Annotated in this window: 58 protein-coding genes and 3 tRNA genes (2 of these 61 cut by a window edge); 17 read left to right on the top strand and 44 right to left on the bottom strand. The window is 68.4% G+C overall.

The features are described from left to right. Positions 1–1,653: the 3' portion of a diguanylate cyclase gene (locus ACFFJC_RS14440; protein WP_379488181.1), read on the top strand. Its footprint begins 240 nt before the window's first position; 1,653 of the gene's 1,893 nt are visible here — the last part of the coding sequence; its start codon lies beyond the left edge, outside the window; its stop codon occupies positions 1,651–1,653. A 53-nt stretch (positions 1,654–1,706) separates the two neighbouring features. Beyond that, on the top strand, positions 1,707–3,482 hold the full coding sequence (locus ACFFJC_RS14435) for a cation:proton antiporter domain-containing protein (RefSeq protein ID WP_379488180.1): 1,776 nt from the start codon (positions 1,707–1,709) through the stop codon (positions 3,480–3,482). Between the two features lie 18 nt (positions 3,483–3,500). Here ACFFJC_RS14435 and ACFFJC_RS14430 read toward each other — a convergent pair whose 3' ends face one another. Beyond that, positions 3,501–4,004 (bottom strand): Lrp/AsnC family transcriptional regulator, encoded by a 504-nt coding sequence (locus tag ACFFJC_RS14430; RefSeq protein WP_379488179.1) that lies wholly within the window; start codon positions 4,002–4,004, stop codon positions 3,501–3,503. Between the two features lie 96 nt (positions 4,005–4,100). Between ACFFJC_RS14430 and ACFFJC_RS14425 the strand changes: the two genes are divergently transcribed. After that, entirely contained in the window at positions 4,101–5,048 is a 948-nt protein-coding gene (locus tag ACFFJC_RS14425; protein WP_379488178.1) for a DMT family transporter, read from the top strand. 189 nt (positions 5,049–5,237) lie between these two features. Here the strand turns inward: ACFFJC_RS14425 and ACFFJC_RS14420 are convergent, their stop codons facing one another. From ACFFJC_RS14420 to aspS, 9 genes are all read right to left on the bottom strand, one after another. Continuing rightward, a complete protein-coding gene (locus ACFFJC_RS14420) occupies positions 5,238–5,519 on the bottom strand; it encodes an addiction module antidote protein (protein WP_379488177.1) in 282 nt (93 codons plus the stop codon). Continuing rightward, on the bottom strand, positions 5,519–5,812 hold the full coding sequence (locus ACFFJC_RS14415; RefSeq protein WP_379488176.1) for a type II toxin-antitoxin system RelE/ParE family toxin: 294 nt from the start codon (positions 5,810–5,812) through the stop codon (positions 5,519–5,521). The genes ACFFJC_RS14420 and ACFFJC_RS14415 overlap by 1 nt, the downstream gene beginning before the upstream one ends. Before the next feature lie 311 nt (positions 5,813–6,123). Further along, positions 6,124–6,200 (bottom strand) — tRNA-Met (locus ACFFJC_RS14410). 107 nt (positions 6,201–6,307) lie between these two features. After that, positions 6,308–6,856 carry a 2'-5' RNA ligase family protein gene (locus ACFFJC_RS14405; protein WP_379488175.1) on the bottom strand — a complete coding sequence of 183 codons (549 nt, stop codon included), beginning with the start codon at positions 6,854–6,856 and terminating at the stop codon, positions 6,308–6,310. Next, positions 6,853–7,383 carry a peroxiredoxin gene (locus ACFFJC_RS14400; RefSeq protein ID WP_379488174.1) on the bottom strand — a complete coding sequence of 177 codons (531 nt, stop codon included), beginning with the start codon at positions 7,381–7,383 and terminating at the stop codon, positions 6,853–6,855. Before ACFFJC_RS14400 ends, ACFFJC_RS14405 begins: the two co-directional genes overlap by 4 nt. A 163-nt stretch (positions 7,384–7,546) precedes the next feature. Next, complete coding sequence (mltG, locus tag ACFFJC_RS14395) at positions 7,547–8,521, bottom strand: endolytic transglycosylase MltG (protein ID WP_379488173.1); 975 nt, start codon at positions 8,519–8,521, stop codon at positions 7,547–7,549. Between the two features lie 10 nt (positions 8,522–8,531). Next, entirely contained in the window at positions 8,532–9,794 is a 1,263-nt protein-coding gene (gene fabF / locus ACFFJC_RS14390; RefSeq protein WP_379488172.1) for a beta-ketoacyl-ACP synthase II, read from the bottom strand. Between the two features lie 130 nt (positions 9,795–9,924). Then, positions 9,925–10,161 (bottom strand): acyl carrier protein, encoded by a 237-nt coding sequence (locus ACFFJC_RS14385; protein WP_007679564.1) that lies wholly within the window; start codon positions 10,159–10,161, stop codon positions 9,925–9,927. Between the two features lie 675 nt (positions 10,162–10,836). Then, positions 10,837–12,663, bottom strand: coding sequence for an aspartate--tRNA ligase (gene aspS, locus ACFFJC_RS14380; protein WP_379488171.1), 1,827 nt, complete (start codon positions 12,661–12,663; stop codon positions 10,837–10,839). 196 nt (positions 12,664–12,859) lie between these two features. Here aspS and ACFFJC_RS14375 point away from each other — a divergent pair, with 196 nt between their 5' ends. From ACFFJC_RS14375 to ACFFJC_RS14365, 3 genes are all read left to right on the top strand, one after another. Further along, on the top strand, positions 12,860–13,072 hold the full coding sequence (locus ACFFJC_RS14375) for a hypothetical protein (RefSeq protein ID WP_379488170.1): 213 nt from the start codon (positions 12,860–12,862) through the stop codon (positions 13,070–13,072). Positions 13,073–13,241: 169 nt separating this feature from the next. Further along, positions 13,242–14,471, top strand: coding sequence for a ribonuclease D (gene rnd / locus ACFFJC_RS14370; protein WP_379488169.1), 1,230 nt, complete (start codon positions 13,242–13,244; stop codon positions 14,469–14,471). A gap of 51 nt (positions 14,472–14,522) precedes the next feature. Then, on the top strand, positions 14,523–15,419 hold the full coding sequence (locus ACFFJC_RS14365) for a hydrogen peroxide-inducible genes activator (RefSeq protein WP_379488168.1): 897 nt from the start codon (positions 14,523–14,525) through the stop codon (positions 15,417–15,419). A 7-nt stretch (positions 15,420–15,426) separates the two neighbouring features. Here the strand turns inward: ACFFJC_RS14365 and pgsA are convergent, their stop codons facing one another. Continuing rightward, the gene (gene pgsA / locus ACFFJC_RS14360) at positions 15,427–16,020 is read right to left on the bottom strand and encodes a CDP-diacylglycerol--glycerol-3-phosphate 3-phosphatidyltransferase (protein WP_379488167.1); all 594 of its coding nucleotides are present in this window, start codon (positions 16,018–16,020) and stop codon (positions 15,427–15,429) included. Positions 16,021–16,143: 123 nt separating this feature from the next. Between pgsA and ACFFJC_RS14355 the strand changes: the two genes are divergently transcribed. Continuing rightward, on the top strand, positions 16,144–17,535 hold the full coding sequence (locus tag ACFFJC_RS14355) for an MFS transporter (protein ID WP_379488166.1): 1,392 nt from the start codon (positions 16,144–16,146) through the stop codon (positions 17,533–17,535). A 117-nt stretch (positions 17,536–17,652) separates the two neighbouring features. Here ACFFJC_RS14355 and ACFFJC_RS14350 read toward each other — a convergent pair whose 3' ends face one another. Then, a complete protein-coding gene (locus tag ACFFJC_RS14350) occupies positions 17,653–17,835 on the bottom strand; it encodes a CsbD family protein (RefSeq protein ID WP_379488165.1) in 183 nt (60 codons plus the stop codon). Between the two features lie 118 nt (positions 17,836–17,953). Next, on the bottom strand, positions 17,954–18,361 hold the full coding sequence (locus ACFFJC_RS14345) for an EVE domain-containing protein (protein ID WP_379488164.1): 408 nt from the start codon (positions 18,359–18,361) through the stop codon (positions 17,954–17,956). Positions 18,362–18,441: 80 nt separating this feature from the next. Between ACFFJC_RS14345 and ACFFJC_RS14340 the strand changes: the two genes are divergently transcribed. From ACFFJC_RS14340 to ACFFJC_RS14315, 6 genes are all read left to right on the top strand, one after another. Further along, positions 18,442–19,377: an isopenicillin N synthase family dioxygenase gene (locus ACFFJC_RS14340; RefSeq protein WP_379488163.1), complete on the top strand. Its 936-nt coding sequence runs from the start codon at positions 18,442–18,444 to the stop codon at positions 19,375–19,377. A 138-nt stretch (positions 19,378–19,515) separates the two neighbouring features. Next, on the top strand, positions 19,516–21,135 hold the full coding sequence (locus tag ACFFJC_RS14335) for a putative bifunctional diguanylate cyclase/phosphodiesterase (protein WP_379488162.1): 1,620 nt from the start codon (positions 19,516–19,518) through the stop codon (positions 21,133–21,135). A 67-nt stretch (positions 21,136–21,202) separates the two neighbouring features. Beyond that, the gene (gene dapF / locus ACFFJC_RS14330) at positions 21,203–22,021 is read left to right on the top strand and encodes a diaminopimelate epimerase (RefSeq protein WP_379488161.1); all 819 of its coding nucleotides are present in this window, start codon (positions 21,203–21,205) and stop codon (positions 22,019–22,021) included. Continuing rightward, a complete protein-coding gene (locus ACFFJC_RS14325; RefSeq protein ID WP_379488160.1) occupies positions 22,018–23,196 on the top strand; it encodes a MiaB/RimO family radical SAM methylthiotransferase in 1,179 nt (392 codons plus the stop codon). Before dapF ends, ACFFJC_RS14325 begins: the two co-directional genes overlap by 4 nt. Continuing rightward, positions 23,193–24,143 carry a signal recognition particle-docking protein FtsY gene (gene ftsY / locus ACFFJC_RS14320; RefSeq protein WP_379488159.1) on the top strand — a complete coding sequence of 317 codons (951 nt, stop codon included), beginning with the start codon at positions 23,193–23,195 and terminating at the stop codon, positions 24,141–24,143. The genes ACFFJC_RS14325 and ftsY overlap by 4 nt, the downstream gene beginning before the upstream one ends. Next, positions 24,143–24,784 carry an inner membrane-spanning protein YciB gene (locus tag ACFFJC_RS14315; RefSeq protein ID WP_379488158.1) on the top strand — a complete coding sequence of 214 codons (642 nt, stop codon included), beginning with the start codon at positions 24,143–24,145 and terminating at the stop codon, positions 24,782–24,784. The genes ftsY and ACFFJC_RS14315 overlap by 1 nt, the downstream gene beginning before the upstream one ends. A gap of 18 nt (positions 24,785–24,802) precedes the next feature. On the opposite strand, the gene ACFFJC_RS14310 is transcribed toward ACFFJC_RS14315, so the two are convergent. From ACFFJC_RS14310 to ACFFJC_RS14265, 10 genes are all read right to left on the bottom strand, one after another. Next, positions 24,803–25,759: a TIGR03557 family F420-dependent LLM class oxidoreductase gene (locus tag ACFFJC_RS14310; RefSeq protein ID WP_379488157.1), complete on the bottom strand. Its 957-nt coding sequence runs from the start codon at positions 25,757–25,759 to the stop codon at positions 24,803–24,805. Between the two features lie 73 nt (positions 25,760–25,832). Beyond that, the gene (locus ACFFJC_RS14305) at positions 25,833–27,779 is read right to left on the bottom strand and encodes a potassium transporter Kup (protein WP_379488156.1); all 1,947 of its coding nucleotides are present in this window, start codon (positions 27,777–27,779) and stop codon (positions 25,833–25,835) included. A 124-nt stretch (positions 27,780–27,903) separates the two neighbouring features. Further along, positions 27,904–28,572 (bottom strand): tetratricopeptide repeat protein, encoded by a 669-nt coding sequence (locus tag ACFFJC_RS14300; protein ID WP_379488155.1) that lies wholly within the window; start codon positions 28,570–28,572, stop codon positions 27,904–27,906. Then, on the bottom strand, positions 28,569–28,982 hold the full coding sequence (locus tag ACFFJC_RS14295) for a cytochrome c-type biogenesis protein (RefSeq protein WP_379488154.1): 414 nt from the start codon (positions 28,980–28,982) through the stop codon (positions 28,569–28,571). Before ACFFJC_RS14295 ends, ACFFJC_RS14300 begins: the two co-directional genes overlap by 4 nt. Further along, entirely contained in the window at positions 28,979–29,542 is a 564-nt protein-coding gene (locus tag ACFFJC_RS14290) for a DsbE family thiol:disulfide interchange protein (protein WP_379488153.1), read from the bottom strand. The genes ACFFJC_RS14295 and ACFFJC_RS14290 overlap by 4 nt, the downstream gene beginning before the upstream one ends. Next, on the bottom strand, positions 29,539–31,500 hold the full coding sequence (locus tag ACFFJC_RS14285; protein WP_379488152.1) for a heme lyase CcmF/NrfE family subunit: 1,962 nt from the start codon (positions 31,498–31,500) through the stop codon (positions 29,539–29,541). The genes ACFFJC_RS14290 and ACFFJC_RS14285 overlap by 4 nt, the downstream gene beginning before the upstream one ends. Next, positions 31,497–31,955 carry a cytochrome c maturation protein CcmE gene (gene ccmE / locus ACFFJC_RS14280; RefSeq protein WP_379488151.1) on the bottom strand — a complete coding sequence of 153 codons (459 nt, stop codon included), beginning with the start codon at positions 31,953–31,955 and terminating at the stop codon, positions 31,497–31,499. Before ccmE ends, ACFFJC_RS14285 begins: the two co-directional genes overlap by 4 nt. Then, positions 31,955–32,095, bottom strand: a complete 141-nt coding sequence (locus ACFFJC_RS14275; RefSeq protein ID WP_379488150.1) for a hypothetical protein — start codon at positions 32,093–32,095, stop codon at positions 31,955–31,957. The genes ccmE and ACFFJC_RS14275 overlap by 1 nt, the downstream gene beginning before the upstream one ends. Next, the gene (gene ccmC / locus ACFFJC_RS14270; protein WP_379488149.1) at positions 32,095–32,829 is read right to left on the bottom strand and encodes a heme ABC transporter permease CcmC; all 735 of its coding nucleotides are present in this window, start codon (positions 32,827–32,829) and stop codon (positions 32,095–32,097) included. Before ccmC ends, ACFFJC_RS14275 begins: the two co-directional genes overlap by 1 nt. Before the next feature lie 113 nt (positions 32,830–32,942). Then, positions 32,943–33,019, bottom strand: a tRNA-His gene (locus tag ACFFJC_RS14265). A 177-nt stretch (positions 33,020–33,196) separates the two neighbouring features. Here ACFFJC_RS14265 and ACFFJC_RS14260 point away from each other — a divergent pair. Next, complete coding sequence (locus tag ACFFJC_RS14260) at positions 33,197–33,829, top strand: prolyl hydroxylase family protein (protein ID WP_379488148.1); 633 nt, start codon at positions 33,197–33,199, stop codon at positions 33,827–33,829. Positions 33,830–33,946: 117 nt separating this feature from the next. Here the strand turns inward: ACFFJC_RS14260 and ACFFJC_RS14255 are convergent, their stop codons facing one another. The 11 genes from ACFFJC_RS14255 to pyrH form a co-directional block, all read right to left on the bottom strand. Beyond that, complete coding sequence (locus tag ACFFJC_RS14255) at positions 33,947–34,543, bottom strand: superoxide dismutase family protein (RefSeq protein ID WP_379488147.1); 597 nt, start codon at positions 34,541–34,543, stop codon at positions 33,947–33,949. Positions 34,544–34,790: 247 nt separating this feature from the next. Then, the gene (gene rpmE, locus ACFFJC_RS14250) at positions 34,791–35,018 is read right to left on the bottom strand and encodes a 50S ribosomal protein L31 (RefSeq protein WP_379488146.1); all 228 of its coding nucleotides are present in this window, start codon (positions 35,016–35,018) and stop codon (positions 34,791–34,793) included. Between the two features lie 109 nt (positions 35,019–35,127). After that, positions 35,128–35,583 (bottom strand): 3-hydroxyacyl-ACP dehydratase FabZ, encoded by a 456-nt coding sequence (gene fabZ, locus ACFFJC_RS14245; RefSeq protein WP_379488145.1) that lies wholly within the window; start codon positions 35,581–35,583, stop codon positions 35,128–35,130. A 22-nt stretch (positions 35,584–35,605) separates the two neighbouring features. Then, on the bottom strand, positions 35,606–36,301 hold the full coding sequence (locus ACFFJC_RS14240) for an OmpH family outer membrane protein (RefSeq protein ID WP_379488144.1): 696 nt from the start codon (positions 36,299–36,301) through the stop codon (positions 35,606–35,608). Beyond that, complete coding sequence (gene bamA / locus ACFFJC_RS14235; protein ID WP_379488143.1) at positions 36,301–38,961, bottom strand: outer membrane protein assembly factor BamA; 2,661 nt, start codon at positions 38,959–38,961, stop codon at positions 36,301–36,303. Before bamA ends, ACFFJC_RS14240 begins: the two co-directional genes overlap by 1 nt. A gap of 169 nt (positions 38,962–39,130) precedes the next feature. Continuing rightward, positions 39,131–40,510, bottom strand: a complete 1,380-nt coding sequence (rseP, locus tag ACFFJC_RS14230; RefSeq protein WP_379488142.1) for an RIP metalloprotease RseP — start codon at positions 40,508–40,510, stop codon at positions 39,131–39,133. 15 nt (positions 40,511–40,525) lie between these two features. Continuing rightward, positions 40,526–41,677, bottom strand: a complete 1,152-nt coding sequence (locus ACFFJC_RS14225; RefSeq protein WP_379488141.1) for a 1-deoxy-D-xylulose-5-phosphate reductoisomerase — start codon at positions 41,675–41,677, stop codon at positions 40,526–40,528. Between the two features lie 5 nt (positions 41,678–41,682). Next, entirely contained in the window at positions 41,683–42,447 is a 765-nt protein-coding gene (locus ACFFJC_RS14220) for a phosphatidate cytidylyltransferase (RefSeq protein WP_379488140.1), read from the bottom strand. A gap of 57 nt (positions 42,448–42,504) precedes the next feature. Further along, positions 42,505–43,194 carry a polyprenyl diphosphate synthase gene (uppS, locus tag ACFFJC_RS14215; RefSeq protein ID WP_379488139.1) on the bottom strand — a complete coding sequence of 230 codons (690 nt, stop codon included), beginning with the start codon at positions 43,192–43,194 and terminating at the stop codon, positions 42,505–42,507. A 43-nt stretch (positions 43,195–43,237) separates the two neighbouring features. Next, on the bottom strand, positions 43,238–43,795 hold the full coding sequence (frr, locus tag ACFFJC_RS14210; protein ID WP_379488138.1) for a ribosome recycling factor: 558 nt from the start codon (positions 43,793–43,795) through the stop codon (positions 43,238–43,240). A gap of 3 nt (positions 43,796–43,798) precedes the next feature. Further along, complete coding sequence (gene pyrH, locus ACFFJC_RS14205) at positions 43,799–44,518, bottom strand: UMP kinase (protein WP_379488137.1); 720 nt, start codon at positions 44,516–44,518, stop codon at positions 43,799–43,801. Positions 44,519–44,636: 118 nt separating this feature from the next. Here pyrH and ACFFJC_RS14200 point away from each other — a divergent pair, with 118 nt between their 5' ends. Further along, a complete protein-coding gene (locus ACFFJC_RS14200) occupies positions 44,637–45,317 on the top strand; it encodes a DUF2238 domain-containing protein (protein WP_379488136.1) in 681 nt (226 codons plus the stop codon). Positions 45,318–45,327: 10 nt separating this feature from the next. Here the strand turns inward: ACFFJC_RS14200 and ACFFJC_RS14195 are convergent, their stop codons facing one another. The 3 genes from ACFFJC_RS14195 to rpsB all read right to left on the bottom strand — a co-directional run bounded on the left by ACFFJC_RS14195 (position 45,328) and on the right by rpsB (position 47,563). After that, the gene (locus ACFFJC_RS14195) at positions 45,328–45,624 is read right to left on the bottom strand and encodes a hypothetical protein (RefSeq protein WP_379488135.1); all 297 of its coding nucleotides are present in this window, start codon (positions 45,622–45,624) and stop codon (positions 45,328–45,330) included. Positions 45,625–45,763: 139 nt separating this feature from the next. After that, on the bottom strand, positions 45,764–46,687 hold the full coding sequence (gene tsf, locus ACFFJC_RS14190) for a translation elongation factor Ts (RefSeq protein WP_379488134.1): 924 nt from the start codon (positions 46,685–46,687) through the stop codon (positions 45,764–45,766). A 120-nt stretch (positions 46,688–46,807) separates the two neighbouring features. Beyond that, positions 46,808–47,563 (bottom strand): 30S ribosomal protein S2, encoded by a 756-nt coding sequence (gene rpsB / locus ACFFJC_RS14185; RefSeq protein ID WP_379488133.1) that lies wholly within the window; start codon positions 47,561–47,563, stop codon positions 46,808–46,810. Between the two features lie 411 nt (positions 47,564–47,974). Between rpsB and ACFFJC_RS14180 the strand changes: the two genes are divergently transcribed. Further along, entirely contained in the window at positions 47,975–48,250 is a 276-nt protein-coding gene (locus ACFFJC_RS14180; RefSeq protein ID WP_379488132.1) for a hypothetical protein, read from the top strand. Positions 48,251–48,624: 374 nt separating this feature from the next. Here the strand turns inward: ACFFJC_RS14180 and pssA are convergent, their stop codons facing one another. The 3 genes from pssA to ACFFJC_RS14165 form a co-directional block, all read right to left on the bottom strand. Continuing rightward, the gene (pssA, locus tag ACFFJC_RS14175; protein ID WP_379488234.1) at positions 48,625–49,401 is read right to left on the bottom strand and encodes a CDP-diacylglycerol--serine O-phosphatidyltransferase; all 777 of its coding nucleotides are present in this window, start codon (positions 49,399–49,401) and stop codon (positions 48,625–48,627) included. 68 nt (positions 49,402–49,469) lie between these two features. Further along, positions 49,470–50,219 (bottom strand): phosphatidylserine decarboxylase, encoded by a 750-nt coding sequence (locus ACFFJC_RS14170; protein ID WP_379488131.1) that lies wholly within the window; start codon positions 50,217–50,219, stop codon positions 49,470–49,472. A 139-nt stretch (positions 50,220–50,358) separates the two neighbouring features. Then, a tRNA-Tyr gene (locus ACFFJC_RS14165) sits at positions 50,359–50,444 on the bottom strand. A gap of 186 nt (positions 50,445–50,630) precedes the next feature. Here ACFFJC_RS14165 and ACFFJC_RS14160 point away from each other — a divergent pair. Next, positions 50,631–51,500 carry a TrmH family RNA methyltransferase gene (locus ACFFJC_RS14160; RefSeq protein ID WP_379488130.1) on the top strand — a complete coding sequence of 290 codons (870 nt, stop codon included), beginning with the start codon at positions 50,631–50,633 and terminating at the stop codon, positions 51,498–51,500. 131 nt (positions 51,501–51,631) lie between these two features. Here ACFFJC_RS14160 and ACFFJC_RS14155 read toward each other — a convergent pair whose 3' ends face one another. The 4 genes from ACFFJC_RS14155 to trmD form a co-directional block, all read right to left on the bottom strand. Beyond that, positions 51,632–52,123, bottom strand: a complete 492-nt coding sequence (locus tag ACFFJC_RS14155) for a DUF4262 domain-containing protein (protein WP_379488129.1) — start codon at positions 52,121–52,123, stop codon at positions 51,632–51,634. A gap of 155 nt (positions 52,124–52,278) precedes the next feature. Continuing rightward, positions 52,279–52,551 (bottom strand): HU family DNA-binding protein, encoded by a 273-nt coding sequence (locus ACFFJC_RS14150; protein ID WP_379488128.1) that lies wholly within the window; start codon positions 52,549–52,551, stop codon positions 52,279–52,281. A 357-nt stretch (positions 52,552–52,908) separates the two neighbouring features. Further along, positions 52,909–53,277: a 50S ribosomal protein L19 gene (gene rplS, locus ACFFJC_RS14145; protein ID WP_379488127.1), complete on the bottom strand. Its 369-nt coding sequence runs from the start codon at positions 53,275–53,277 to the stop codon at positions 52,909–52,911. After that, a protein-coding gene (gene trmD, locus ACFFJC_RS14140) for a tRNA (guanosine(37)-N1)-methyltransferase TrmD (protein ID WP_379488126.1) crosses the window boundary here: on the bottom strand, positions 53,274–53,943 show its 3' portion. 77 nt of this gene lie beyond the right edge of the window; only the last 670 of its 747 coding nucleotides appear in the window; the start codon falls outside the window, past its right edge — the gene reads right to left on this strand; it ends in the stop codon at positions 53,274–53,276. Before trmD ends, rplS begins: the two co-directional genes overlap by 4 nt.

Genomic DNA, 53,943 nt, shown 5'->3' with positions numbered 1-53,943 from the left:
ACGCTGGAGATGAGCGCGGAGGAGGTCCGCGCCGCCGAGGCGGGGCTCCGCCTGGCGCCGGACCCGAAGGAGGGTCCCCACGTCGAGCTTCTGGTTCAGCTCGGCAGCGGCCTGTCCGACCCGGCGGAGATCGCCAAGATCAAGCAGCGCCTGGTCGCGGCGCGGCGATTCGTGGCGCCCGGGTCGGTCACGGACGTCTGCTCGCGGGCGGCCGTCGGCTATCTCAGCAACGAGCCGGCGGAGTCGCTGCGCGAAATGGGCACGGCCTACCGCATGGCCATGCAGCAGGGGATGGCCGCGCAGCGCGCCGGGATCGCGCTCGACCTTGCCGGCCTGCTGATGAAAGCGGGCGACTACGAGCAGGCCCAAAGTCTCATCGACGACAGCGCGCGGTGGGCCGAGAAGAATGGCCAGACCTTCCAGAGCGCTTCGATCGCCTTCCGCACGGCGATGATCCTCACCGGGCGCAAGGACTATGCGGCGACGATACCCCAGTTCGAGCGCGCCTACCGGCTGGCCCGCTCGGTCGGCAACGATCACTTCGCGGCGTTCGCGGCGCTTTCGATGTGCCAGTCGTACATCTCCCTCAATCGCTTCTCGGAGGCGCAGCGCGCCTGCAACAACGCCGAACGCCTGTTCGGCGACGAGACGATCGCACTGCCCCGGCTCATGGCATACCGCTCGCGCATTGCGCTGGGGCTGAAGGACTACGAGACGGCCATCGCCCTCTCGACCGAACTGCTGGACGGGCCGGCGACGGTGGCGACGCGCAGCAGCTCGCCCTTCCAGACCCGGGCCCTCGCCTACGCGGGCCTCGGCCGGTGGCAGGAGGCCTTCACCGACCTGAAGGCTTTCCTAGACGGGTTCCGCAAGGAGACGGAAGCCTCCCGCACGCGCGAGACGGCCAGCCTGCGCACCCAGGTGGAGATCGACCGGCAGCTGGATCGTAACAAGGCGCTGAGCCGCGAACTGGCGTTCCAGCAGGAACGCGCCCGCTACGAGCGGCAGCAGACACTGCTGATCGCGTTTGCCGCCGGCGCCCTGCTGCTCCTCCTCGCACTGTTCCTGGTGAACGGCCGGCGCCACCGTCGGGCGCTGGAGACGCTCGCTTCCACCGACGCGCTCACCGGCATCTCGAACCGGCGAGACGCCATCGCGCGGGCCGCCGAGCTGCTCGGCCGTGCAGCCGACGCGCGGATGCCGGTCGCTGTCGCGCTGGTCGACGTCGACCACTTCAAGCAGATCAACGATGTCGACGGCCATGCCGCCGGCGACGCCGCGCTCAAGGCGCTGGCGGGCGTGCTGAAGTCGCAGTTGCGCCACTCCGACGTGGTCGGCCGCTGGGGCGGCGAAGAGTTCGTGATCGTCCTTCCCGGCCTGCGCCCGACCGAAGCCGCCGACGTCGTCGCGCGCATCCGCACCGCCGCGGCCGAGCTGGAACGCCCCTTGCGCTTCAGCGCCGGTATCGCCGCGGCGGCTCCGGGCGAACGGAGCCTGGAGGCGATCGTGGCGCGGGCGGACGCGGCATTGTACGCGGCCAAGTCGGGCGGCCGGAACCGGAGCGTCATCGCCGAGGACGCCGGCACGTCGCCGGACAGCCCTCCTCCCCCCGCCGCGCGCCGCCGCTCGGAGGCCGAGCCCGCATCGCTGTAGCAGCCGGCCACTTCCCGGTTCCCTCGGTCGTCCCCGTCGCCTAGGCTGCGGGTATGGCCGGCAGCAGCGATCTCTATTCCCCCGTCATGTCCGACGCCCTGGTGATCCTGGGCGCGGCGGGCATCGTCATCCCCGTCTTCAACCGTTTCCGCATCACGCCGGTGATCGGCTTCATCCTGGTCGGGCTGCTGGTCGGCCCGTTCGCGCTTGGCCGGCACGTGTTCGACTATCCCTGGCTGTCCTATGTCACGATTACGGATCCGGACGGCCTGGAGGTCTTTGCCGAGTTCGGGATCATCCTCCTGCTCTTCTCGATCGGCCTGGAACTCTCGTTCCGCCGCCTGTGGGACATGCGCCGGATGGTGTTCGGGCTGGGCTCGCTGGAGTTGGTGTTCATCGGGGGCGCGATCACCTTCGTCCTCGCCGCCATCGGCCAGAGCTTCTCGGGCGCGCTGGCGCTGGGACTGGCGCTGGCGCTGTCCTCGACCGCCTTGGTCCTCAAGATCACCGAGGCCACGACGCCGGTGGGCCAGGCGGCCCTGGCAATGCTGCTGTTCGAGGACATCGCCCTCGTCCCCATCATCTTCCTGCTCGGCGCGCTGGCGCCCCATGCCGGTACCGACGGCGTGGGCGAACTTCTGCACACGCTGCTGTGGGGCACTCTCGCGGTGGGCGCGCTGCTGGTGCTCGGGCGCTACCTGCTGCCGCCGCTGTTCGCGCAGGCGGCCCGCACCAAGAGCCCCGAGCTGTTTCTCGCCGCCAGCCTGCTGGTGGTCATCCTGGCCTCGCTGGCGACCGCCGCGGCCGGGCTCTCCCCCATCGTCGGGGCCCTGGTCGCCGGGCTGCTGATCGCCGAGACCGAGTATCACGCCGAGGTCGAGCAGATCACCGAGCCGTTCAAGGGGCTGGCGCTCGGCGTCTTCCTCATCACCATCGGCATGAGCATCGACCTGGCGGTGGTGTGGGAGAACCTCGGCTCCATCCTGATCGCGACGGTCGCCGTCCTCGTGCTCAAGGCGACGGTGACCGGGGTCATGCTGCGCCTGATGGGGGCGCGGCGCGGCACCGCCACCGAGACGGGAATCCTGATGTCGAGCCCGTCCGAGACGACGCTGATCGTGCTCACCGCGGCCAGCACGGCGCAGCTCATCCAGCCTGGCACGGCGCAGTTCTGGCAGATCGTCACGGCGCTGGGCCTCACCGTCACGCCGCTGCTGGCGCTGGCGGGGAAGATCATGGCGCGCCAGGTGGACGGCGTGGAAGCGCCGCATCGCGCCCCGGCCGACCAGGGACAGCCGCGAACGCTGATCGTGGGCTTCGGCCGGGTCGGCCACCTCGTCGCCGACATGCTGGCGCGCCACGGGCGTCCCTACCTCGCGGTGGACAGCAACACCGATCTCATCGCCGAGGGACGGCGGCGCGGGTACAGCGTCGCCTTCGGGGACGCCGGGCGCGGCGACGCGCTGCTGCGCCTGGGCGCGGCGGAGGCCGCGGCGGTCATCCTCACCATGGATGAGCCGGTGACCGCGCAGCGCATCGTCCGCAAGCTGCGCGCGGAATTTCCCGACCTGCCGATCCGCGCCCGCGCCCGGGATGCCGACCATGCGGCGCAGCTCTACCGCGCCGGCGCCAGCTACGCCGTGCCCGAGACGCTGGAAAGCTCGCTCCAGCTTTCCGAAGCGGCACTGGTGGAGACGGGGGTGGCAATGGGCCCGGTGATCGCCTCGATCCACGAGAAGCGCGACGAGTTCCGCGAGATGATCATGGAGCGCGGCGGGTTGGCGGAGAAGCCGTCGCTGCGTTCCGGGCAACTGCGCGAACCAGCCTGAGGACGGCGCCGCTCCGGCTCAGGTCCGCGGCGGTGCGGGCGGGATGGCCAGTTCCATGCCGCTCTTCACCCGGTCCAGCGACACCAGCGTGCGAAAGCTCGCGACCCACTCGTGGTCGGAGAACAGCCGCCGCGTCAGCGCTTCGTAGCTGCGCATGTCGGCGGTGACGATCACCAGCACGAAGCTGGTGCCGCCGGTGGTGTAGTAGCACTGCTGGACCTCGGGAGCCGCGCGGAACAGGGACTTGGCGCGCTCGATGCTCGCGGTGCGCTCGTCGCGCAGGAACACCTCCACCACCGCGGTGACGGTGAGGCCCAGCACGACAGGATCGACGATGGCCGCGTTGCGCGTGATGACGGCGGCCTGCTCCATCGCGGCGATGCGGCGCTGCACGGCCGCGGCGGAGAGGTTCACCGCCTGCCCGATCGCCCGCTGCGGCGTCCGGTTGTCGCGCTGGAGAATCCGCAGGATCTCGCGGTCGAACGCGTCCAGCGCCTGGGGATCGGGGAGCTTGCGAGGCATGCGCGGGTCTTTGTTGCGTTTGCCCCCCGAATCAAGAGCCCATCGCTCGCAGGCGGCGTGGTATCGGCTCGCGGGTACCAACGGAGACACAGCCCCATGGACCTCGCACGCCCTGCTCCCCGCACCGATGCCACGCTCGCCGGTGTCCTGTCGGGCATGGGAGCCGGGGCCCTGTGGGGGCTGGTCTTCCTCGCGCCCGAGCTGGCGCGCGGGTTCGGTCCGCTGCAGCTCACCATCGGGCGCTACCTTTGCTACGGCGCGATCGCCGCGGTGCTGGTGGCGCCCCGGCTGGTCCGCCTCCGCGCGCTGCTGACGCCCCGCGCATGGCTGAGCCTCGCCTGGCTCGGCCTGGTCGGGAACACGATGTACTACGTCCTTCTCTCCGCCGCGGTGCAGTCGGGGGGCGTGGCGATGACCTCGCTGGTGATCGGCTTCCTCCCGGTCGCGGTCACCATCATCGGCAGCCGCGACCGCGATGCGGTGCCGCTGCGTCATCTCGCGCCCTCGTTGCTGCTCTGTGCCGGAGGGGCGGTGTGCATCGGCTGGCAGGCGCTGGCCTCGCCCGCTTCCGGGACCGCGAGCACTCCGGTCGCCGGGCTCGCCTGCGCGATCGGCGCGCTCGTCTCGTGGACCGCCTTCGCGATCGGCAACGCCCGCTGCCTCGCACGGATGCCCGCCGTGACCGTCCACGAGTGGAACCTGCTCATCGGCCTCGCCACCGGCGCCCAGGGGCTGGCTCTGCTCCCCCTGTCCCTGGTGCTCGACGACTGGAGCCGTCCCGCACAGCAGTGGCTGACCTTCGCCGGCGTCTCCGTGGGCGTGGCGCTGTTCGCCTCGATCCTGGGCAATGCGCTGTGGAACCGGATGAGCCGCCTGCTGCCACTCACGCTCGTCGGACAGATGATCCTGTTCGAGACGCTGTTCGCGCTCTTCTACGGCTTCGCCTGGGAGCGACGCCTGCCGACGGTGCTGGAACTCGCTGCCTTCGCCCTCGTGGTAGCCAGCGTGGCGAGCTGCGTCTCCGCACACCGTAAGCGCGGCTGACAGGGCGGACGCGTCGGCTCCTGTCGCGAGCGGCCGGCCGCCGCCAGCCTTACCGGTGGCTCGGGGACTTCGAAGGCCGATCGTCTGGGAAGTGGTCGCGGAGGAGGGACTCGCCCCCCCGACACGCGATTTTTCCTTCCGAGGCGGGGGAGAGCAGCCATACTTCAACGGCTGCTGCCGCAAGCGGCATCACGCGGTGATTGCGAGCCTTAGTCCAAGCGCCTTCGTCACCTTGAGCAGCGTATCGAGCGTCGGGTTGCCCTTCTCGCCCAGCGCCTTGTAAAGCGCCTCGCGCGTGATGCCGGTTTCCTTGGACAGAGCCGTCATGCCGTGTGAGCGCGCGATGGTGCCGAGCGCTGCGCGGATCTCGTCGGCGCTGCCGTCTTCAAGGTAGGCGTCGAGATATGCGGCAACATCCTCGGGGGTATCGAGGTATTCGGCCGCATCCCAAGGCTTGGTTTCAATGGCCATCACTCAATCTCCTTCGCCATGGCTTGGGCTCGTTCGATGTCATCCGACTGTGAGGACTTGTCGCCCCCGCACAGCAGGATCACGATCGCGTCGCCCCGGCGCGTGTAATAGACCCGATAGGCGGGCCCGAACGTGAAGCGGAGTTCGCTGACGCCCTCGCCCACTGACTTGGCATCGCCGAAGTTTCCGGCAGCAACGCGGTCGATGCGCTTGGCGATCCGAGCACGGCCATGCGTATCTTTGAGCCCGCGCAGCCAATCCGAGAACTCTGCAGTGCTACGAACCTCGATCATGTGTAATCTATAAACTACACCGAACCGCTTTTCAACGTTTGTGTGGAATTTAGTTCACACGGCGCTTGTGCGCGAGCGACAACCGAGAGCTGGGGCGAGATCTACGACGACAAGGGGCTCTGGCGCCGCCTCGACACGCTCTTCTGCGATAACGAGGAATGGTCTCTCGCCATGCAACATGTCGCGCGTATGTTGCACGGCCTTACCCGCCATGGTTGGAAACGGGAAAACCGCGACGGGCGGCGCGACAGGATGGAACCACCGATAACAGGCCGACCAACCATTAGACACTGATTTTCAATGGAAATGGATGGTAGCGGAGGAGGGACTCGAACCCCCGACACGCGGATTATGATTCCGCTGCTCTAACCAACTGAGCTACTCCGCCACACCGCGGCCGCTGCGAAGCGGTCCGATCTGGTGCACCGCCGGTGCGGTGCAGGCCGCGTCCTTTAGGGTGGAGGCCGGGATCGGTCAACACCGAAAATCGCGCGCTCAACCGCGAAACGGCACCAGCCGGATCGGGCGCCAGAGGCCGTCCTCCCAGGCGTAGAGACCGAAGCCGCGGAAGCGGAAGGCGCGGGGCTGCAGTTGCGCGCCCAGTTCGGCCTGGAGCGCGCGGGCGGCCTGCGTGGTGACCTTGTTCTGGATGGTCACGTGCAGGCGCAAAGGCTGCGCGTCCTGCTGCGTGAGCAGCCCGTGCATGCGCTCGGCGACGGCGGCGTGGAGCGCGACCATCGCCGGGCTGTCGATCGCGATCGCGGTGCCGGTGCCGAGCTTCATCAGCCCGGCGGTCCGCGCCGGGGGCGGCGCGGCGCGCGCGAGCTCCCCCAGCACCTGGAGCAGCTCGCCTTCCGTGGAGGCGGGCAGCGCGTGGAACAGGGTGACGTGGGCGCGCAGGCGATTGCGCTCGGGCGGGTAGTGCGCGCGCCGCAGCGCGTCGGCCCAGGCGAGCACGTCGGGCGGCAGCTCCGCGGTCAGCAGCAGCGGCGCGCCCGCCTTGCGCGGACCCGTCGCGATCCAGTCCGGCGCAGGCGCGGTCACGCCGCCTGCAGCGCCTCCAGGATCCGCTCGGGCGCCGTCTCGCCGTAGGGGTCGTCGTCGGTGCCGGCGTCGTTGATCCCCGGCTCCTCGAACCAGCCGACCACGCGATTGTCGTCGACGATCATGGCATAGCGCCAGGAACGCAGGCCGAAGCCGAGGTGGTCCTTGTCGATCAGCATGCCCATGCGGCGGGTGAAATGGCCCGAGCCGTCGGGCAGCAGCCGCACCTTGGAGAGCCCCAGGTGCTGGCCCCACTGGTACATCACGAAGGCGTCGTTGACCGCGAGGCAGTAGACCTCGTCGGCACCGGCCGCGCGCAGGTCGTCGTAGAGCCGCTCGAACGCGGGGCACTGCTCGTTGCTGCAGGTGGGCGTGAAGGCGCCGGGCAGCGCGAAGACGACGACCTTCTTGCCGGCGAACTCGTCGCGCACGCGCAGGTCCTGCCACTTGAAGGGGTTGTCCCCGCCGATCGATTCGTCGCGCACGCGGGTCTTCAGGGTGACGTCGGGTATCTGGCGTTCGAGCATGGAGCCTCCGATGCGGCTTGGGGCCTTGTGTTCCGTTTGCCAGAATGCCCGAGCCGCGGCAAAGTTCGCGCCGGCGGACAAATGAGGGAGGCCCGCCCGCGAGGAGCGTCCCGTCCCGGCGCCGGTTGCCGGCGCGCGCAGGACGCGCCCCGCCCGGCTCGCGTTACAGCTCCCCGCGCTCGCGGCGGATGGCGAACCACTTGGCGACGTTGCGGTTGTGCTCCTGCAGCGTGCTGGCGAAGACATGCCCGCCGGTGCCGTCGGCCACCATGTAGAGCGCGTCGGTCCTGGCCGGGTTCAGCACCGCGGCGATCGATTCGCGGCTGGGGTTGGTGATCGGCCCCTGCGGCAGGCCGACCATGGTATAGGTGTTGTACCCGTTGACCGCCTGGATCTCCGACTGGAGGATGCGGCGGCCGAGCCGCTTGCCCTTGGTGATCGGATAGATGATCGTCGGGTCCGCCTGCAGCAGCATGCCGGTCTTCAGGCGGTTGGAATAGAGCCCCGCGACCATGCGCCGCTCGGACGGCTTTCCGGTCTCCTTCTCGACGATCGACGCCAGGATCACGGCCTGCGCGGGGGTCTTGACCACGAGATCGGGCGCGCGCTTGGCCCAGAGCTCCTGGACCGTCCGGCTCATCGCCACCTGCATGCGCCGCAGCAGCGCCTCGCGGCTCTCGCCTTTTTCGAAGGCGTAGCTGTCGGGCAGGACCGAGCCTTCCTGGGGCACCGCCACGTCGCCGGTCAGCGCCGGCTGCGCCTTGAGCCGCTCGTAGACCATGATCGAGGGCATGCCCTCGGGCACGGTGACGAAGCGGCGGATCACCTCGTCGCTGGAGATGATCGCCAGCACGCGCGAGGGGCTGGCGCCGCGCGGGATCGCGAACTCGCCCGCCTTGATGCCGCTGCCGCCGCCGAAGACGCGGGCGCGCAGCGCGAAGCCGGTGGCGGAGCGGATCACGCCCTGCGCCTCCAGCCGCTCCGCGACCGTGGACAGGCTGGCGCCGTTGGGGACGATGAAGTGCTGCTCCTTCTCCAGCGGGCCGGACCCGTACCAGCCGCCGAAGAAGGCCCAGAGGCCCCCGACGAGGAGAACGGCGACGACTGCCGCCAGGCCGCATCCGCGCCGGGAGATCATGGCTCTGGCCTCAGTCGACCTTGCGCATCACCAGGCTGGCGTTGGTACCGCCGAACCCGAAGCTGTTGTTGAGCACCGCGCGCACTTCGCGCTTCTTGGCGACGTGCGGCACGAGGTCGACGCCGACGCAGCTCTCGCTCGGGTTGTCGAGATTGAGCGTGGGAGGCACGATCTGGTCGCGCAGCGCCAGGATGCAGAAGATCGATTCGACCGCGCCGGCGCCGCCGAGCAGGTGGCCGATCGCCGACTTGGTCGAGCTCATCGAGACCTGGTCGATGGCATCGCCGAACAGGCGGCGCACCGCGCCCAGCTCCAGCTCGTCGCCCAGCGGGGTCGAGGTGCCGTGGGCGTTGATGTAGTCGATGTCCTTGGGCTCGAGGCCGGCCTTGCGCAGCGCCATCGCCATCGAGCGGTAGGCGCCCGAGCCTTCCGGGTGCGGCGCGGTGACGTGATAGGCGTCGCCCGAGAGGCCGTAGCCGATCACCTCGCAGTAGATCTTGGCGCCGCGCGCCTTGGCGTGCTCGTACTCCTCGAGCACGACCACGCCCGCGCCCTCGCCCATCAGGAAGCCGTCGCGGTCCTTGTCGTAGGGGCGGCTGGCCTTCTCGGGCTGGTCGTTGAACGCGGTGGACAGGGCGCGGGCCTGCGCGAAGCCGGCGATGCCGATGGGGCAGATGGTGCTCTCGGCACCGCCCGCGAGCATGATGTCGGCATCGCCGTCCTTGATCATCCGCGCGGCGTCGCCGATCGAGTGGGCGCCCGTCGAGCACGCGGTCACGACCGCGTGGTTCGGACCCATCAGGCCGTACTTGATCGAGACCTGGCCGGAGATCAGGTTGATGAGGCGGCCGTGGACGAAGTGCGGCGAGACGCGGCCGGGGCCCTTCTCCGCCAGCACCAGCGATTCGCTCTCGATGCCCGGCAGGCCGCCGATGCCCGAGCCGATCGAGCAGCCGGCCATGAGGCGGGTCGCCTCGTCCATGTCGGTGAGCCCGGCGTCCTCGATCGCCTGGCCTGCGGCATCGATGCCGAAGACGATGAAGGGATCGACCTGGCGCTGCACCTTGTGGTCGACGCGCTTGTTGGCGTCGAAACCGTATTCGTGGTCGGCCGGCTTCACTTCCGCGGCGATGCGGCACTTCTGGTCCGAGGCATCGAACTTCGTGATCGGTCCGGCGCCGGACTTGCCGGCAAGGATGTTGGCCCAGGTGGTCTCCACGTCACCGCCCAGCGGGGTGACGAGACCAAGTCCGGTGACGACGACACGACGCATTATGTTCTCCGAAAATCCTTCGGCCCAAAAGGCAACAGGCCCGCCCCTTAGAGGGCGAGCCTGTCGATTTCAATCCGGTGTCGCACTCCCGCCCCACCCTGCCGGGCAGGCGCCGAGTGCGGACGCCCGATCAGCCCTTGTTCTCTTCGATGTACTTGATGGCATCGGAGACGGTGCTGATCTTCTCGGCGGCGTCGTCCGGAATCTCGACCCCGAACTCTTCTTCGAAGGCCATGACCAGCTCGACGATGTCGAGCGAATCAGCGCCCAGGTCGTCGATGAAGCTGGCGTCCTCGGTCACCTTCTCGGCTTCGACGCCCAGATGCTCGACGACGATCTTCTTAACCCGATCGGCGGTATCGCTCATTTGTATAGACCCCTTCGAAATTAGGCGGGTTTGAATCTCGACAGCCGCCCTAATGACTGGGCGGGGCGCTGGCAAGGGGCTTGGCGGACGTGATTGAGGCGGAGCGCTTTCGCCCCCCTCCACCACCCGCTGCATGGGGAGGAACTCCTCCCTGTCGCGAAGCGATGGGGAGGTGGCAGCGCGTCAGCGCTGACGGAGGGGTCCCTTCCGGGCACGGCCCGTCNCCGGGCACGGCCCGTCGCCCGCTGGCGAATGCGGGGTAACGCCTGGGGAAAGTCGCTGGCGAACATCGGGCCGGCGTCGGGGCGTCCCTGCAGGCGCGCGGGGACGGTGCGAAGGTCGCGTCGCGAACGACCGGGCAGCCATCGCCGCAGCCCGGTTCGGCCCTGGCGGAAACGGTCCGGACCGGCGCTGCGGGCTCGCAGACAGGGGCCGGTCCTCTCCCCTGGACGACGAGCGCCAGCGACCGGTGCGCGGGAGCGGGGGTGGAGGGGGCCGCAAGCCGCCCCGTCCGTGAACCGCTTCCGGGAGGACGCTCGTGGCGTGGTCCACGGCTTTCAACCCGCGCACGGCCCACGACGCCGACCCGATACACCGTCGAAACCGAAGGCCTTCAGCCCGGCGGATGGCAGGGCTTGTAACCTAAATGGTTCTCCATGTCAAGCCCACGCAGCCTCAGCCGGCGTCGGGAGCCACCACCTTGCCCTGGGCCGGCGCGGCCTGCTTGACCGGTTCGACCACACGCAAGTGCAGTTCGCGCAGCTGCCTGGCTTCGGCCGGGCTCGGCGCGTTCATCAGCAGGTCCTCGGCACGCTGGTTCATCGGGAACAGCGTGATCTCGCGCAGGTTCTGGGCGCCGCACAGCAGCATCACGATGCGATCGACGCCCGCGGCCATGCCGCCGTGCGGCGGCGCGCCGTACTGGAAGGCGCGGTAGAGGCCGCCGAAGCGTTCCTCGACATCGGCCTTGGACAGGCCCACCTTCTCGAACGCGGCGACCATCAGCTCGGGGCTCTGGTTGCGGATCGAGCCCGAGGCGATCTCGTAGCCATTGCAGACGAGGTCGTACTGGTAGGCCTTGATGGTGAGCGGATCCTGGTTCTCCAGCGCGTCCATCCCGCCTTGCGGCATCGAGAACGGGTTGTGCGCGAAGTCGACCTTCTTGTTGTCCTCATTCCATTCGAAGAACGGGAAGTCGACGATCCAGCACAGCTCGAAGCGGTCCTTGTCGATGAGGTCGAGCTGCTCGCCGACGCGGGTGCGCGCGAGCCCCGCGAGCTTCGCAGCCTGCTCCTCCTTGCCGGCGGCGAAGAACACGCCGTCGTTGGGGCCGAGGCCGAGCGCGGCGATCAGCGCGGCGGTCTTCTCCTCGCCGTGGTTCTTGGCAATCGGGCCGCCGGGGACGCCGTCCTTGATGTTGATGTAGCCCAGGCCCGAATAGCCCTCGCCGCGCGCCCAGACGTTCATGTCGTCGAAGAACTTGCGGCTGCCCGCGCCTGCGCCCGGGGCCGGGATCGCGCGGATAGTGCCGCCGTTGACGACGATGCCCGCGAAGATGCCGAAGCCGGATTCGGCGAAGTGCGCGGTCACGTCCTTGATGAGCAGCGGGTTGCGCAGGTCCGGCTTGTCCGAACCATAGTCCAGCATCGCCTGCGCGTGCGGGATGCGGCGGAATTCACCCGCGGGGGTGACCGGCCGGTCGCCCGCGAACTGCGCGAAGGTGGCGCGCAGCACCGGCTCCATCGTCTCCCAGACTTCCTCCTGCGTGACGAAGCTCATCTCCAGGTCGAGCTGGTAGAATTCGCCCGGCAGGCGGTCGGCGCGCGGGTCCTCGTCGCGGAAGCAGGGGGCGATCTGGAAGTAGCGGTCGAAGCCCGCCACCATCAGCAGCTGCTTGTACTGCTGCGGCGCCTGCGGCAGCGCGTAGAACTTGCCGGCGTGGATGCGGCTGGGCACCAGGAAGTCGCGCGCGCCCTCGGGGCTGGAGGCGGTGAGGATCGGCGTCGAATACTCGGTGAAGCCGGCGTCCTCCATGCGGCGGCGCATGTCGCGGATGATCTGCGTGCGCTTGACGATGTTGGCGTGCAGCGTCTCGCGGCGCAGGTCGAGGAAGCGGTACTTGAGGCGGATGTCCTCGGGGTACTCCTGCTCGCCGGCGACCGGCATCGGCAGCTCCTCCGCCTTGCCGAGCACGGTGGCGCTGCGCGCGTAGACCTCGATCTCGCCGGTGGCGAGGTTGGGGTTCACGGTGCCCTCGGTGCGCGCCTTGACGGTCCCTTCGATGGTCACGACGCTTTCGGCGCGCAGCGAATCGAGCACGGCCAGGGCCGGGCTGTCGCTGTCGGTCACCACCTGGGTGATGCCGTAGTGGTCACGCAGGTCGACGAAGAGCACGCCGCCGTGGTCGCGCTTGCGATGGACCCAGCCCGAGAGGCGGACCGTCTGGCCGACCTCGGCCGCACTCAGGGCGCCGCAGGTGTGGGAGCGATAGGGATGGGTCATGATGGCTCGCGCTTTTCGGATCGTGTCGGATGCAAGCGCGGCCAGTAGTCGAGTGGCGGCGCGATTTCCAGATGCGGATTTTCGCGCGCGGCGATGCTCCGCAGCCCTGCCCGGCTCCGGCGCCGGTAACCCCATGTAAACCATTGTCGCTTAACGCTTACGGAAAGGGTCGGGGCACAGGAAAGCCGGTAAAGCGATGATGTTGGCTGACGACGGGCCGGACGGGACCGCCCTTTCTTTCGCGCAATCGGGCGAGGCGGCCTCGTTCCAGGAATGGGCCGACGCGCCGCGGCCCTCCCCCGCCGGCGCCTTTGCCGCCATGGCCGAGCTGCGCCAGCTCGCCGATCCCGAGGCGGAGCCGGGCGACGATGCCGAGGCTGGCACCTGCCGCCGCCGGGACTGCACGTGACCGGCAGCCAGCTGCGCCGCCGCCTGGTGACGCCCGAGAGCATCGCCGCGCTCGCCGCGCCCGAGAAGCGTGGTCTGCTGCACAGGCTCCGGCGCCGCCGGTGACATGCTACGATTCCGCAACACGGGGCGTTGATCCCCCGGGCGGTTCGGCGTAACGCCTCCGTTCCATGAAAATTCATCCGCTGATAACGAAAACCGAGGATCTCGCCGCGCTGTGCGGCCGCCTCGCGAAGTCCGACTTCGTGGCCGTCGACACCGAGTTCATGCGCGAGAACACGTATTGGCCCGAACTCTGCCTGGTGCAGATCGCCAATACCGAGGAAGCCGCCGCGGTCGATCCGCTGGCCGACGGCCTCGACATGACCCCGCTGTTCGACCTGCTGACCGCCAACGAGGACGTGCTCAAGGTCTTCCACGCCGGCGGGCAGGACGTGGAGATCATCTTTAACTTCACCGGCCGCACGCCGCACCCGATCTTCGACACGCAGATCGCGATGATGGCGATCAGCCAGTCGGAGCAGATCGGCTACTCGAACCTCGTCGAATCGTGGCAGGGCGTCACCATCGACAAGGGTGCGCGCTTCACCGACTGGTCGCGCCGCCCGCTGACCGAGCGGCAGATCGAGTACGCGATCGGCGACGTGACCTACCTGTCCAAGATCTTCCCCAAGATCCTCAAGCGCCTGATGAAGACCGGGCGCGGCGAGTGGCTGGACCAGGAGATGGAGAAGCTCGCCGATCCGGAGAACTATCGCAACGACCCGACCGAGGCGTGGAAGCGGATCAAGGCGCCGGGGCGCAACCCGCAGGTGCTCGGCCGGCTCAAGGCGATCTCGGAGTGGCGCGAGCTGGAGGCGCAGGGCAAGAACATCCCGCGCGGCCGCATCGCCCGCGACGAGACGCTGGCCGACATCGCCAGCCACCCGCCCCGCCAGCAGGCGGACCTCGCCAAGGTGCGCGGGCTCTCGCAAGGCTGGAAGGACAACGAGATCGGTCGCCGCCTGATGGCCGCCATCGCCAAGGCCGAACCGATGCCGGACGACGAGCTGCCCCCGCGCGCGCCCCGCGGCGCACCGCTGGGCAAGGAAGGCGCGCTGGTGGCGGACCTGCTCAAGCTGCTGCTCAAGATCCGGGCGCGCGAGATCGACGTCGCCGCCCGCCTGCTCGCGCGCAGCGACGAGCTGGAGATGCTGGCCGCCGGCGTGCGCAAGAACCTCGCGATGCTGCAGGGCTGGCGCTACGACGTGTTCGGCCGCGACGCGCTCGACCTGGTGGAGGGCAAGCTTGCCTTCGCGGTGGAGAACGGCAAGCTCAAGATGACCCACGTCGACGACGCCAAGCCGCAGGCCCCCGAATCCCCGCTTCCGCAATCTTCGGTGGTCGACGCCGAAGACTGATCCTGCGCCGGCGCGCTTGGCGAACGCTTCGCAGCGTGCAATAGCCCAGGCATGACGGTCTACCAGCCGACGCTCAAGCAGCTCCAGTACCTCGTCTCCCTCCACGAGCACGGCCATTTCGGCCGCGCCGCCGATGCCTCGTTCGTCTCGCAGTCCACCCTCTCGGCGGGGTTGCGCGATCTCGAGACGCTGCTCGGGGTGACGCTGGTGGAGCGGACCAAGCGCGCGGTGCGCTTCACCCCCCTGGGCAACGCCGTGGTCGCCAAGGCGCACCGGATCCTGCGCGAGACGGAGGAGCTGTCCGACCTCGTGCAGTCGAGCGGCAAGCCGCTCTCGGGCGAGGTGCGGATGAGCGTGATCCCGACAATCGCGCCGTTCCTGCTGCCGCGCATGCTGCCCCGGCTGCGGCGCGAGCGCCCCAACCTCAAGCTGTTCCTGCGCGAGGAGCCGAGCCAGCACGCGATCGAATCGCTGCACCATGGCCGAGCCGATTGCGTCCTGCTCGCCCTCCCCTACGCCACCGGCGAGGTGGAGAAGGAGACGATCGAGCTCGACGCCTTCTTCGTCGCCTTCCCGGCCGACGACCCGCGCGACCCGCCGCCCGAGGTCAGCCCCGAGGTCATCGACGAGCACCGGCTGCTGCTGCTGGAGGACGGGCACTGCCTCAAGGACCATGCGCTCGCCGCGTGCAACCGCCCGGAGCTGCGCGCCAGCGCGACGATGATCGGCACCTCGCTGCACACGCTGGTGCAGATGGTGGACAATGGCCTGGGCCTGACGATGCTGCCCGAGATGGCGCTCGACGCCGGGATCCTCAACGGCACCAACGTCGTCGCCCGCCCGCTGGTCTCGCCCAACGCCAACCGTGAGATCGCGCTGGTGTGGCGCAAGAACTCGCCGCGCTCGGACGAATTCCGGATGCTTGCGGACGAGCTGCGCGCCGGCTGAGCCGGGCTCAGTCCATGTGCTTGAGGCCGACGCGCAGGTAGTCCCAGCCGGTCACCAGCGTCAGCACCGCCGCGGCCCACAGGGTGGTCAGCCCCAGGGTGTGCGGCACGTTGATCTCCAGCACGCCCAGCGCGATGGTCCACCAGGGCATCGCCGCGCCCAGGATCAGGGCGCCCAGCGACACGAGCTGGAACGTGGTCTTCCACTTGGCCAGCCGGCTGACCGGCATCGACACCTGCAGCCCGCCCAGGAACTCGCGCAGGCCGGAGACGGCGATCTCGCGCACCAGGATCACGAGGCCCGCGATCACGTGCATGTCGCCCACGTAGGGGCCGCGAAGGATTCCCTGCGCGGTGAGCACCAGGATCACCGCCGCCACCATGATCTTGTCGGCGATCGGATCGAGGAACACGCCCAGCTTCGAGACCGTCCCGCTCGACCGCGCGAGGTAGCCGTCGAAGTAGTCGGTGATGCCCATCAGGCAGTAGAGCACGAAGGCGAGGCCGTAGCCGAACTCCCAGCGCGGCCACCACAGCAGGAAGGCCAGCAGCGGCACCGCGAAGATGCGCGAAAGGGTGAGCAGGTTCGGCAGGGTCAGCATGGCCTTGCCGCCATAGCGCGCAATCGCAGGGGGAATAAAGTGCCCAACGGGGCTTGTGCGCCCGGACCGGGGCATTAAGTGTCCCCCCGACCAACGAGCAAGGCCGGCGGCAATCCCCCCATCATGATCACGACGACCCAACTCATCCGGGCGCGACGCTTCCTGCCGCTGTTCGTCACGCAGCTGCTGGGCGCGTTCAACGACAACCTGTTCAAGAACGCGATGATCCTTTTCGTGGTCTACGAGGTCTACCAGTCGGAGGCGCAGGAGACGCGCTTCAGCGCCCTGGCCTCGGCCATCTTCATCCTGCCGTTCTTCGTGCTCTCGGCGCTGGCCGGCCAGCTGGCGGACTTGCGCGACAAGGCCCGGCTGATCCGCGTCATCAAGGCGTTCGAGATCGCCATTATGCTGGTGGGCGGCGCCGGGCTGGCGCTCGCGTGGCAGGGTGTCTCGCTCGATGCGGTCGCCATTCCGCTGATGCTGCTGGCGCTGTTCGCGATGGGCGTCCACTCCACCTTCTTCGGGCCGATCAAGTACGCGATCCTGCCCCAGCACTTGCGCCAGAGCGAAGTGCTCTCCGGCACCGGGCTGGTCGAGGCGGGGACCTACATCGCGGTCCTGGCCGGCACCATCGTCGCCGGCTGGATCAGCGTGGACGCGGCGGCGATCGGCGTCGTCGCGGTGGCGTGCCTGGGGTGGCTGGCCGGGCGGCAGGTCCCTCCGGCGCCGCCCGCCACGCCGAGCCAGCCGCTCTCGTTCCCGGTGCTCTCCTGGTACCGCGCCCGCAAGGTCAACCCGCTGCTGCGCCTCCTGGGATATCCGGCGATGGCGCTCGCGGACCAGTGCGTCTCGGCCTATCGCCTGGTGCGCAACACCATGCACGACCGCCGGGTCTACCTGGCGATCTGGGCGATCAGCTTCTTCTGGGCGATCGGCACCGTGCTCTTCGTGCAGTTCCCGCCGCTCGCCAAGAACATGCTGATGGCGAGCAAGGAAGTCGCCAGCCTTTTCCTGGTGATCTTCTCGGTCGGGGTCGCGATCGGCTCGGTGGCGATCAACGCCCTGCTCAAGGGCACCGTCTCGGCACGCTGGTCGCCGATCTCGGTGATCGGCATGGGCGCGTTCCTGGTCGCCTTCCAGCAGGTCTGCCACCTCTGGCCGCCGCACGACGGTCCCGAGGCGCTGATGGACGTGGGCACCTTCGTCGTCCAGCCGCTCGCGGTGCCGCTGATGCTCACGCTGCTCGGGATCGCGGTGTGCGGCGGCATGTTCGTCGTGCCGCTCTACGCCTTCCTCACCACCTTCGTGGACAAGTCGCAGACCGCACGGACGATCGCCGCGAACAACATCGTCAACTCGGGCGCGATGGTGGTCGGCTCGCTGGCGAGCGGGGCGATGACGTTGCTGGGGATCACCGTGGGGCAGCAGTTGCTGGTGGTGGCGCTGAGCTGCGGCGCCTCCGCCTGGCTCGGCTTCCTGCTGTTCCGCGCCGAGCGGTGCGAGGCGAGCCGCTGAAAGCCAGGCCCGCGTGGGTGGCGCGATAACCGGTCGGATCGCCCTGAAGTCCGCGCAACAGAAAAGGGCCGCCCCAACGGGACGGCCCTCGACTGGTTCGTGCGGGAAGGGAAAGCGTCAGACGCGGTCGCCGACGGCACCCTTCACCTTGCCGGCGGCCTGCTGCAGTTCGCCCTTGCGCTCCTGCGCCTTGCCTTCGGCCTTCTGGGCCGGGTCGTTGCGCACATCGCCCGCGGCCTGCTTGGCGTTGCCGGCGATCTCGTTGCCGAGACCCTTCATGGTGTCCTTGAGTTCACCCATGATCGTTCTCCTTGTCTGAGCGGCGAGAAATCTTGCCGCGTTCACGAAGAACCAACCGGCTGGCGCGGCCCCTGTTGCAGCCGCTGCGGCGGCCCGTGCCAGCGCGGCGACGGATGCCTCAGGCTTCCGCGATACTCAGGATATAGGCCCATTCCTGCGGGGTCACCGCCGCGACGGACAGGCGCGAGAGCTTGACCAGCTCCATGTCCGCGAGCTCGGGATCGGCCTTGATCTCCTTGAGGGTGACCGGCCGCTCCAGCTTCCGCACCGGCTTCACCTTGACTGCCGCCCACTTGCCTTCCGGATCGCTGGGGTCGGCAAGACCCGACTGGCTGATGGTGACCACGCCGACGATCTCCTTGCCGATGTTGGAATGATAGAAGAACGCCTCGTCGCCCACCTGCATGGCGCGCAGGTTGTTGGCGGCGCGGTGGTTGCGCACGCCGTCCCAGGTGCCCTCCCCTTCCGCCACCAGGTCGTCCCAGCTGTACGCGTCCGGTTCAGACTTCATCAGCCAGTATGCCATGCTTGCGCCTTTCCGATTAGACTATGGCCCCCTGGCCTCTAAAGGGGGCCGCATACCGACTCGCTACGGATTGCACCATCATGGACCTTGCAGAAATCCCCGTTCTCAGCCTCGTCGACGATCGCGCCGTGCTTCCCGCGCGCATCGGCGAGAGCTTCCGCACCTTCGGCTTCGCGATGATCCGCGACCACGGCATCGACCTGGCGCTGATCGACCGCGCCTGGGCGCTCACCCGCGAGCTGTTCGACCTGCCCGAGGACACCAAGCGCCGGTACTTCGTCCCCGGCCAGGGTGGCGCGCGCGGTTACACGCCGTTCCGCACCGAAGTCGCGAAAGGCGCGACGGAGAAGGACCTCAAGGAGTTCTGGCACGTCGGCCGCGACCTGCCCGCCGGCTCGCCGCTCGCCGCTTCGATGCCGCCCAACGTGTGGCCTGAGGAAGTCCCGGGCTTTCGCGAGACCTTCACCGAACTCTACGCGCAGTTCGACGCGGCGGGCGCCCGGATCCTCTCCGCCATCGCGGTGGACCTGGGCCTGCAGGCCGACTGGTTCGATCCGGCGATCGAGGACGGCAACTCGGTGCTGCGCCTGCTGCACTACCCGCCGGTGAGCGAAGGCGCGGGCGGCGCGATCCGCGCCGGCGCGCACGAGGACATCAATCTCATCACCCTGCTGCTCGGCGCGCAGGAAGCCGGGCTGGAACTGCTCAGCAAGGAGGGGCGCTGGTTGTCGGTGGCGCCGCCCGAAGGCGCGCTGGTGGTCAACATCGGCGACATGCTGCAGCGCCTGACCAACCACGTCCTGCCCTCCACCACGCACCGCGTGCGCAATCCCTCGGGCGCGCGCGCGGGTCACAGCCGCTACTCGATGCCGTTCTTCCTGCACCTGCGCAGCGATTTCCGCTTCGCCACGCTGCCCCAGTGCATCAGCGAGACCCAGCCGGACCGCTATCCCGAGTCGATCACCGCCGACGACTACCTGCAGGAGCGCCTGCGCGAGATCGGCCTGAAGGCCTGACACGGTCGTTGCGATTAAATCCTTGTCATCGGGGCGCTCTTTCCCGCCCCGCCTGACCGCAGGGCGGGAATTTAACAATTATTTCAGAGGAACTGCGTAGCCCCGAGCACCGGGGCAGGACCCGTGGGGGGCACGTCGGTGCACGCAGCGAGAATCGAAACGATCGGCCAGGGCGGCAGTGACGCCGAGCGCGCGAAGCGACAGTTCGATATCGTCGCGCTCGGCGTCGTCACCGCCTCGCTCCTCCTCTTCGTCGCGACCGCGAGCAAGATCGTGCCGCAAGTTATGCGCGCGCTCGCCGGCCATGGCTCCGGGCCGGACCGCCTCCTGGTCAACGCCTTCCTTCTCAATATCGCCATCATCATCCTCGGCTGGAGCCGCTATCGCCAGCTGTGCGACGAGATCGCGCAGCGCACCGCGGCCGAGCGCGAGGCGCGCCGGCTGGCGGAGACGGATCCGCTCACCGGATTCTTCAACCGCCGCCGCTTCCACGCCGATCTGCGCGGCCTGGACGCGCGCGTGCGCGCGCGCGGTGAGGCGCTGGCGCTGATGATGATCGACCTCGACAACTTCAAGCAGGTGAACGACCACCACGGCCACGCCACCGGCGATGCCCTGCTGTGCGAATGCGCGCGGCGCATCAGCGCCGCCCTGCCGGAAGGCGCGCTGGTCGGCCGCATCGGCGGAGACGAATTCGCGGTGGCGCTCGCCTTCGACGCCGCCGGGCCCGAGCGGATCGACCGCATCGCCGCCACGCTGGTCCAGGCCATCGCCGAATCGGCGCGCGCCAGCGGCGCCACGACCAGCGTCACCGCCTCGATCGGGATCGCCCGCTCCGACCGGGCGCCACGCCGGGACGACGGGCCCCGCGCCCTCCTGGAGATGGCGGATGTCGCCATGTACCATTCCAAGCGGCAGGGCCGGAACGCGTTCTCCTGGTTCGAGCCCCGGATGGACGACGACAAGCGCTTCCGCTCCGAACTGGAGGCCGGTATTCGCCAGGGCCTCCCCCGCGGCGAGTTCGTGCCCTTCTACGAGCAGCAGATCGACCTTCAGACGGGCGAGTTGACCGGCTTCGAGATGCTGGCGCGCTGGGATTCGCTGGAATTCGGCATCGTCGCGCCCGATATCTTCATCCCCATCGCCGAGGACATGGGCGCCATCGCCGAGCTTTCGAACTGCGTGATCGCGCAGGCCCTGGAGGATGCGCGGACCTGGGACCCGCGGCTGACGCTCTCGGTCAACATCTCGCCCGTCCAGCTGCGCGACCCCTGGTTCGCGCAGAAGCTGCTGCGGCTCCTGGTGGAGGCGAACTTCCCCGCGCACCGGCTGGAGGTCGAGATCACCGAAAGTTGCCTGCACCAGAACCTTGTGCAGGTGCGCGCCCTGGTGGCCAGCCTGAAGAACCAGGGGATACGCGTGAGCCTCGACGATTTCGGCACCGGCTACAGCTCCATCGGACAGCTGCGGCAGATCCCCTTCGATCGCATCAAGATCGACCGCAGCTTCGTTGCCACCCTGGCCGAGGACAAGGACAGCGCGGCCATCGTGCGCGCCGTCGCCACGCTGGGCGAAGGGCTGCAAATGCCCGTCACGGCCGAGGGCATAGAGACGCAGGACGTGTTCGATCACCTGCGGCAGTACGGCTCCATCACCGGTCAGGGTTACTTCTACGGCCGCCCCCGCCCGGCCCGCGAGCTGGCCGAATGGCTGGGTCCCCGCGGCGAAGCGGAGCCGCACCAGATCCGTCGCGCCTGAGCGCAACCGGGCGATCATCGGGACGATCGCACTGGACCTGGGCCCCGGCAGCACCTAGATCGCGGCCATGCGGATCGAGTTCACCAAGATGCACGGCCTGGGCAACGACTTCGTCGTGCTCGACGCGCGCGAACGCCCCCTGCCGCCGATGGACGCCGCCTTCGCCGCCGCTCTCGCCGAACGCCACACGGGGATCGGCTGCGACCAGCTCATCGTGCTGGAGCCGTCCGAGCTGGCAGACTTTCGCATGCGCATCTTCAATGCCGACGGCAGCGAGGTGGAGGCCTGCGGGAACGCCACGCGCGCGGTGGGGCTGCTCCACGGCCGCCCCGCCCGGATCGAGACGCGCGGCGGCCTCCTGCGCTCAGGACCGACCGAGGCCGGCATCAGCGTCGAGATGGGCAAGCCGCGCTTCGCGTGGGACGCGATCCCGCTGGCCTACGCCATGGACACCCACGCGCTGCCGGTAGCCTGGGAGGAACTGGTCAACCCGGTCGCGGTGAACGTGGGCAACCCTCACGTGATCTTCTTCGTCGAGGATCCCTACGCCATCGACATGGCGCGGCTGGGCCCGATGATCGAGACCGACCCGCTCTTTCCCGAGCGCATCAACGTCAACGTGGCCGCCGTCGCCGGCCGCGATTCGATCGTGCTGCGCGTGTGGGAGCGCGGCGCCGGGCTCACCCGCGCCTGCGGCACCGGCGCCTGCGCCACCGCGATCGGCGCGATGCGGCGCGGCCTCGTCGACCGGCGGGTGACGGTGGCCCTGCCCGGCGGCCCGCTCCAGATCGAATGGGCCGAGGACGACGGGATCGTCATGACCGGCCCCGCCACCGAGGCCTTCCGCGGCAGCTTCGATCCCGCGGACTTCGGGATCATCATTTGACCCTCGAAGTCCATTCGCTCGGCTGCCGGCTCAACATCGCGGAGAGCGAAAGCCTGCGCGGCCTCCTCGGCGAGGCGCAGGACCTCGTCGTCATCAATTCCTGCGCGGTCACTGCGGAGGCGGTGCGCCAGACCCGCCAGGCGATCCGCCGCGCCCGGCGCGCCCATCCCGGCGCCCGCCTGCTCGTCACCGGCTGTGCGGCCGAGGTGGAGCGCGCGGCGCTTGCCGGCATGCCCGAAGTCGACGGCCTGGTGCCCAACGCGGCCAAGCTCGACCCACGCGCCTGGAACGTGGCGGTCGCGCCCCGCCCGGTCGAGCGGCGCGGCTACACCCGCGGCTTCGTGCAGGTGCAGAACGGCTGCGACCATGCCTGCACCTTCTGTGTCATCCCGCAGGGCCGCGGCCCCAGCCGCTCGCGCAGCTTGCCAGCCGTGCTGGAAGACGTGGCCGTCCACCTCGACGCCGGGGTGCGGGAGATCGTGCTCACCGGAGTCGACCTCACGTCCTGGGGCGCAGACCTGCCGGGCGAGCCGCGCCTGGGCTCGCTGGTGGGAGCCATCCTCGATCGCTTCCCGAGCCTGCCGCGCCTGCGCCTGTCGTCGATCGACGGCGCCGAGGTGGACGCGGCGCTGTTCGAGCTGCTGGCGGGCGAGACGCGGCTGATGCCGCATGTCCACCTCTCGCTGCAGCACGGCGACGACCTCATCCTCAAGCGCATGAAACGCCGGCACAGCCGCGCCGATGCGCTCCGCCTGGCCGAGCGCCTCAAGGCACGCCGGCCGGAGATCGCGCTGGGCGCGGACCTCATCGCCGGCTTCCCGACCGAGGACGCCGCGGCCCACGCGGCCAACCTCTCCATCGTTGCGGAGCTCGGCGTGGTCCACGGGCACGTCTTTCCCTACTCGCCGCGGCCCGGAACGCCGGCAGCGCGCATGCCGCAGGTCGATCCCGCCCTCGTCCGCGCCCGCGGCGCGCAGCTGCGCGCGCAGGTGGCGCAGGAACGGGACTCCTGGCTTGCCGCGCATCTGGGCAAGCCGCTAAGGGTGCTCGCCGAGAGGAACGGCACCGGCCACGCCGCCGATTTCGCCCCCGTCCGCGTCCCGCCCGGCACGCCCGCAGGCACGCTGGTGGACGTGGTGCCGACGCAGATAGTCGAAGGAATACTGGAAGCATGAGTACCGAAGGCCCCAGCGCCGACCAGCCCGGCGGCGACTGGTCCGAGCGCCTCTTCGGAGGCTTTCGCAAGACCTCGGAGCGCCTCGCCGGCAACCTCTCCGGCATCGTCGGCGGGTCGCGACTGACCGATGCGCAGCTCGACGACCTCGAGGACGCGCTCATCATGTCCGACCTCGGCCCGCGCGCCGCGGCGCGAATCCGTGACCGCCTCGCGCAGGAGCGCTTCGAGCGTGCCGCCGACGAGCGCGCGATCATGGAAGTGGTCGCGCGCGAGATCGCCGAGATCCTGCGCCCGGTCGCCAAGCCGCTCGACATCGTGGCCTTCCCGCGCCCGCAGGTGATCCTGGTGATCGGCGTCAACGGATCGGGCAAGACCACCACCATCGCCAAGCTGGCGCACCTGTTCCAGGAGCAGGACTACTCGGTCATGCTGGCCGCGGGCGACACCTTCCGCGCCGCCGCGATCGGACAGCTCGGCGTCTGGGCCGACCGGCTGGCGATCCCCATCGTCAAGGGACCGGAGGGCGGCGACCCGGCCTCGGTGGTCTTCGACGCGGTCAAGGCCGCGACCGACAGCGGGATCGACGCGCTGATCGTCGATACGGCCGGACGCCTGCAGAACAAGCGCGAGTTGATGGACGAGCTCGCCAAGATCCGCCGCGTGCTCGGTCGCCTCAACCCCGCGGCCCCGCACGACGTCGTGCTCATCCTCGATGCGACGAACGGCCAGAACGCGCTTTCGCAGATCGAGATCTTCAAGGAAGTGGCGGGGGTCTCCGGCCTCATCATGACCAAGCTCGACGGCACCGCGCGCGGCGGCGTCCTCGTCGCCGCGGCCGAGCAGTACGGCCTGCCGATCCACGCCATCGGCGTGGGCGAGAAGATCGACGACCTGCGCCCCTTCAACCCCGACCTGCTCGCGCGGGTGATCGCCGGGATCGCCTGATGACCGCCCAGACCAAGCCCAAGAGCTCCTGGCTCAACCTGGTGGTGGACTTCGGCCCGCTGCTGGTCTTCTTCCTGGCCTATCGCCACTACTCGCCCGACGGCGACGGCAGCCCGCTGGCCACCGTCGCCGCGGTCATCAAGGGCACCGTCGCCTTCATGGTGGCGACCGTGGCGGCGCTGATCGTCTCGAAATGGCGGCTGGGGCACATCTCGCCGATGCTCTGGCTGACCACCGTGCTGATCCTCGGCTTCGGCGCGCTGACGGTGATCTTCCACGATGCCTTCTGGATCCAGATCAAGCCCACCGCGGTCTACCTGATGTTCGCGGGCGTGCTGTTCTTCGGCCTCTGGCGCGGCCGGCCCATGCTCAAGATCCTGCTGCAGTCGGCGTTCGAGGGGCTGGACGAGGAGGGCTGGATGAAGCTCTCGCGCAACTGGGCGTGGTTCTTCCTGTTCCTGGCGGTGCTGAACACCGCGCTGGTCTATACCGTCAGCTTCGACACCTGGCTCCAGGCCAAGCTCTGGGGCTTCACCGTCCTGTCGTTCGTCTTCACCTTCTCGCAGATCCCCATGGTGCTCAGGCACGGCATGGGCCAGGACGGGAAGGAAGAGCTGGTCGAGAACCCGCCGCACGACTGACGGCGGGCTCCCGCCGCCTCAGCGCAGCCGGGGGAACAGTTCCTTCTCGCAGAAGGCGATGAAGCCCTCCTGGTCGTCGCCCGGGCAGGTCAGCACGACATGGTCGAAGCCCGCATCCAGCCACTTTCGGATGGCGGGAAGGTGCGCTTCGGGGTCGGGGCCGACGGTGATCGAATCCTTCAGGTCCTCGGGACGCACGTACTTCGACGCGGCCTCGAAGCCCGCCACGTCGCGCAGCTCGCTGTTCACCGACCAGTCGAAGGCGCTGAAGCGGAAGCGCTCGTGGGCGTTCTTCAGCCCCTGCTCCTCGCTCGCCGCCCACGCCACGGTGCACTCTCCGTAGGCCGGGCCGGACTTGCCCGATTCGGACGCGAACTGCTCGATCAGCTCGGCCTCGGGACTGGTCGCCATGATGCCGTCGGCCTTCTCGGCGGCAAGCTCGACCGAGCGGGGGCCGCTCACGCCGATGGTAACGGTGATCGGCTGCTCCGGCGCATCGTAGAGCTGCGCATGGTCGAGGTCGAAGAAGGCGCCCTCGAAGCTGTGGAGGCCGCCGTCCCACAGCAGGCGCATTATATCCACCGCCTCTCCCAGCATCGCGTGGCGCACCGGCGTCGAGGGCCAGAGCGCGCCGGTGACATGCTCGTTGAGGCGTTCGCCGGCACCGACGGCGAGGCTGAAGCGGTTGTCGCTCATGATCGCGACGGTCGCCGCCGCCTGCGCGACGATCGCCGGATGGTAGCGGATGATGGGGCAGGTCAGCCCGGTGGTGATGCCGATCCGGTCGGTTGCGTGGGCGATGGCGCCGAGCACGCTCCATGCGAACGGGGCATGGCCCTGCGCCTCCAGCCAGGGGTGGAAGTGGTCCGAGATGGAGACGAAGTCGAAGCCCGCCCGCTCCGCCGCAACGGCATTGGCCACGAGCGCCTTGGGCCCGTGCTCCTCGGTCATCAGCTTGTACCCGAACTTCGTCATCGCCATGCTCCTGCCTCGCTCCCGCCGGCACAATGCACGAGCAGGCGGAAGGTTCAGGACGGCTGATGCCGGATCAGATCTCCAGCTGGCTGCCCAGCTCGACCACGCGGTTGGTCGGCAGGCGGAAGAACTCCATCGCGCTGGCGGCGTTGCGCATCATCCACGCGAAGAGCTTTTCCCGCCAGATCGCCATGCCGGGCTTCTCGGAGGGGACCAGCGTCTGGCGCGACAGGAAGAAGCTGGTCTTCATCATCTCGAACGGACCGCCGCACATCGGCGCGTGCGCCAGCGCAGCGGGGATGTCGGTCTCCTCCATGAAGCCGTAGCGCAGCGTCATGCGGTAGAACCCCTGACCGAGGTCGGCGACGGTGAAGCGCTCATTCGGCTCCACGTAGGGTGCGTCCTGCACCTCCACCGTCAGCACCACCACCCGTTCGTGCAGGACCTTGTTGTGCTTGATGTTGTGCAGCAGCGCCGAAGGAACGCCCATGTTGGTGGAGGCCATGAAGATGGCCGTGCCCGGCACCCGCGCGGCGCTGCCATGGGCGCTCTTGGCGAAGACGTTGAGCGGCAGCGCGGCCTCGGTCATGCGATCGCGCATGAGGCGCCGGCCCTTGTTCCAGGTGGTCAGCAGCGTGAACGCGACGCCGCCGATCAACAGCGGGAACCAGCCGCCATCGGGCACCTTGGTGGCGTTCGCGGCGAAGTAGGCGCCGTCGACAACGAAGAACACCACGATGAAGGGGATCGCCAGCCACAGCTTCCACTTCCACAGCACGATGACCAGCACCGCCATCAGGCAGGTGTCGATCAGCATCGCGCCGGTCACCGCGATGCCGTAGGCGGAGGCGAGGTTCGACGAGTTCTGGAACACCAGCACCAGCACGATCACGCCGGTCATCAGCGCCCAGTTCACGAACGGGATGTAGATCTGGCCGACCTCGTGCTCGCTGGTGTGGCGGGTGGAGAGGCGCGGGATGAAGCCGAGCTGCATCGCCTGGTGGGTGATCGAGAACGCGCCCGAGATCACCGCCTGGCTGGCGATGAAGGTGGCGCAGGTCGCCAGGATCACCAGCGGCAGGCGCAGCGACTCGGGTGCGAGATTGAAGAACGGGTTCTCCATCGCCACCGCCGCCTGCGCGTCGTCCAGCCCGAGGATCATCGCCGCCTGGCCGAAGTAGTTGATGAGCAGGCAAGGCATGACCACGCCGAACCACGAGAGCCGCAGCGGCCCGCGGCCGAAATGGCCCATGTCTGAGTAGAGCGCTTCCGCGCCGGTCACCGCCAGCACCACCGAGCCGAGCGCGAGGAAGCCGAGGATCTTGTCCGTCAGGAAGAACTGGACCGCGTACCACGGGTTCAGCGCCACCAGCACCTCGGGCATCTGCACCAGGTGGTAGATGCCCAGCACCGCCAGCGTGAGGAAGTAGATCACCATGATCGGCGAGAACAGCGCGCCGATCCGCGCCGTGCCGCTCTTCTGGATGACGAACAGCGCGATCAGCAGCACCAGCGCGATCGGCAGCACGAAGGGCGCGAGGCTGGACTGGACCACGGTCAGGCCCTCGACCGCCGAGAGCACGGAGACCGCCGGCGTAATCATCGAATCGCCGTAGAACAGCGAGGTCGCGAAGACGCCCAGCAGCACCACGAGGGGGCTATAGCGCGACTTGCGGATGACGCCCGAGATGAGCGCGACGAGCGCCAGGCTGCCGCCCTGCCCCTTGTTGTCGGCGCGCATCAGCACGCCGACGTACTGGACCGAGACGACCAGCGTCATCGACCAGAAGATCAGGCTGACCACGCCCAGGATGTGCAGCTCGTCGATCGCCAGCGGGTGCGGGCCGACGAAGGTCTCGCGGAAGGCGTAGAGCGGGCTGGTGCCGATGTCGCCGAACACGACGCCGACCGCCCCCAGGGCCAGCTTGGTGATATTGCCGGAGCCGTGCCCTTGCCCCTGCGTCGGAGAATCGCTCACCGTCGATGGGACGTAGGACGTGTCCGCTGTTGCATCACTCATTCAAGCGTCCTGTCGTGGACTCGCAGAGGCGCATTCGCTGCTGCGGCAAGGCGAGGCCGTTAGCAGCATGGATGGGGGCAGGCAACGATACTGTGGCCGCGGTGCCCGCACGGCCATGTACCATTCAGGGAAGCGGCAGCTCGCCCTGAACGGAGACCGATTCGCGCTTCTGCGCGGCGATGGCGGCATCGAGGCGCTGGAGCTGCGCGGCCAGCGGCGCGCGCCATGCGGCCTTCTCCGGCGCGCGGGCGACAAGGTCCGCCCAGAGCGCTCGCGCCTCTCCCAGGCGGCCCTCCTGTGCATAGGCCAGGCCGAGGAAGAACGGCGGCCCGGGCGCGTCGGGGTCCGCAGCGATCGCCCGCCGATAGGCGTAGAGCGACGCGGGGGTCAGGGTGTTCTCGGCATGGGCGACGAGCGCGTTGGCCATCGCCAGCCAGGCCTCGGCGTTCTTGGGGTTGGTCTCCACGGCCCCGCGCAGGACTTCGGCGGCATCGGCGAACTGGCCGTTGCGCGCCAGTCCGTCCGCGATCACCACCCAGCGGTTGTTGGGCGGAATGCCGCTGTTGGTGACCTTGGCCCGGGCCTCGACCATGGCGGTCGGATCGGACGAGATCGCCTCGCGCCCTTCCTTGGGCGCGCCGGCCAGGCCGGGGCTTCCCTGCGTGACGTAGCCCGCGATGCCCAGGAGCAGCGCCGAAGCGACCGCCTCGCGCGCGCCGCGCGGCACCTTGAGCGCGAAGACGAGCACCGCCAGCACCAGGAGCGCCAGGCCGAGGACGAGGATCCAGGTCACCGCGCCCCGCCCTTGCCCGAAAACCGTCGCCGCAGCAGCAGGAAGGCCAGCAGCAGCAGCGCCGCCGGCACCGCAAAGAGGGGCCAGGTAAGGCCGGTCAGCTGAGGGGCATAGCTGACGTAGTCGCCGTAGCGCTCGATCAGCCAGGCGCGGATCGCCTCGGGCTCCTCGCCGCGGGCGATCCGCTCGCGCACCAGCGAGCGCATGGAGCCGGCGATCGGCGCATCCGAATCGGCGATCGACTGGCCCTGGCACTGGAGGCACCGCAGCGTCTCCATCAGGTCCTGCGCCCGCGCCTCCTTCGCCGGGTCGTCGAGCTGGCGATAGGCATAGGGCGCGGTGGACTGCTCCTCCTGCGCAATCGCCGGAACCGCGGCAACCAGCGCGGCGAGGATCAGCAGGCGCCTCACCGCTGCGCCTCCTTCAGCTTTGCGAGCAGCAGTTCGAGGTGCTCGGGCCGGATGTCGCCGATGTGCTGGTAGACGATGGTTCCCTTGCCATCGACGACGTAGGTCTCCGGCACTCCCGACGAGCCGAGCGCGAGCTGGACACGGCCATCGTCGTCGGCGCCAATGCGCTGGAAGGGGTCGCCGTTCTCCTCCAGGAAGGCCTGGAGGTTCTCGGTCGTGTCGCGCACCGATATCCCTTCGATCGGCACGCCCGCCTTCGCCAGCGCGCCGAGCTGCGGCGCCTCCACGCGGCACGGCACGCACCAACTCGCGAAGATGTTGACGAGGTGCGGCTTGCCGTTCGCGAGGATCTTGCTGTCGAGCCCCGGACGCCCGGGCAGCGCCGGCGGCAGGACGAACCGCGGCATCGGCTTGCCGACCAGGGCGCTGGCGACGTTGCGGTCGGCCGGACGGTAGAGCCCGACCAGCACCAGCGCCACGAAGCCCAGGAACAGCGCCAGCGGCAGCCAGATCGCCCACCGCGGGGCCCTGGTGGTACCGCGCTCGGGTTGCGTGCTCATCGTCCCTGCCTCTCGCGCCGGTAGGCGATCTTGTCCCTGGCGGAAATGCGCCGCAAGTCCGCCGCGACGCGGCCCAGCAACGCCAGCAGTCCTCCCAGGGCGATGATGACCCCTCCGATCCAGATCAGCGGCGCGAACGGCTTCCACCACAGGCGAAGCTGCCAGCGCCCCTCGCCCTGCGCCCCCGGCGCCTCGCCGCCCAGCACGGCGTAGAGCTGCCCGTTCCAGCGCGTCAGCAGCGCCGATTCGTTCGTCTGCTGCGGCGGCGCCCAGAAGCTGCGCGATTGCGGCAGCATCCGCGTGACCTTGCCGTCGGCGCCGTAACGCACCAGCAGGCGTGCCTCGAGCGCCGTCCAGTTGGGCCCGGCCACCGGTTCCACGGTGTCGAGCTTGACACCCCAGGGTCCGACCTCGGTGACCTCGCCGATGCGCACAGCGACCAGCTTCTCGACCGAGAAGGCGCTTTCGCTGCTCATGCCGAAGAGCGAGATGGCGACGCCGAGGTGCGCGAGCACCATGCCCCAGATAGCAAGCGGGGTGCGGCGCAGGTTGCGGCCCTTGAGCGGCAGCACGCTCGCCCAGGCAAGACCCGCCGAAAGCGCGAGGCCGAGGAACGGCAGCAGCGCCACGCCGCCGATCGCCACCAGCACGATCGCGATGGCTGCCACCAGCAGCGCCGGAATGACGAGGCCACCTCTCACCCGCGCGAAGGTGTCCCGCCGCCAGCGCAGCAGCGGCCCTACCGCCAGCACCACCAGCATCGGCACCGCGAACAGCGCGCCCATAGGGTTGAAGTAGGGCGGCCCGACCGAGACCTTGGCCCCCATCGCTTCCGCCACCAGCGGATAGAGCGTGCCGAACAGCACGATCCCCAGGATTGCCGAGAGCATCACGTTGTTAAAGACCAGCGCGCCCTCCCGGCTCACCGGAGCGAAGCGCTCGCCCTCGGTCACGGTGGCGGCGCGCAGGCCGAACAGCGCGAGGGCGCCGCCGATGTAGATCGCCAGAAGCACGAGGATGAACGTGCCGCGCTGCGGATCGACGGCGAAGGCGTGGACGCTCGTCAGGATACCCGAGCGCACGAGGAAGGTGCCGATCATCGACATCGAGAAGGCGACGACGCCCAGCATCACGGTCCAGGCGCGCAGCGCGTTGCGCGAGGCGAGCACGCTGGCCGAGTGAAGCAGCGCGGTGGCGGCGAGCCAGGGCATCAGCGAGGCGTTCTCGACCGGGTCCCAGAACCACCAGCCGCCCCAGCCGAGCTCATAGTAGGCCCAGTAGGAGCCGGCGGTGATGCCCAGCGTCAGGAAGATCCACGCGCCCAGCACCCAGGGCCGCATCGCCTTGGCGAAGGCGGGGCCCACCTCCCTCGTGACGAGAGCACCGATCGCGAAGCTGAAGGCGACCGAGAGGCCGACGTAGCCCAGGTAGAGCGTCGGCGGATGGAAGGCGAGGCCAAGGTCCTGCAGCAGCGGGTTGAGGCCGTTGCCCTCCGCCGGCACCGGGGAGAGCCGCTCGAACGGGTTGGAGGCCAGTAGCAGGAAGGCATAGAAGCCCAGACTGACGAAGGCCTGCCCGGCCAGCGTGGCCCGCATGGTCCGTTCGGGAAGGCGCCGCTCCACCAGCGCGACAAAGGCGCCGGCCATGCCCATCACCGTCACCCACAGGAGCATCGAGCCCTCGTGGTTGCCCCAGGCGCCCGCGACCTTGAACACCAGCGGCTTCATCGAGTGCGAGTTGAGCGCCACCAGCTTGACCGACAGGTCGGTGACCGCGAAGACGGCGATGAGGCACGCGAACGCGATCAGGGCCAGCACGCCCTGCACCACCGCCACCGGCCGCACGGCATCGCCGAGCACCGCCCCACGGGCGGTCAGCCCCAGGCATCCGGCCAGCAGTTGCAGACCCGCCAGGGCCGCGGCGAGCCAGAGAGCGGCGAGACCGAGTTCGGCGATCATTGCGTCTCGGCCACCACCTTGCGCGCCTGTTCCTTGCTCATGTCCTGCATCTCGCGCGGGACGTAGTTCTCGTCGTGCTTGGCAAGCAGGTTGTCGGCGACGAAGGCGCCGTCCGTGCCCATGCGCCCCTCGGCGACCACCCCCGAGCCCTCTACGAAGAGCGAGGGGACGATGCCGCGGAAGGTGACCGGCACCCGCGCCTTCCCGTCCTGAACGACGAAGTGGATCGTCACGCCGTCGCTGGCCGTCTTGAGCGAGCCGCGCTCGACCATGCCGCCCAGGCGCACCGCGCGATCGGGCTCCGGCGGCCGGGCCACGATCTCGCTCGGGACGTAGAAATAGCTCGCCTGGTTGCGCAGCGCCCAGGCGGCCAGCAGCGCCGCGCCGACCAGCACCACGAGCGCTCCCACGAGCAGCACCAGCCGCTGGTGCTTGGCCTTGACCGCAACCGCCATCAGCGCTTCCTCGCGGCGTCACGGCGCCGTTCGGAGCGGCGCATCGTCAGCAGCGACCAGGCGACCAAGCCCAGCGTCGCGCCGACACCGACGACGTAAGAGGCGACCACGAAGGTCCAGGGATCCATCGCCTCGCGCATCAGAACGCTTCCACTTCGGCCAGCGCCCTGCGGCGCAGCCGTGCCTGCGCCTGCTGCTCGGCCAGGAGCGCCCGCATGCGTGCCAGCACGCAGCCGGCGAAGACCAGGGTCAAGCCCAGGGTCGCGAGCAGCAGCGGCCACAGGAACGCGCCGGCGATCGCCGACTTGCCGGCGGTGATGCTCGGCGGCTGGTGCTGCGCGTTCCACCAGATCACCGAATAGTGGATGATCGGGATGTTCACCGCGCCAACCAGTCCGAAGATCGCCGGCGCCTTGCTCTGCCCGCCCTCGGCACTCTCGCTTGCCTGCGCGAGCGCCATCCAGCCGAAGTAGAGGAACAGCAGCACCAGCATGCTCGTCAGCCGCCCGTCCCACACCCACCAGGTGCCCCAGGCAGGACGGCCCCAGAGCGAGCCGGTCAGCAGGCAGACCGCGGTGAACACCGCCCCGGGCACCGCGCTGGCCCGCGCGGCGATGGCGGCGAGCGGATGACGCCAGACCAGTTCCGCAAAGCTGGCGCCTGCGATCGCCATCCAGCCCGCCATCCCCAGCCAGGCGGAGGGGACATGGAGGTACATGATACGCACCGTCTCGCCCTGCAGCTTCTCGGCCGGCGCGAAGAACAGGCCCCAGCCCAGTGCGAGCGCCGCGACCGCGAGCCCCAGCCCGATGCACAGCGGCATGAGCCAGCGCGCGATGCGCAGGAAGCGGGCAGGATTGGCAAAGCCGTGCATGACAGGCGCGCTTCTATAGAGCGATGGGAAAGGAGCAAGTGACTCAGATCAACCCGGCGCGTTTTCGCCCCGCCGACGCCGTTTCCGTATCCTGCTGCCAAATACAGGGAAAATGGGGCGATCGATGGGGTTCGAACCCACGACCTCCGGTACCACAAACCGGCGCTCTAACCAGCTGAGCTACGATCGCCACACGCATCGTCCGCTCACCGGGCGGACGCCGCAACCGCTGCAGGGCGGGCGTTGGCGCCGGCCCCGTGCGGAAGCGCGCCTTTGCACAAGGCGGCTCGTCTTGCAAAGCAAAAATTCCGCAGCGGCGGTCAACCGCGCGATTTTCTGCGGACGAGCCGGTGTCTAAGGTCCGGTCATGACCGGACCCGGCGAATCATCTTCCGCGCAGCTGCTGTCGCGCGCGAACGTCCAGCGCTTCCCCTCCTCGCGGCTCGACCTGTTCATCATGCGCGAATTCCTGCCGCGCGAACGCTGCGAGGCGCTGATCGCGCTGATCGAGGCGAATCACCGGCCGTCCACGGTCGCCGACTTCAACGGCGACACCAACTTCCGCACGAGCTCCACCTGCGACCTCCCGCGCGAGATCCCGATCGTGGCCGACCTCGCCGCGTCGCTGTCCCGGCTGTCCGGCATCGATCTCGCCTATGCCGAGCCGCTCCAGGGCCAGCGCTACGAGCCCGGCCAGGAGTTCAAGGGCCACACCGATTACTTCGAGCCGGGCGCCTCGGACTACGACAAGTACTGCGCCGTATCCGGACAGCGCACCTGGACCTTCATGATCTACCTCAACGCAGTGGAGGCCGGCGGCGCCACCCGCTTCAAGGTCATCGACAAGATGATCCAGCCCGAGGCCGGCAAGCTGGTCGGATGGAACAACCGTCGCCCCGACGGCAGCCCGAACCCGGCGACGCTCCACCACGCGATGAAGGTGCGCAAGGGGCGCAAGTACGTGATAACGCAATGGTATCGCGAAAGGCCCTGGGGGTGAGTCCGGAGCTTCGATCACCCCGGACCGCCGGCCACCCCGCTTAGCGGGAAAAACGCGGGCGTGCGACACAAGGTCGCGCCCGCAGATCTCCTCGCCCTCGGGCGATTCGCGGCAGGCTCACTTCGCCTTGCTGATCACCGCACAGGCCAGCCGACCGCCGGCGTTGCCCGAAGGCTGGCTGGCGTAATCGTCGGCATTGGCGTGGATCACCAGGGTCGAGCCGTCGGCGTCGAACAGCGACTTCGGCCCGGCGGACAGGGTCACCCCGGTGTTGAGCACCTGCGTCTCGAGCAGGCCGTCGGTGCCGACGTGCTGGTTGGGCATGTCGCCGGCATGCGGCCCCTGCGCGACGAGGTAGCCGTGCTGGTGATCGCCGCCTGTGAAGTGGCCGCCCGCGGTCTCGAACTTCTTGTCAGGCTCGCACACCCCCTTCTGGTGGAAGTGGAAGCCATGCTCGCCGGCGGGGAGCCCCTTGACGTCGGCGCTGATGAGCACGCCCGCCGGCGTCTCCTTGAGCATCACCATGCCCATCGCCTTGCCGTCCGCACCGATCACGTCGGCATGGACCATCGGCGCAGACGAGGCGGCCGGGGCTGCGGCCGGCGCGGTCTTGGCGGCGTGCCGGGCGTGGGCATCCTGCGCGCACGCGGTGCCGGCGGTACCCAGGGCCAGGGCTGAAGCGATTACTGCGAGGATGGGGGAGCTGCGGTTCATCTCGATCTCCGGTTCTTCGGTGGGCCGGATGGCCCGGTCTGCTCGACGGGATGCGGGGGTGCGGCATGCCCATTGGACAAAGTCGCGCCCCTTCACTGAGGCGGAGCCTAAGCAGCTGCATGCGAAAGGCAATCGCCTCGGTACGGCCGAAGTTCCGCAGCCATGGAGCGGAAACAAAAAAGGCGGCTCGCCAGAGCCGCCTTCTTCGTGTTTCCGGGTGCGGTTCGGCGCGCGGGCGCCGATCCGATCACTTCTTGGTGAGCGAAAGACCGCCGAAACGCTTGTTGAACTGAGCCACGCGGCCACCTTCCTGCAGCTGCTGCTTGCCGCCCGTCCAGGCCGGGTGCGAGGTCGGATCGATGTCCAGCACCAGCGTGTCACCTTCGGAACCCCAGGTCGAACGGGTCTGGAAGGTGGTGCCGTCGGTCATCTGCACGGTGATCATGTGGTAGTCGGGATGCGTATCGGCCTTCATGGTCTGTCTCTTTCGCATGTGGCCGGTTCCGACCGGCCTGCCTTGGAAAGCGGCGCCCTTACAGGCGAGGCCGCCAAATTGCAAGGGCTCGCCGCCCCGTCGCCTGCCCTCAGGCGTCGGCGATCATGGCGGTGAAGTTCACCTCGCAGGTCACCTTGTCACCGATCGAGGCCTTGCCCCAGAACTTGCACACGCGCGCCCGCTTCTGGACGAAGCCTGCGCGGAGGTCGAGCAAGTGCCCAGGCGTCACCGGGTTGCGGAACTTCGCTTCCTCGATCGCCATGAAGTAGACCAGCTTGCCGGTCCCGGCGAGACCGAGGCTCTCGATGGCGAGAATGCCCGCCGCCTGGGCCAGCGCCTCGATCTGGAGGACGCCCGGCATGATCGGGCGGCCCGGAAAGTGGCCCTGGAAGAAGTCCTCGTTGAAGCTGACCGCCTTGACCGCGTGGATCCCCTCCTCCTCGGAGATGGAGACCACGCGGTCGACGAGCAGCATCGGGTAGCGGTGCGGCAGCGCCGCTAGGATCTTCGCCGTGTCGTAGGCCGGCGCGGTCTCTTCGCTCATCCGCTCTGCTCCGGCGATCGGATCAGCGGCCCGAGGGCTGGGCCGCGGGGGCGGCGGCCGGAGCGGCCTGGCCCTGCGCGGCCGCGGCCTGTGCGCGCTGCTCGCGGACCTGGCGCGGCTCCCAGCCGGCCGGCGGGACCAGCTGTGCGGACGGCAGCGCGGTGTTCAGCTCGTTCAGGATGTCCTGGTTGAGGTTGTAGGCGCCACCGTTCACCGCGAGGATCGCGTCGGGCGACAGCAGCAGCGAGACCTTCTTCTTGGTCATCGCCGCCTTGACCGCGTCGTTCAGCTTGTCCTCGATCTGCTCGTTGACATAGGCCTGCGACAGCGAGACGGGCTGCAGGATGCGCTGGAGCTCGGCGCGGCCGTTCTCCTGGATCTGCTGGATCGCGCCGGCCTGCTGCTCGAGCGCCGCCTGGCCGACCTTGCCGCCCTGACGATCGGCATTGAACTTGTCGACCAGCGGCTTGATCTGGGCGTTCAGCGCGTCGTTGCGGGTGCGGGCCTGGTCGTACTGCGCCTTGTAGGTGGTCTGGCGCTGCTGCTCCGCATTGCGGAAGGCGTTGGAGTTAGCGATCACGGCATCGAAGCTTGCGACGCCGAGGCCGGGGACGATGGTCCCGGTGGCAGCGGTGTTCTGGGCCAGCGCGGGCTGCGCGGTGATGGCGGCAAGCGCGAGGCCGGCGGCCATCGCGACGGTCTTGGTCATGGTAGTCATCAGAATTGCGTTCCCACGTTGAAAGTGAAGGCCTTGGGATCGTCGCCCTCCTGCTTCAGGAGGACGCGCGAGAAGTCGATTCGGAACGGACCAAACGGCGAGTTCCAGTTTACACCGATGCCCACGGCAACGCGCGGCTTAACGGTATCGCCAACGAATTCCTCGACGAACTGGTAAGCGTAGCTTCCGGTCGGCGTCAGCGACGCCCCGGTCGTGGGATCCGTCGGGGTCGTGACCGGCGATCCGCTTTTGTTCGGCGTTCCGTCGGCGTTGTTCGGGTAGTACGTCGGCGTACAACCCGGGTTGCACTGCGTGAGCTGCGGCTGCTTGACGCTCCATACAGCACCGATGTCGGCGAAGATGGAGGGGCGCAGGCCCATTTCGCGCGCGCCCGAACCCAGCGGAATCTCCAGCTCGGCACGCCCCATGTAGTAGTAGTTGCCGCCAAGCGCGTCGTCGGACCACTCGCTCCGCTTGGTGGATGGGGTATCGGGGATGCTGTCGGCATCGTCGGAATCGGTCAGGTACTTGCGCAAGACGCGCGGACCGACGCCGCGGATCGCGAAGCCGCGGATCTGCGGTTCGCCCAGGTAGAAGCGATCGGTCAGGCGCACGTCGTCGCCGCCCAGCCCCTTGATCGCGCCGCCTTCGGCCGAGAGCGAGAAGATGAAGCCCTTCCCCAGCGGGAAGAACTTCGACGCATTGGCGCGGATGCGCGCGTACTTCACGTCCCCGCCCAGACCGGCGAAGTCGACGTTGACCGATGCGGTGTGACCGCGGGTCGGGCGCACCCGGTTGTCGAGGGTGTCGTAGATCACCGAGAGGCCGACGATCGAGCTCAGCCGCTTGCCGATCGCGTCGCACAGGTAGCGCCCAGCGTAGAGCGGGTCGCAAGTGAGCTGCGTCGAGTCGAGCCGGTAGGAATAGTAGGTGTCCTTGTCCAGGCTCACGTCGTCGTAGTTCAGCGTGTAGCGGCCCACCGCGGTCAGGTACTCGGTCAGCGGCACGCCGGCGCGGACCTGGAAGCCGGTGGTCGACTGCTCGTAGGTCGTGTTACGATCGGAGTTGTAGTAGTTGAAGCTGTTGTAGTCGCGGCGGTAGACGTCCACGCCCATCGAGATGTTCTTGTCGAACAGGTACGGCTCGACGAAGCTCGCCTCGACACTCTTCGAGTAGCGCGAGATGCTGCCCGAAAGTCCCACCGTCTGGCCGCGGCCGCGGAAATTGCGCTGGCGGATCGAGGCCTGGAAGATGAAGCTCTCGAGGCTCGAGAAGCCTGCCGAAAGCTGGAGCTCGCCGGTCGGCTTCTCCTCGACGTTGGCTTCCAGCAGGATGCGATCCTCGGCGCTGCCGGGCTTCTGCTCGACCTCGAACTTCTCCTGGAAGTAGCCGAGCGACTTGATGCGGTTGGTCGAGCGCTTGACCTGGAGCGAGTTGAACGCGTCGCCTTCGGCCAGGCGGAACTCGCGGCGCACGACCTTGTCCTGCGTCAGCGTGTTGCCGTTGATGTCGATCCGCTCGACGTAGACGCGCGGGGCCTCCTGGATCACGAAGGTCAACCCCATGGTGAGGTTTTCCTTGTCGCGATCGTACTGCGGACGCACGTCGGCGAACGCGTAGCCGAACGCACCGGCGGTCTCGTTGAGGCTGTCGATGGTGTCTTCGACGAGCTTGGCGTTGTACCAGTCGCCACTCTTCATCGGCAGGTTCTTGGCGATTTTCTCGCCGTCGAAGTCGCGCAGCTGGCTTTCGACCTTCACGTCGGCGAACTTGTAGCGCTGGCCTTCCTCCACCACGTAGGTGATGATGAAGTCCTTCTTGTCCGGCGTCAGCTCCGCCACGGCGGACACCACGCGGAAGTCGGCATAGCCCTGCGTCAGGTAGAACTGGCGCAGCTTCTGCTGGTCGAACGCCATGCGATCGGGGTCGTAGCTGGTGCTGGAGCTGAACAGGCGGGTGAAGCGCGACTGCTTCGTCACCATCTCGCCGCGCAGCTCTCCGTCGGAGAAGTGCTCGTTGCCGATGATGTTGATCTGGCGGACCTTGGACTTGTCGCCCTCGGTGATCTCGAAGACGATGTCGACGCGGTTCTGGTCCAGCGCCACCATCTTCGGCTCGACCGTAGCGGCGTAGCGGCCCTGCCGCTTGTACAGCTCGATGATGCGCGCCACGTCGGCGCGGATCTTGGAGCGCGTGAAGATCTGGCGCGGGGCGACCTTGATCTCGGGAAGGATCTTGTCGTCCTTGATGCGCTTGTTGCCTTCAAGGATGATGCGGTTGACGACAGGGTTCTCCTGAACCTGGATCGTCACGATCCCGCCGTCGTTGCTGATCTGCGCGTCCTTGAACAGCTCGGTCGCGTAGAGATCCTTGAGCGCCTGGTCGGCGGCGGCCTTGGTGTAGGTCTGGCCCACGCGCAGCTTGACGTAGGACAGCACCGTCTGCGCCTCGAGACGCTCGGCGCCCTTGACCACGATGGTCTGGATCGGCTGTCCTTCGGGAACCGCCGGAGCCGCGGCGGGAGCGGGCGCCGGTGCAGGCGTGCTCTGCGCAAGGGCATGGGCCGGGAGGCCGGCAAGGATCGTGGTTCCAAGGAGCACTGCCGCGAGCTGCGGGCCGCGTCGGCCATCGGTGCTGCGAACCAATTCCCATCCCATCATTCTACGCAAAATCCCGTATTCGCTTTCGCGATGAAAGAAGACCAACCGGCCAGTCGACCTGCGAGCGCGCACCCAAGTCCGCAGGTAACCGCAGCCATCTGCCCGATGGCGGGCATCTGATCAAGCAGGCAAACCCGCGGCGGTGTGATCGCTGACGAAATCCTTCGGGCTATCCCCCGAAAATCGGGAGCGATGCCAGGTCATTGACAGTGACGAACACCATGAGCGCTAGCACCAGCGCCACGCCCGTTCGGATCGCCCATTCCTGACTGCGCACACCCAGGGGCCTGCGACGGACCAGTTCGGCCGCGTAGAAAGCCAGGTGCCCGCCGTCGAGGCCAGGAATTGGCAGGAGGTTGATGAATGCCAAGTTAATCGAGATTAGCGCCGCGAAGCTCACGAAGGCTTCCCAGCCCAGGCTGAACTGCTGGCCGGAATACTGCGCGATCTTCACCGGACCGCCCAGCTCGCGGACGGACCTGTCGCCGGTGAAGATCTGCACGATGCCGGTGACCATCGAGCCCATCACCTTGAAGCTCTGGTCGAAGCCGAGTGCCACCGCCCGCAAGGGTCCGACGCGCTCCAGGCGTCCGGCACGGACGCCGATCTGGCCCACCTTGCGGGTCACCCCCTCCTCGTCGATGGCCGTGCCTTCGGTGATCGGCACTGCGATCGTGCGGACCTGCCCGTCGCGGCGCACCGTCACATCCACTGCGCGGCCGGCGTTCGGCCGGATCAGGCGCGGAATGTCGGCAAAGCTGGTGATCGCGGTGCCGCCGACCGCCACGATGCGGTCGCCGAGTTCAAGCCCCGCCTTCTCCGCCGGTGAATCGCCGTAGAAGCCGCCGACGATCGGGGGGGCCATCTCGACGCCGAGGTCGCCGACGCGCGCCTTGTTGCCGAAGTCGTCGCTCAGCTCCTGCGAGGCGAGCGTGACCGGGAGCACCAGCGTGCGACCGTCGCGATCGACGGCCACCGACACGGTCTTTCCCGGGAAGTACAGCGTATGGGCGCCGACATCGCGCGCGCCCTCGATCTGCTCGCCGTCGATGGCGAGGATGCGGTCGCCGATGCGCAGGCCGCCGACCTGCGCCGCCGAACCCTGCGAGAACCCGCTGATCTCGGCATCTTCCACCACCCGGCCATAAGCGCCGTAGAACGCCGCGAAGATGGCGACACACAACAGCAGGTTGGTCATCGGCCCGGCCAGCACGATCAGCGCCCGCTGCCAGACCGGCTTGGAATGGAAGGTCTGCGCCCGCTCCTGCGGACTGAGCCGCGCATCAGCGGCGCCAGGCGTGCCGGTCGGGGTCATGTCGCCCGCGAACTGGACGTACCCCCCCAGGGGCAGGGCCGACAGCTTCCAGCGCGTGCCGCGCCGGTCGGTCCATCCGGCCAGCTCCTTGCCGAAGCCGATGGAGAAGGCATCCGCCTTCACGCCGAACAGGCGCCCCACCAGGTAGTGGCCAAGCTCGTGGATCAGGACGAGGGGTCCCAGCACCAGGAGGAAGGCGAAGATCGTCGTCAGGAGTCCAGGGGATCCGGTCAAGTCCGTGGTCTTTCGTCAGGCACTGGTCATCAGCACGCGCGCCCTCGCCCGCGCTTCGGTGTCCACTTCGAGAACATCCGAAAGACAGCCGGGCGGCGGCGGAGCGTAGGAACCCAGCACGTCTTCCACTTGTGCGGCAATACGGGTGAACGAAATCTGACCGGCCAGGAACGCTGCGACCGCGATCTCGTTGGCGGCGTTGAGCACGGCCGGGATGGCTCCGCCCGCCATGGCGGCCTCGCGCGCCAGGCGCGTGGCGGGAAAGCGCTCCTCGTCCGGACGCCGGAACGTGAGTTCGCCGATCTCGGCCAGGTCCAGCGGGGTGCAGGGCGTGTCCATCCGCTCCGGCCAGGCCAGGGCGGAGGCGATCGGCACGCGCATGTCGGAGGGGCCCAGTTGTGCCAGCGTGGAGCCGTCGCGATATTCGACCATCGAGTGGACCACCGACTGCGGGTGGACGATGATGCGCAGCCGGTCGAGCCCGACGGGGAACAGGTGGTGCGCCTCGATCAGCTCCAGGCCCTTGTTGAACATCGTCGCCGAATCGACGCTGATCTTGGCGCCCATGTCCCAGTTGGGGTGGCGCACGGCCTCGGCCGGCGTGGCCGCACAGAGACGCTCCCAGCTCCAATCGCGGAACGGCCCCCCGCTGGCTGTCAGGGTGATCCACCGCACATGGGCGGAGTCGTTCCCGGCCAGGCACTGGAAGATCGCGTTGTGCTCGGAATCGACCGGCAGCAGCGTGGCGCCGTGCCGCTCCACCGCCGCGGTCATCACGTCCCCGGCGGAGACCAGCGCCTCCTTGTTGGCCAGCGCAATCACCCCCCCCTGCTCGATCGCCGCCATCGTCGGCGCGAGGCCAGCGCAGCCGACGATCGCCGCGAGAGTGACGTCCGCCCCGCGTGCCGCCGCCTCAACCAGGGCTGCAGGGCCGCCCGCCGCCTCGACGCCCGACCCGGCCAGGGCTTCGCGCAAGGCCGGCAGTTGCGCTTCGTTGGCCACGACCGCGAGTTCCGCGCCGAATTCGCGAGCCAGACGGGCAAGCTCCGCGGTGTTCGAGTGCGCGGTGAGCGCCAGCACGCGCCATTCGTCACGATTGCGGCGGATCAGGTCGAGCGTGGAGGCACCGACCGAACCGGTGGCGCCAAGAACGGTCAGGGTTCGCATCGGCCTCATCGCGGCTGAAACAGGATCATGAGGCCGAGCACGAAGAGCACGGCGAGCAAGCCGTCCACCCGATCGAAGAAGCCGCCGTGTCCCGGGATGAGATTGCCCGAATCCTTCACGCCGGCACGCCGCTTCATCCAGCTCTCGAAGAAATCGCCCGCCTGTGCGCAGACCGCGGCGATGAGGCCGGACATCAGGCAGGTGGCGAAAAGCGGCACGGGCCCGGCAGCCAGATACCAGCAAGGCTGCATGCCGAAGCACGCGCTCGCATCCGCAGCAGCGCCGGCGGGCGTCAGCGAAATCGCGCCCGACTGCCACAGCCGCGCTGCGCCGAACAGCGCCAGAGTGGCGCCGAGGACACCGCCAAGCAGTCCCGCCCAGGTCTTGGAGGGACTGATCGACGGCGCGATCTTGGGTCCGCCCAGCGAACGCCCCATGAAGTATGCACCCACGTCCACGGCGATGACGGTCGCCAGCAGGGTCAGCACCGGCATGAGCGAGAAGGCCGGATTGCGCAGGAACAGCAGCATCGCGGCACCGACCCCGACGTAAAGCATCCCCGCGAAGTTCCATGCCGCCCGGCCGCCGGGTCCCGGTGTCGCCATCCGGGCCAGGCGCACCCACTCCCAAAGGACGCCCACGGAGATGGCGCAGACGAAGGCGATCCAGACCGCTCCGCCGACCCACAACGCGGTCCCCGCCACGGCGACCATGATCAGCGCCGATGCGGTCCGCACGCCAAGGTCTGACCTGCCCGCAGGACCCTTCATGCGGCGGAGCCCGCGACATCGGCAGCGCGCTTCGCGAACACTCGCGCGCAACCGGCCCTAACGCCCGCCATAGCGCCGCTCCCTGGTGGTGAAGGCCTCGAGCGCCTCCCGCAGGTGCTCGACCGTGAAGTCCGGCCACAGAACCTCGGTGAACAGCATCTCGGCATAGGCCGCCTGCCAGAGCAGGAAGTTCGACAGCCGAACCTCGCCCGAGGTGCGGATTAGCAAGTCGAGCGGCGGGAGATCGGCCGTGTCGAGTTCATCCGCGATGCTCTCGGGCGTGATCGCGCCCTTTGCGGCCGCCTTGGTGGCGGCGCGGGCGATCTCGTCCTGCGAGCCGTAGTTCAGGGCCACCGCCAGCGTCGTGCCGGCGTTGCCTGCGGTGCGCTGGACGGCGCCTTCGATCAGGTCGACCACGTCCGGCTTGAAGGCGGTGTAGTCGCCGATGATCTTCAGCCGCACGCCGGCCTGCGCGAACTCCTCCAGGTCGGAGAGGATGAAGCGCTTCATCAAGCCCATGAGATCGGAGATCTCGTCTTCCGGGCGGCGCCAGTTCTCGGTCGAGAAGGCATAGAGCGTCAGCGCCTCCAGCCCCATCTCGCGCGCGCCCCGCACGACGCGGCGGACCGCCTCCACCCCGCGCTGGTGACCCAGCGCGCGGGGCAGGTGTCGCTTCTTCGCCCAGCGCCCGTTGCCATCCATGATGATGGCGACGTGGCGGGCGCGCACGGGTTCCTCCTTGGCCATCAGCCTCTCTTCGCGGCCAGGCGCCGGCATCTGCCCAGGCGTCTCACTTGCCCAGGATTTCCTTTTCCTTGCGCGCGAATTCCTCGTCGAGCGACTTGATGACGTCGTCCGTCAGCTTCTGGACGTCGGTCTCTGCCCGCTTGCGTTCGTCCTCGGAGATCTCGTTCTTCTTCTCGTCGGCCTTGAGGTTCTCCATCCCGTCGCGGCGCACGTTGCGGACCGCGACACGGGCCTTCTCGGCATACTGGCTGGCCAGCTTGGCGAGTTCCTTGCGCCGTTCCTCGGTCAGGTCGGGGATCGGAAGGCGCAGGGTGTTGCCGTCGTTGATCGGATTGAGACCGAGGCCGGCGGAGCGGATCGCCTTCTCGACGGGGCCGATGTTCGACTTGTCCCATACTTGCACCGAGAGCATCCGCGGCTCGGGCGCGGAGATCGTCGCCACGGAAGTGATCGGCATGTTGCTGCCGTAGACCGTCACGGTGATCGGCTCCAGCAGCGCGGTGTTCGCGCGGCCGGTGCGCAGGCCCGAGAGGTCGTGCTTGAGCGCGTCGACGGCGCCCCTCATGCGGCGCTCGAGGTCCGCCTTGTCGTACTTGGCCATAGTTCAGGCTCCTTTCTGGACGATCGTCTGCACGCCTTCTCCCACGAGAACCCTGGCCAGGTTTCCCTTCTCGCGGATCGAGAACACGACGATCGGAATTGCGTTATCGCGGCACAGCGCCACGGCGGAGGCGTCCATCACCTTGAGGTTGTCGGCGAGGACGGTGTCGTAGTCCACGGCGTCATAGCGCTTGGCGAGCGGGTTCGTCTTCGGATCGCTATCGTAGACCCCGTCGACGCTGGTGCCCTTGAGCAGGGCGTCGCAGCGCATCTCGGCCGCCCGCAGCGCGGCCCCCGAATCGGTGGTGAAGTAAGGCGCGCCCACCCCTGCGGCGAAGATCACGACGCGGCCCTTCTCCAGGTGCCGCTCCGCGCGGCGGCGGATCACGGGCTCGCAGACCTGATCCATCTGCACGGCGGACTGCACCCGCGTCTGCACGCCCAGCTGCTCGAGCGCGTTCTGCATCGCAAGGGCGTTCATCACGGTCGCCAGCATGCCCATGTAGTCCGCCTGAGCGCGATCCATGCCCCGCGCGGCACCGGCCATGCCACGGAAGATGTTGCCCCCACCGATCACCAGGCAGATTTCGAGCCCGGTGTCCTTCGCCGCCTTCACCTCGCGCGCGAGTTCGGCGACGAACTCGGGATCGATTCCGAACTGCTGGCTCCCCATCAACACCTCGCCCGAAAGTTTGAGCAGGACGCGCTTGTAGGGGGATGACATGCCGCTGGATCTCCGGGAAAGGGGTGGCCCGGCTTTAGGAGCGCAGCGTTCGGTTGCCAAGGGGCTAGGCGCGCGGGCCGCTTGCCCCCCGGGCACGAGAGGCTAGGCTCTACCTCCCGTGCGCATCATCGCGACAGACGGAGATTTCCCGAGAATGCCTTCGGCCTTGTCCCGCAACCACGACCTGGCGAGCCTCTTCATCGTCTGGTCAGCGGCGTTGCTCGCCTCTGGCTACGCCCCACACGACAGGGCCACGTGGTGGATGGAGGTGGCGCCTGTTCTCGTCGCAGGAGCGGTGCTGTGGCTCACCCGCTCCCATTTCGCACTGACCCGCCTCGCTGTCGTTCTGATCGGCGCCCATGGCCTCGTGCTCATGCTGGGCGGCGCCTACACCTACGCGCGTGTGCCGATCGGCCATGAGTTCCAGCAATGGCTCGGGCTCGCGCGCAACCCTTACGATCGCTTCGGCCACTTCTTCCAGGGCTTCACGCCGGCCATCGTCCTGCGCGAACTGCTGATACGGCTGGGGGGTGTTCGGACCGGATGGCTGTTGCGCACGCTCGTTGTCGCGTGCTGTCTCGCCGTGAGTGCCGCCTATGAACTCGTGGAGTTCGGCGCCGCCCTGGCGCTGGGCCAAGGAGCCGACCAGTTCCTGGGAACACAGGGCGACCCATGGGACACGCAATGGGACATGCTCATGTGCCTGGTCGGCGCGCTCACGGCGCTGGTCCTGCTTGAGCGGCTCCATGACCGCGCAATCGGCGCTTCACAGGGCTGCACCGCGGGAGCAACGTCGTAGGAGGGCCGATTTAGCGATCGACGAGCGCACTCACGCGGCGGCGAAAGGACATGCCCGGCGTATTGCCGCGCGCAACGTCGTGAAACACGCCGCCACCGATCGATGGAAGCACCGCTTCCACCTGTGAGGCCTCCTCGAAGGTGTGGACGTCCACCGCCACCCGAAGCTTGCCGTCGAATACGAAGCTGACGATGCTGGACGGGGGGCAGGCATTCTCGACCGATTTCTGCAGGACCGCCAGCTCATCGGAAACCGTGTAAGCCGGAAGCCCCTGCCGGAACTCGGCCACGGCGGTGATCGCGTTCATCGTGCGTCTCCCGAACATGGTACTCCGGTTCAACGCGTAGAGGGCACGTTTGATCCCGCAGCGTGTCGCCCGGGCAACAGAAAGGGCCGGAAAGCCATGCTTCCCGGCCCTACTCGTGCTCCCGAAGGAGAGCTTGGGATCAGCCCGCGACGGCAGCGGCGACTTCCGCCGCGAAGTCGGTGACTTCCTTCTCGATGCCTTCGCCGAGCTGGAAGCGCACGTAGTCCTTCAGGACGATCTTCGCGCCCGCTTCCTTGCCGGCCTGATCGACGACCTGCTGGATCGGCGTCTTGTTGTCCATCACGAAGACCTGCGACAGGAGAGCGTTCTCCTTGGCGTACTTGGCGATGGCGCCCTCGACCATCTTGGCCTGCACCGCTTCGGGCTTGCCCGACTCTGCGGCCTTCTCCTCGGCGATCTTGCGCTCGCGCGCGATCAGGTCGGCATCCAGGTCCTCGGCGTTGAGCGCGAGCGGGAACGCCGCGGCGATGTGCATCGCGATCTGCTTGCCGAGTGCTTCCAGCGCTTCGGCCGGGGCTTCCGATTCGAGCGCGACGAGAACGCCGATCTTGCCGAGGTTCGGCGCGGCGGCGTTGTGCATGTAGGGGACCACGAGGCCCTGCGCGACTTCGACGGTCTTCATGCGGCGAACCTGCTGGTTCTCGCCGATGGTCGCGACGTTGTTGGTCAGCGCGTCGCCGACGGTGCCGCCGGTCGGGTAGGCAGCGCCCTTCAGCGCCTCGACGTCGTCACCCGCCACGCCCAGCGCGACTTCGGTGGTCTTGCGCACGAAGTCTTGGAACTGGTCGTTCTTGGCGACGAAATCCGTCTCCGAGTTGACTTCGACGGCCACACCCTTGGTGCCGGTCACGGCCACGCCCACGAGGCCCTCGGCCGCGGTGCGGCTGGACTTCTTGGCGGCGGCGGCAAGGCCCTTGGCGCGCAGGGCGTCGATAGCGGCTTCGATGTCGCCACCGGTCTCGTCGAGGGCCTTCTTGCAGTCCATCATGCCGGCGCCCGAGCGCTCGCGCAGGTTCTTCACGTCAGCGGCGGTGTAAGCCATCGCTCAAATCCTCTTGCTTGGTGGGGAGCCCGAGATCGGACCCCGAAAACAGGTGCGCGCCGGGCCCCATGGACCCGGCGCGCGACAATTCCGTGACGAAAGTGTCGTCGTGCCGGGCTCTTACGCCTCGACGGTCTCTTCAGCGACCGGCTCGTCGAACGAACCGATGTCCGCGCCGCTGTCGATCACGCCTTCGCGGCGACCCTTCGTCGCAGCCTGGGCAATCGCGTCGCAGTACAGGCGCACGGCGCGGCTGGCGTCGTCGTTGCCGGGGATCGGGAAGGCGATGCCCTGCGGATTGACGTTGGTGTCGAGCACGGCGACGACCGGGATGCCGAGGACGTTGGCTTCCTTGATCGCCAGCTCTTCCTTGTTGGCATCGATCACGAACATCACGTCCGGGATGCCGCCCATGTCGCGGATACCGCCGAGCGACAGCTCGAGCTTGTCACGCTCGCGGGTCAGCTGGAGCACTTCCTTCTTGGTGAGGCCGGCGGTGTCGCCCGCCAGCTGCTCTTCCAGCGCCTTGAAGCGCTTGATCGAGCCCGAGATGGTCTTCCAGTTGGTGAGCATGCCGCCCAGCCAGCGGTGGTTGACGAAGTGCTGGCCGCAAGCGCGGGCGGCCTGGGCGATCGGCTCCTGCGCCTGGCGCTTGGTGCCGACGAAGAGCACCTTGCCGCCGGCCTGCACCGTCGACTGGATGAACTCCAGAGCGCGCGCGAAGAGCGGCACGGTCTGCGACAGGTCGATGATGTGGATGCCGTTGCGGGCGCCGAAGATGTACGGCTTCATCCGCGGATTCCAGCGGTGGGTCTGGTGGCCGAAGTGGGCGCCGGCCTCGATGAGCTGCTGCATGGTGACGACAGGAGCCGCCATAGGTATTTCCTTTCCGGTTGGACCTCTGGAAGGCTGGAACCGTGCGGATGCCCATCGGGACATGGCCGCCGCGGCACCGGTATGTGCGCCTTCCATGTGGATTGCCGCCCGAGTCGAGCCGGGGAATCCGGCCGTATCGGCGAGCGGAGCGGCCCTTAGCTCTGTTCCGCGGCCAAATCCACCCCCAATTCGCCGCAGCGCATTGTCATCTCATCGTCAAAAGCCCGGATTCCCGCGAGACCGGGCCCGAGGAGCGGAACTCGGCTGTGCGGACGGGCATTCCCCAGATGATCGCCGCTGCCTGGCGGGCCAGGCCGGAGCGCAGCCGATCACTGCAGATAGCGCCCCAACAGCAGGCCCTTAAGCGCGGAACAGGGAGTGGGGCGAGAAGAGGTGAGAAGGCCGTTTGCCATGACTATCGTACCCCCTGCCCTGTTCCTCCTCGCCGCCTTGGCCGCGCTCATCACGATCTGGCGGAGCGCAAGCACGGCCTTGCCGGCCATTCGGTCGCTTCGGCGGCAGCTTGCTGCCGAAGACCAGCATATCATCGAGGTGCGCTGCATCGAGACGCGCGCGTGCAGCACCGAAGTCGGCGCACAGCATCGATCCCGCATCCGGCGGCCCGCCGCGCCCCAGCCGATCACGCATCGCCTGTACCAGTTCCCCCACCGGAGCCACGCCGCATAGGCGGGCTCCGCCGCGTCTTGCCCATCGACCGCAGGAGGAGTGCGAACCCAGCCGCTTGTTCTTTTCCCTTGACATCGAGGGAACAAAACGAGAACTACAGAGCTACAGAACATCGGTAGAACAGATTCGCATTATCCACAAGCTGTCCACAGGTCCGACGCCGGGCCGCGGTTCGAAAGGAACGGTCATGACTGCATTCGCCGCCAGCCTCTTTGTCCTTGCCGCGCTGGCATCGGCTTGTGCCCTGCTGCAGTCCGCCCGGCGGTACGGCCCTGCCGCGCGCAGACTGCGCGCGCAGCTGGATCGCTGCCCCGGAACGATGACTCTGTGCTGGACGGTGACGGAGCGAGTACAGGCGCCCGCGCTGACGCTGGTCAGTCCGCGCCCGGTCCGTGCCCGTCCGCGGCGGGAGCCGGTCCGGCTGGAATGGCCGGGGCTGGAGCTTGCCGCCTGACCTTGCGGTACGTCACCAGGCCCAGCGGGATCAGCAGCAGGTAGACGATCGTGATCGCGACCAGCGTGAACCAGGGTTCGGTGAGGAGCGCGGCCATGGTCAGGCCGACGAGCGCGATCACGCCCAGGCGCAAGCGCGGCGGAGGCCGCATCCGGGACCAGGCCAGCGTCGGGATGCTGGAGATCATGAGGAACGCCACCAGGATCATCCAGAGGCTGACGAAGATCGGGTTGGCGAATTCGGGTCGCGTGCTGGCGATCCACAGGTACAGCGGCAGGAACGTCAGCCCTGCCCCGATCGGAGCCGGCACGCCGGTGAGGAACCCGGCGGACTTGTGCGGCTGGTCCAGCATGTCGAGCCGGGCGTTGAAGCGCGCCAGGCGCAGCACGCAGCAGATGGCGAAGGCCAGTGCCGCGATCCAGCCCAGGCTGGGCAGCTGGTGCAGCGTCCAGAGGTAGACGATCAGCGCCGGAGCCACGCCGAACGAGATCGAATCGGCCAGGCTGTCGAGCTCCGCGCCGAAGCGGGTCTGCGCCTTGAGGAGCCGCGCCGCACGGCCGTCGATCCCGTCCAGCAGCCCGGCGAGGATCACCGCCTGGACCGATTTCTCGAAGTCGCCGGCGATGGCGAAGCGGATGCCCGTCAGGCCCGAGCACAAGGCGGCCGCGGTGATCGCGTTGGGGACGAGCGCCCGCATCGAGAGGCCCGCCGCAAGCCGGCGGCGTGGAAGCGGGCCGGTGTCCGGCTCGTAGCCCGGCCCGTCGATCACTGGGCGACGCCCTCGATCAACGGGGCGCTGGCGAGCTCGGCCAGGACGGTCTCGCCGGCGACGATCTTCTGCCCCATAAGTACCTTCGGCTCGGTTCCTGCGGGCAGGTAGACGTCCACGCGGCTGCCGAATCGGATGAGGCCGATCCGCTGCCCGGGGGCGATGATGTCGCCCGGCTTGATGAACGGCACGATCCGCCGCGCGACGAGCCCCGCGATCTGCGTGAAGCAGATTCGCAGGCCATCCCCGCGCTCGATCAGGATGTGCTGGCGTTCGTTCTCCTCGCTCGCCTTGTCCAGATCGGCATTCACGAACTTGCCCGGGATGTAGATGACGCGCTGGACGGTGCCGCCGATCGGCGCCCGATTGATGTGGACGTCGAACACCGACATGAAGATTGAGATCCGCGTCACCGGCTCGGCAGAGAGCGGCGCGGAGCCGGTGCCGTCATCGACGGTGAGCTCGCGCGGCGGCGCCACCTTGCCGATCAGCGTGACCAGCCCGTCGGCCGGCGCGATGATCGCCCGGTCGGACTGCGGCGTCACCCGCACGGGGTCGCGGAAGAATGCCAGCACGCACAGCGTCAGCACCGCCAGCGGCCAGCCGAACCAAGGTCCCAGCAGGATCCAGGCGGCGAGCGCCACGACACCGGCGATGGCGCCGAACTTGCGGCCTTCGCGGTGGATGGAGGGCCACTGCCACGACGCTTCGCCGCGACCTTGATTATCGAGAATGTCTCCGGGCATCGCTCTCATCTAGACAGTGTGCACAGGTACCGCAATGCCGCCAGGCGCGCGATGTTCCCTGCAGGCGATCGACCTGCCGGATTGTACCGATGCCGATTGGGGGGGTGTTCCCCTTCAGGGAAGCGAGGGGGAAAGCTGGTGGTGGACAGGGCTAGATTCGAACTAGCGTACGCTTGCGCGGGCAGATTTACAGTCTGCTGCCTTTAACCACTCGGCCACCTGTCCACACCAGTTGCTGGCTGCCGGAAGCCCCCGCAACTGCGAGGAAATCCGGCGTTGGTCGAGGCTCCGTGAGGGGCCCCGTTGCCGAGGAGCCGCGCCTTTGCCGAAGCGGGCCTTGCCTGTCAATGGGGTCGCTGCCACAGGGGGCAAGAATTTTGCGATACCCGTGTTTTTCTGAAAGGACGATCGATGAGCAAGCGTGGCGGCGGACGCACCGGCCCGCAAGGCAGCCCCGAGGGCGCCGACGAGAGGGGAGGAGCACAGGGGGAAGGGCGCAGGTCCGCCGCCCTGCGCGGTCGTGCCGGACGCATGAAGAATGGCCGCGGCAGCGGTCGCGCCTCGTCCGGAATGGTCAGGCTATGGGGCCGGCACGCGGTCGAGGCTGCGCTGAAGAACCCGGATCGCGTGCATCGCAAGCTCTGGGCGACTCGCGAAGGCGTCGAATCGCTGGATGGCGAGCTGCCGAGCGACTTTCCCGTCGAATGGGCGCAGCCCGCGGACCTCGCGCGCCTGGTCGCCCGCGATGCGCCGCACCAGGGGCTGGTGCTGGAGTGCGCGCCGCTCGATGACATCTTCCTGGCCGATGTGCTCGAAGGCGATCCCGCGCGGCCGCTGGTGGTGCTCGACCAGGTCACCGATCCGCACAACGTCGGCGCCATCATGCGCTCGGCCGCCGCGTTCGACGCCTGCGCCATCGTCACCCAGGACCGGCACGCCCCGCCGGAGTCCGGGACGCTGGCCAAGTCGGCCTCCGGCGCGCTCGAGGTCCTGCCGTGGGTCCGGGTGGTGAACCTCGCCCGCGCGCTGGAGGAGATCGCCGAGGCGGGCTACTGGCGCATCGGCCTCGACGGAGCCGCGGATGCCACGCTGGGCGAGGCGCTTCCCACCGGCCCCGTGGCGCTGGTGCTCGGCGCCGAGGGCGACGGGATGCGGCACAACATCGTCCAGCACTGCGACGCGCTTGCCAAGCTCCCCATCAGCGACGCCATGGAAAGCCTCAACGTCAGCAACGCCGCGGCCATCGCGCTCTACGCAGCCGCCACGCGGGACCTGGACTGAGCGACCCTGCATCCCGCAAGGGGACGTCAAGGCGGGCGGCGCCGAGGCACGGATCTCGCCGCCGCCTTGCCCGGCGCGAGGTCAGGCCAGGTCAGGCCAGGTCAGGTCAGGCCAGGTCAGGCCAGGTCAGGTCAGGTCGGGGGCAGCGTCAGGGGCAGGTACAGCAGGGGCTGCAGCGCCCGGCAGAAATCGGAGCAGCCCTCCTGCCAGGGGTAGCGCCCCGCCTCGTCGGCCCAGAACAGCTGGTACGCCGGCGGTAGGCCGGCAAGCCCCGCATCCCGACACAGGAGCGCGTTATCGAACAGCGCGGCGTCGATCCGGGACTGGTCCACGAAGCGGCCCACGAGGTCGTGGCCGTTGACCTGAACCGGCCAGCACGCCCCATCCTCGATGGCGATGCCGCCGTCCACGGCATCCACGAAGGCGTCGAACGCTTCGGGCATGACCCTAAAGACCATGGCCTGCGTTCCGAAGGCAATCAGCTCCGGCAGATCGAAGCTGACCGACCATCCGAAGGTGTAGCAGTGACTGCGCTCCAGGTGGTCCATCCCGATCACGTAGGCGAGCCCACCGCCGTCGCTCCGGAACGTGGCGATGATCGCCTCCCTGTCCTCGTCGTCCATGGTGCTTTCCCCGACCTGCCTGCCCTGGCCTGCCCCGCCTTTGATCGACCCTGCCTCGGGCGGCCTGGGGCACCACGAAAAACGCCGCGCCGCCCGGGTGGGCTGGCGCGGCGTGTTCGTGTTGACCTGCGAGGCGTTACAGGTCGCGTGCCGTCTTAGTTGACGGCATCCTTGAGGCCCTTGCCGGCCTTGAACTTCGGCTGGGCCGAAGCCTTGATTTCCATCGGCTCGCCGGTGCGGGGGTTACGACCGGTCGAGGCCTTGCGCTTCGCGACCGAGAAAGTGCCGAAGCCGACCAGACGCACTTCGTCGCCCTTCTTCAGCGAGCCGGAGATAGCGTCGAAGACGGACTCGACGGCCTTGGTCGCGTCGCTGCGGGTGAGACCGCTCGAATCGGCGACTGCGCTGATGAGATCGTTCTTGTTCATTATGGGAACCCCCTTACCTTTCAGTGGAGCGGATGGTGTTGAAATTTCAGATTCGCCTCGAACCGGCGACGGAATTGAGCGGGTTTTGCGAGAGGTGGCAAGGCCTAAACACGGCCAAGATCGGCAGTTAATCCCGTTTTTCCGCCACTTTCGGTCGGGTGCTTCACGGTATGTCGCAGCCTCGCCGGTCGCGCCGGACCTGCGGCTCGATCCACGAAGCCGACGATGGCAACTGCGATTCTTGCGTATCGCCGCCGCGCCTCGAGGCGAAACGTACGGGCGCAAAAAAAGGCGGCTCGGATCGAACCGCCTCTTGATGCGGCTCCGCCCTCGCGGACGGAGCCCCTCGCCCCTGGCTTAGCCCTGGGCTTCGTTGACGCGACGCTCGGCGATGCGGGCGCGCTTGCCGGTACGACCACGCAGGTAGTACAGCTTGGCGCGGCGCACGACGCCGCGGCGGACCACGGTGATCGAATCGATGTTGGGCGAGTAGAGCGGGAATACGCGCTCCACGCCTTCACCGAAGCTCATCTTGCGCACGGTGAAGTTCGAACCCATGCCGCGGTTCGAACGCGCGATGCACACGCCCTCGTAAGCCTGGACACGGGTACGGGTGCCTTCGACGACCTTCACGCCGACGCGGACGGTGTCACCCGGGCGGAACTCGGGAATATCCTTGGCGGCCTTGGCGATTTCCTCGGCCTCGATCTGCTGAATCAGGTTCATGAACCCAAATCCTCGTTCTTTCGCCGCGCGCCAGAGGCAGGCTGAACCCGAGCGTCCCTGTGACGCTCCCAGAGGTCCGGCCTGCGTGACCGTGTATCGTCTTCCGCCTTCTGCTTGCGCCAGGCGGCGATCTTCGCATGATCCCCCGATCGCAGCACTTCAGGGATCGTGCGCCCTTCCCACTCGGTGGGTCGGGTATAGTGCGGGTACTCGAGAAGACCGTCCTCGAACGATTCCTCGGTCCCGCTGGAAGGCGCGCCCATTACGCCGGGAAGCAGCCGAATGCAAGCGTCGAGAACCATCAGCGCGGCGCATTCTCCGCCGGACAGGATGATGTCGCCAACCGAGACTTCCTCCACCTCGCGGCCGGCGAAGATGCGTTCGTCGAAGCCTTCGAAGCGGCCGCACAGCAGGATGACGCCGGACCCTTCCGCAAGTTCGCGGATGCGCTGCTGCGAGATCGGCCTCCCGCGCGGCGTCATGGCGATCACTGGTGCGCCGGGGTTGGCGGCGCGGGCATGGTCGATAGCAGCCGCCAGGATGTCGACCTTGAGCACCATGCCGGCGCCGCCCCCCGCCGGCGTATCGTCGACGGTGCGGTGCCTGTCCTGGGCGAAGTCGCGGATATGGACGGGGTCGATCGACCACTTGCCCTCGGCCAGCGCC

The sequence above is a fragment of the Novosphingobium soli genome (assembly GCF_042432915.1).
GTDB classification, from domain to species: Bacteria; Pseudomonadota; Alphaproteobacteria; order Sphingomonadales; family Sphingomonadaceae; genus Novosphingobium; species Novosphingobium soli.
Note: the sequence above shows the minus strand (reverse complement) of the source record. Positions and strands in the feature narration are given on the sequence as shown.

Bases quoted from the DNA above. Each gene is read 5' to 3' on its own strand.
- ACFFJC_RS14435 (WP_379488180.1), top strand. From the start codon at position 1,707: ATGGCCGGCAGCAGCGATCTCTATTCCCCCGTCATGTCCGACGCCCTG.
- ACFFJC_RS14430 (WP_379488179.1), bottom strand. From the start codon at position 4,004: ATGCCTCGCAAGCTCCCCGATCCCCAGGCGCTGGACGCGTTCGACCGC.
- ACFFJC_RS14425 (WP_379488178.1), top strand. From the start codon at position 4,101: ATGGACCTCGCACGCCCTGCTCCCCGCACCGATGCCACGCTCGCCGGT.
- ACFFJC_RS14420 (WP_379488177.1), bottom strand. From the start codon at position 5,519: ATGGCCATTGAAACCAAGCCTTGGGATGCGGCCGAATACCTCGATACC.
- ACFFJC_RS14415 (WP_379488176.1), bottom strand. From the start codon at position 5,812: ATGATCGAGGTTCGTAGCACTGCAGAGTTCTCGGATTGGCTGCGCGGG.
- ACFFJC_RS14400 (WP_379488174.1), bottom strand. From the start codon at position 7,383: ATGCTCGAACGCCAGATACCCGACGTCACCCTGAAGACCCGCGTGCGC.
- mltG (WP_379488173.1), bottom strand. From the start codon at position 8,521: ATGATCTCCCGGCGCGGATGCGGCCTGGCGGCAGTCGTCGCCGTTCTC.
- fabF (WP_379488172.1), bottom strand. From the start codon at position 9,794: ATGCGTCGTGTCGTCGTCACCGGACTTGGTCTCGTCACCCCGCTGGGC.
- ACFFJC_RS14385 (WP_007679564.1), bottom strand. From the start codon at position 10,161: ATGAGCGATACCGCCGATCGGGTTAAGAAGATCGTCGTCGAGCATCTG.
- aspS (WP_379488171.1), bottom strand. From the start codon at position 12,663: ATGACCCATCCCTATCGCTCCCACACCTGCGGCGCCCTGAGTGCGGCC.
- ACFFJC_RS14375 (WP_379488170.1), top strand. From the start codon at position 12,860: ATGATGTTGGCTGACGACGGGCCGGACGGGACCGCCCTTTCTTTCGCG.
- rnd (WP_379488169.1), top strand. From the start codon at position 13,242: ATGAAAATTCATCCGCTGATAACGAAAACCGAGGATCTCGCCGCGCTG.
- ACFFJC_RS14365 (WP_379488168.1), top strand. From the start codon at position 14,523: ATGACGGTCTACCAGCCGACGCTCAAGCAGCTCCAGTACCTCGTCTCC.
- pgsA (WP_379488167.1), bottom strand. From the start codon at position 16,020: ATGCTGACCCTGCCGAACCTGCTCACCCTTTCGCGCATCTTCGCGGTG.
- ACFFJC_RS14355 (WP_379488166.1), top strand. From the start codon at position 16,144: ATGATCACGACGACCCAACTCATCCGGGCGCGACGCTTCCTGCCGCTG.
- ACFFJC_RS14350 (WP_379488165.1), bottom strand. From the start codon at position 17,835: ATGGGTGAACTCAAGGACACCATGAAGGGTCTCGGCAACGAGATCGCC.
- ACFFJC_RS14345 (WP_379488164.1), bottom strand. From the start codon at position 18,361: ATGGCATACTGGCTGATGAAGTCTGAACCGGACGCGTACAGCTGGGAC.
- ACFFJC_RS14340 (WP_379488163.1), top strand. From the start codon at position 18,442: ATGGACCTTGCAGAAATCCCCGTTCTCAGCCTCGTCGACGATCGCGCC.
- dapF (WP_379488161.1), top strand. From the start codon at position 21,203: ATGCGGATCGAGTTCACCAAGATGCACGGCCTGGGCAACGACTTCGTC.
- ftsY (WP_379488159.1), top strand. From the start codon at position 23,193: ATGAGTACCGAAGGCCCCAGCGCCGACCAGCCCGGCGGCGACTGGTCC.
- ACFFJC_RS14315 (WP_379488158.1), top strand. From the start codon at position 24,143: ATGACCGCCCAGACCAAGCCCAAGAGCTCCTGGCTCAACCTGGTGGTG.
- ACFFJC_RS14310 (WP_379488157.1), bottom strand. From the start codon at position 25,759: ATGACGAAGTTCGGGTACAAGCTGATGACCGAGGAGCACGGGCCCAAG.
- ACFFJC_RS14305 (WP_379488156.1), bottom strand. From the start codon at position 27,779: ATGAGTGATGCAACAGCGGACACGTCCTACGTCCCATCGACGGTGAGC.
- ACFFJC_RS14290 (WP_379488153.1), bottom strand. From the start codon at position 29,542: ATGAGCACGCAACCCGAGCGCGGTACCACCAGGGCCCCGCGGTGGGCG.
- ACFFJC_RS14285 (WP_379488152.1), bottom strand. From the start codon at position 31,500: ATGATCGCCGAACTCGGTCTCGCCGCTCTCTGGCTCGCCGCGGCCCTG.
- ccmE (WP_379488151.1), bottom strand. From the start codon at position 31,955: ATGGCGGTTGCGGTCAAGGCCAAGCACCAGCGGCTGGTGCTGCTCGTG.
- ACFFJC_RS14275 (WP_379488150.1), bottom strand. From the start codon at position 32,095: ATGCGCGAGGCGATGGATCCCTGGACCTTCGTGGTCGCCTCTTACGTC.
- ccmC (WP_379488149.1), bottom strand. From the start codon at position 32,829: ATGCACGGCTTTGCCAATCCTGCCCGCTTCCTGCGCATCGCGCGCTGG.
- ACFFJC_RS14260 (WP_379488148.1), top strand. From the start codon at position 33,197: ATGACCGGACCCGGCGAATCATCTTCCGCGCAGCTGCTGTCGCGCGCG.
- ACFFJC_RS14255 (WP_379488147.1), bottom strand. From the start codon at position 34,543: ATGAACCGCAGCTCCCCCATCCTCGCAGTAATCGCTTCAGCCCTGGCC.
- rpmE (WP_379488146.1), bottom strand. From the start codon at position 35,018: ATGAAGGCCGATACGCATCCCGACTACCACATGATCACCGTGCAGATG.
- fabZ (WP_379488145.1), bottom strand. From the start codon at position 35,583: ATGAGCGAAGAGACCGCGCCGGCCTACGACACGGCGAAGATCCTAGCG.
- ACFFJC_RS14240 (WP_379488144.1), bottom strand. From the start codon at position 36,301: ATGACTACCATGACCAAGACCGTCGCGATGGCCGCCGGCCTCGCGCTT.
- bamA (WP_379488143.1), bottom strand. From the start codon at position 38,961: ATGATGGGATGGGAATTGGTTCGCAGCACCGATGGCCGACGCGGCCCG.
- ACFFJC_RS14225 (WP_379488141.1), bottom strand. From the start codon at position 41,677: ATGCGAACCCTGACCGTTCTTGGCGCCACCGGTTCGGTCGGTGCCTCC.
- ACFFJC_RS14220 (WP_379488140.1), bottom strand. From the start codon at position 42,447: ATGAAGGGTCCTGCGGGCAGGTCAGACCTTGGCGTGCGGACCGCATCG.
- uppS (WP_379488139.1), bottom strand. From the start codon at position 43,194: ATGGCCAAGGAGGAACCCGTGCGCGCCCGCCACGTCGCCATCATCATG.
- frr (WP_379488138.1), bottom strand. From the start codon at position 43,795: ATGGCCAAGTACGACAAGGCGGACCTCGAGCGCCGCATGAGGGGCGCC.
- pyrH (WP_379488137.1), bottom strand. From the start codon at position 44,518: ATGTCATCCCCCTACAAGCGCGTCCTGCTCAAACTTTCGGGCGAGGTG.
- ACFFJC_RS14195 (WP_379488135.1), bottom strand. From the start codon at position 45,624: ATGAACGCGATCACCGCCGTGGCCGAGTTCCGGCAGGGGCTTCCGGCT.
- tsf (WP_379488134.1), bottom strand. From the start codon at position 46,687: ATGGCTTACACCGCCGCTGACGTGAAGAACCTGCGCGAGCGCTCGGGC.
- rpsB (WP_379488133.1), bottom strand. From the start codon at position 47,563: ATGGCGGCTCCTGTCGTCACCATGCAGCAGCTCATCGAGGCCGGCGCC.
- ACFFJC_RS14180 (WP_379488132.1), top strand. From the start codon at position 47,975: ATGACTATCGTACCCCCTGCCCTGTTCCTCCTCGCCGCCTTGGCCGCG.
- pssA (WP_379488234.1), bottom strand. From the start codon at position 49,401: ATGCGGGCGCTCGTCCCCAACGCGATCACCGCGGCCGCCTTGTGCTCG.
- ACFFJC_RS14170 (WP_379488131.1), bottom strand. From the start codon at position 50,219: ATGCCCGGAGACATTCTCGATAATCAAGGTCGCGGCGAAGCGTCGTGG.
- ACFFJC_RS14160 (WP_379488130.1), top strand. From the start codon at position 50,631: ATGAGCAAGCGTGGCGGCGGACGCACCGGCCCGCAAGGCAGCCCCGAG.
- ACFFJC_RS14155 (WP_379488129.1), bottom strand. From the start codon at position 52,123: ATGGACGACGAGGACAGGGAGGCGATCATCGCCACGTTCCGGAGCGAC.
- ACFFJC_RS14150 (WP_379488128.1), bottom strand. From the start codon at position 52,551: ATGAACAAGAACGATCTCATCAGCGCAGTCGCCGATTCGAGCGGTCTC.
- rplS (WP_379488127.1), bottom strand. From the start codon at position 53,277: ATGAACCTGATTCAGCAGATCGAGGCCGAGGAAATCGCCAAGGCCGCC.